This window comes from Bacteroides sp. 3_1_23, assembly GCF_000162555.1.
In the GTDB taxonomy this organism is placed as follows: Bacteria; Bacteroidota; Bacteroidia; order Bacteroidales; family Bacteroidaceae; genus Bacteroides; species Bacteroides ovatus.
On sequence record NZ_GG774960.1, the window covers coordinates 96,211 to 153,881 of the forward strand.

Sequence of the window (57,671 nt, forward strand, 5' to 3'; positions counted from 1 at the left end):
TGGAAGGATTGAGACAAGAACATGTACTGTAGTCAGTTATGGATCTATTATGGAGAAAATGTTTAAGAAGAAACTTGTGGGGTTGAAGTCTATTGTAGGGATAAAGTCGGAGAGAACAATAGTAGCAACAGGAGAATATACTCAAGAGGTCAGATACTATGTAACTTCACTTGATAATACCAAACCGGAGGAGATTGCATCTGCCATCAGGCAGCATTGGTCTATTGAGAATAATCTTCATTGGCAACTGGATGTTACCTTTCGAGAAGACTACAGTAAAAAGGTGAAAAATGCAGCCAGAAACTTTTCGGTGGCAACAAAAATGGCACTTACCATACTAAAGAATGAGAAAACAACAAAAGGAAGCATGAATCTGAAAAGACTAAAAGCGGGATGGGATGAAAAATATTTGTCACAACTTTTACAGGAAAATAATTTTTAATGCGTCTGCCCTGTATAAGCTGACAATTGTCACTTTATAAAGTGACTATCTATATAAAAAAGACGAGAAACCTATAAAGATACAAAATTAATCAACGAAAAACAAGAGCAGAGACAATTAAGCACATATTAAGTGTACATTAAGCGGTACTTCATTCTAATATTTATTGTCGAACCGTACTTTTATACCAAAATTATTATTAACTTGTAATATCATGAATAGAATCAGCAAAGTATTTCTGGCTTGTGCGTGCAGCGTCTTCTGCATGAACGGACAAGCACAAAGCAATGCTACATGGACAAACGACTTCTCCAATGCCGGAGAAACACTGAAAGTGGTGGGTCGGGGAACATGCAGTATTGCCGACAATGTATTCCGTTCGAAAGGCGCTTATGCCGTATTCGGTCATCCCGAATGGAAAAACTACTCCTTTTCTTTCAAAGCCCGTGCCCCTAAAAATGCCGAACAGGTGCAGATATGGGCGAGCTTCCGCAATTACAACCGTTTCGACCGTTATGTGGTAGGTATCAAAGGCGGACTGCAAGATGATCTTTACCTGATGCGCACCGGATATATGGGTACGGACGAATTTATGGGAGTCCGCCCGTTAGGTTTCCATCCTGTGCCGGGAGAGTGGTATCGTGTAAAAGTAGAAGTTTGCGGCAACCGTATCCGCATATTCCTCAACGACGAGAAACAACCGCATATTGATCTTGTAGACAAGAATGCCGACCTGGTACCATCGGGTGAAGTTGCTCTGGGTGGAGGATGGATAGAAACTGAATTTGACGACCTCACCGTTACTCCGATGGCAGACGATGCACTGAAAAACGTGAAAGTGGTAGAATATCAAAAGAAGGCCACTCCTACGGAGAAAGAAAACAAACGCCGCCAGGAACGGGCTTCCTATACTTCCGCCAAACTGGCAACGCTCACCGGCAGCCGCACAGATATCACGCTGGATGGCAACTGGCTCTTTATGCCGGACTATCAACTGGACAACAAGGATAAGGCTGTTTCGGTACAAACAAACGACCAGGACTGGCACATCATGTCCGTTCCTAACTTCTGGACACCAATCCGTATCTGGCTGCATGGCGAAACGATGCCCTCTCCTACCGGTGCACAACCCAAAGGTGTGTCGGACACCTACTACCAACAGGAAACCGACCGCTGTGAAAACTATACATTCGATTATCGCCGGGTGAAATATGCCTGGTACCGTCAATGGCTGGAACTGCCTGCCAATGTGGAAGGCAAGAATATGACGCTGACCTTCGACGCAGTCTCCAAAATTGCCGAAATCTATATCAACGGAACATTAGCCACTTCACATCTCGGCATGTTCGGTGAAATTCAGGTAGACGGCAGCCGTTTGCTGAAACCCGGTAAGAACCTGATTACCGTAAAAGTGACACGCAAAATGGATGGAAGCGCATCGGAATCGGCAAATGCCATCGATTTCTTCTATTCTTCTGTACGTGAAAGTGAACAGGAAGATGCCAAAGTGGAAGTGAACAAAGATGCTCTGCTAAAAGAAATTCCTCATGGTTTTTATGGTGACGAACCTGCCGGAATCTGGCAACCGGTAAAACTGACGATTACCGATCCCGTAAAAGTGGAAGATGTCTTTATCAAACCGACCCTGAATGGCGCTACCTTCGATGTAACCCTAAAGAACCACGGTAGTAAAAAGAAACAGTTCGACCTTTATACAGATATCATCGACAAAGAAACCGGTGCTGTACTCTATTCGGGATTATCCATACGGAAACTGAATCTCAATGCAGATGAAGAGCGCATGGAAACCTATACGATCAGCGATTTGAAACCTCGCTTATGGACACCGCAGCATCCCAACCTGTACGATTTCAAATTCCGCCTGGTAGCAGATAAAGGAACAGAACTGGACTGTCTGACAGAGACTTCCGGATTCCGTACTTTTGAGGTGAAAGACGGACTTTTCTACCTGAACGGTAATAAATACTGGTTGCGCGGCGGAAACCACATTCCTTTCGCACTGGCACCTAATGATGAAAATCTGGCCAATACTTTCATGCAACTGATGAAAGCCGGAAACATCGACGTAACCCGTACACACACCACTCCGTGGAACAAACGCTGGATGACAGCTGCCGACCGTAACGGTATCGGTGTTTCATTCGAAGGCACATGGTCATGGTTGATGATTCATTCCACTCCAATTCCAGACCAGCGTCTGATTGAAATATGGCGTAACGAGTTTTTAGGATTGCTGAAAAAATATCGCAACCACCCTTCACTGCTCTTCTGGACAGTGAACAATGAAATGAAGTTCTATGACAATGACAGCAATCTGGAACGTGCCAAAGAGAAATACCGTATTATTTCGGATGTAGTGAAAGAGATGCGTCGCATCGACCCTACCCGTCCTATCTGCTTCGACTCCAACTATCAGGCCAAAGGCAAGGATAAGAAATTCGGCGCTGACTTTATGAGCAGCATCGACGATGGCGACATTGACGATATGCACGGTTATTACAATTGGTATGACTACTCGGTTTTCCGTTTCTTCAATGGAGAATTCCAAAAACAGTTCAAAGTAGCCGACCGTCCGCTTATCAGTCAGGAGATGTCTACGGGTTATCCCAATAACGAAACGGGACATCCTACCCGCTCCTATCAGCTCATCCACCAAAATCCTTATACACTGATCGGTTATGAGTCTTATGACTGGGCAGACCCGGCTTCATTCCTGAAAGTACAAGCATTCATCACGGGTGAACTGGCCGAAACGCTTCGTCGCTCCAACGACCAGGCTTCAGGTATTATGCACTTTGCATTGATGACATGGTTCCGTCAGACATACGATTATCAGAACATAGAACCGTACCCCACCTACTATGCTTTGAAACGGGCTTTACAACCTGTATTGGTTAGCGCAGAATTATGGGGACGCAACTTGTACGCAGGTGAGAAACTGCCTACACGCATCTATGTGGTCAATGACCGTGAAGACGGAACGGATCTGCAACCGTCCCTGCTTCGTTGGGAAATACAAGATGAAAGCGGAAAGTGTCTGGCAAGCGGTAGTGAAAAGATTCCGGCTGTGAAACATTATGCGCGATACTATGCCGAACCTGATATTCAGTTGCCGGCCAATCTGCCTGCCGACAAGACAAAAGCCAAACTGGTATTAAAACTCACAGAGAACGGTCTGCCAATTTCTGCCAATGAATATGAGTTGTTGCTCACTAATAAAGAGTGGAATGTAGGTCAGGTAGACCCAAACAAAAAGATCGTATTGCTGGATAAAGATAACACGAAAACGGTATTTGACTTCCTGAACATCAATTATCAACCGATTTCTTCCATAAAAGAATTGCTCAACAGCAAACTGAAAGCCGACCTTTGTGTTATCTCCGGTCTGACAGCCTGCACTGACGAAGAAAAGGAGCTGATCCGTGCTTATCAGTCAAAAGGTGGAAAGCTGCTCTTCCTCAACAGTAAGGAAGCCGTCAAAGCGATATATCCTGAATATATCACGGGCTGGATTATCCCGACAGAAGGCGATATCGTAATTATGGAACGTAATGATGCTCCGGTGTTCAATGACATCGATGTATTGGAATTACGCTATTTCAACAACAATAAACGGGAAATTCCGCAAGCATGTACCGCTACTCTGAAAGTCCATCGCCACAAGAACGTGACGGAACTGGCAGGACAGATGAAAATTCACGCTTACATTGATGGTGGAAAGCCGGAAGACCGCATCGAACGAATAGAATCTATGCGTGGACTGACGATGTTACAAATAGCTGACGGAAAGGGAGAAGCAATGATCTCTACCATGTGTACGGAAAAGGCAACGACAGATCCGGTAGCTGGCAAGTTAGTAGTGAATATGATTAATTGCCTGACTACCAACAAATAGGAATAAGGTAGAAAGCAGAAATAAAAGAGAGGACAAATGTCCGAAAGGTTTTGAATGAATAAACTCCCCCTCACTTCGTTGTGAGGGGGAGTTTTCGTTGTAAAACGAATATCGCATTGTGCAATATTCATCTGATCGTATATCTCTTACCTTTAACAGTATCAAAAGCAATCCGGTCGTCAGCGAGTACTCTTACCTTAGCACCGGAAACTTTCAGACTCTTTGCATCCGGATATTTAAGCATACACTCTGCACCTGCATTAGAAAGTATTTCAATCGAAGTGATTTGCCCTTCTTTCCAGATTACATCCACTTCAAAGTTTCCTCTGGCTTTCATCCCTTTGAACGCACCGTTTTTCCATGCATCGGGCAAAGCGGGAAGCAACTCGATATATCCCCCCTGACTCTGCATCAACATTTCCGCAATTCCGGCTGTACAACCAAAGTTTCCATCAATCTGGAAAGGCGGATGCGCGTCAAAAAGGTTGGTATATACACCACCGAAACGGCCTTGGGGAACAGTCAGTTTCATTGCACTCCGCAATAATGCATGAGAGCGGTTACCATCATGCAAACGGGCCCAGAAATTTAGTTTCCACGCTTTACTCCAGCCTGTGCCCTCGTCTCCACGGGTATTCAGTGTCACTTTCATGGCATTTGCATATTTATCATCTTCTTCGCTCCTTCCGATCACAATCTGCGAGCCCGGATGCAGCCAGAAAAGATGGTTCGTATGTCTGTGTCCACCGTCTCCGGTAACGTCTTTCGTCACTTCGTCCTTCCACTCCATCAATTGTCCGCCCAATCCTATTTTCGGACCGGAAAGTTTGTTCATTGCAGTCTCTATTTCTGCAATCTCCGGTTCTTTGTCCTTACCTAACACCTTGCTGGCTTTTATCATCATATCGAACATCTCTGCTATCATGGCTTGTGAGGTGGAGCAACCTAATGAAAACTCACCATGCTCGGGAGAATGTGAGGGGTTTGCCACCAAAGTACCGTCCCGCTCGTCCGTCCAAAGGTTATCCACCCAGAAAAGAGCCGCTTGGAGCATGACATCATAATACGCTTCTAAAAAGTCCTTGTCAAGATTAAACTGGTAATATTCCCAAATATCCTGGCACATCCAAATAGCTCCTGCCGGAAAATGATGGGGAGTGTCTTTCTTGGCCGGAGCCGTATTACCCCAAATATTATTTTCATGATGCGTCACCCATCCACGTACATTTCCGCCATCGGGTTTGCAATAATATTGTTGCGCCGTATATTTTCCGCGTGGTACAAGGCTCTTTACATATTCTACCATAGGCAGGTGGCAACGAGATAGATTAGTAGGCTGCGTAGGCCAATAATTCATCTGCACATTGATATTGGTGTGATAGTCGGAATTCCAGGGATTGGAAAGTCTTTCTCCCCATACTCCTTGCAAATTGGCAGGCAGAGAACCTTCTCTTGAAGAAGAAATCAATAGATAGCGACCAAATTGGAAATACAACATTTCCAGATATTGATTCTCGGATTCCGAGTTGGTATGAGCATCCATACCCTTCAGCAAACTATCCGTAGTTACAACGGGCATTTCCGGCAGATTGCCCAAATTCAGTTTCATTCTGTCATACAACGAATGGTAATCTTTTTCATGGGTAGCCAATAAAGCGGTATATTTTTTATTGGCCGCCTTTTTCAGCGTAGCCTTCACTTTATCCAGCGGTTCTTCTCCAGAGAAATAATGATAAGAATCGTCCATGCATTGCACATAGTTTGTTGCAGCCGACATCAATACGATGATTTCTTTGGCCTCTTCTATCTTCAATTTCTTCCCGTCTACTACCGTAATCTTTCCGCCTGTATGTTTCACTAATAGTTGCTGCGCGTATTTCAATCCATTCTTCCAATGATCTCCTACGCGCTTGTCACCACTCGTCGGAGTAGGATATCCTGTCAGGGTAATCGTATTGTCCGAAGCCCGGATGACCTTGTCGGTATGCAATGACTCCAAAGATATCATACGTGAAATCTTTCCCTTCTTCGAATCCGATGTCAGACGCATCACCATGATATTGTCCGGATAACTCATAAAATACTCCCGTTTGAAGGTTATTCCTCCCTCTTTATAAGTTACCCGATGAATGGCATTGTCGATATCCAGCGTCCGAGTATAGTCAGAATAGGCAGGTTCGGAGGTAGCCGGATTTACAACCTCTACAATGATATTGCTCAATGTTTGAAAAGAGCCGAAATGCTCTTTAGTTCCCGCCAGTTTATCTATGAGGTTTCGTAGTTCCGTACCGTTACCGTCCCCCTCATAATTATGGGTAATCAATTTTCCGTCTGCGTCAATATAAGCGGAATGATTTACAGTAAAATCATTCATCTTCTGCTGTAACAGCACACGGGTTTTATGAAGATAACTTTTATTCGTTTCCGGGGTTCCCAAATGCCCTCCGTTATAAGACGGATCTTCGCCAGGACCTCCCGACCACAAAGTATGTTCATTTGTCTGAATAACATCTACTTCCACACCTCCGAAGATCATAGCGCCCATATAACCGTTGCCAATAGGCAATGCTTCGCTTTCCCACACTTTTGCGGGTTTGTTGTAAGTAGCTTTCAGGGACGGCTGTTGGAAACGGGCGGCCATTGTTGTTTCCGCCATCAGACAGCATAAGAATAGTGCGTTTATGCACCGCAAATACTTGTTTTTCATACTACAATAAATTAAAAGTCGGGCTGTGTAAAAGGTACAGTTAATACATCGATTACCCTTTACACAGCCTCAACAACTATGATACAATCTATAAATTAATGACAGTTTGCAGACGAATATCTTTAGAGGAAGCACCGACCATAATGTCGAACGCACCTTGGGGAACGATGAATTGTCCCAATCCTGCATCCCAATAACGAAGTTGCTCTTTATCGAGTTCGATATCTACCACACGGCTCTCTCCTGATTTTAAAGGAATACGCCGGAAACCTTTCAACTCTTTAATCGGAACGACACCTCCGGTTTCCGGAATCCGCACATAGACCTGTGCCACTTCATCCCCTTTCCTCTTGCCGGTATTCTTCAAGCGGAAAGAAACGCTGATGGTATTTGCACCGTCTTTTACTTTCAAATCGCTGTATTTGAAAGAAGAATAACTAAGTCCGTAACCAAAAGGATAAAGAACGTCTCCTTTAAAATATTTGTAAGTACGCCCTTTGGTTATATCGTAATCATCGAAAGCAGGCAATTCATCCAGAGATTTATAATAAGTGAGCGGCAAACGCCCGGCTGGATTGTAGTCACCAAATAATACGTCGGCAACGGCTGTTCCTCCCTGTTCACCCGGATACCAGGCATTTACGATGGCAGGAATATGTTCGTCCATCCAGTTGACAGCCAGTGAGCTTCCTGCTACCAATACAACGATTATATTCGGATTTACTTTATAGATTTCCTGTAAGAACTCTCTTTGGTCTGCCGGAAGCTGAATATCGTACCGGTCCTGTCCTTCACGTTCTATTGACTTATTGATTCCCATCACAGCAACGACCGTTTCACATTCGCGGACTGCTTTTCCGGCCTCCCCATACAAATCGAGACGGGTAGCTTTTCCTACCTGCGGAACTTTCCATTGTAATTTTGCGATAGCATAATCCCGGTTGTCATAGTACTCCGCTTTTAACTGATAATCTTTCCCCGCTTCAAGATAGATGGAAGCAGAGTCAGTAGATACCGCATGAGCCGGCCAGGCATCAATCAACAACTGGTTGTCAATACTCAAACGACAACCATCGTCGGAAGTAAAACTAAAAGTATAACGACCGGAGATAGTCGGTCTCAACTTTCCCGTCCAACGAACGGAAAGCGGAGATTTAGGAAGAAAAGGATCGGGCGCCTGATTGGCAGGCTCAAAATTAATCCAACCTTCTTTACGTACTTTAGGCGTACCCTCCAATGCAGTGTTTTCAAAATATTCCGCTTTCAATCCTTCCGGAAAGTTTTCTCCTTGAATCAGTTCCAAGCCGTCGGCAGCAGATTTCCAGGGTGCATACACTACTTTCACTCGATCGCCTGCCCTGTCTTTTATACCTTGCAAAATGGAAACCGGATCTACTACCGGCGCACCGCTATAATCGCCAAACTCACATTTACCGGCATTGATACCTACCACGGCTATTGATTTCACCTTATTAACATTCAATGGAAGCATATTATTCTTATTCTTCAATAAAACAATGCACTCCCGGGCTGCATCCAAAGCAATCTGTTGATGCTCTTTCGAGCCGATCACCGACGGAGAGATTCTGGTATACGGATTTCGTTCGGTTCCATCAAAAAGTCCCAGTTTCATACGTGCTGTCAACACATGGCAGGCAGCCGAATCGATATCGGCATCCGATACCATGTATTGTTTGTAAGCATTCAGCAGATATTCGTCATAGACATCATCTCCACATTCCAAATCCAATCCAGCCTGAATGGATAGAGTGGCAGCCGCCTCTTTCGTCTTTACATACTTATGGGCGTTTACCAATAAAGAAGGTCCCCCACAATCGGAAACGACATATCCCTGAAATCCCCAGTCCTGACGTAACACCTTTTTCAGCAGCCAGGCATTCAGTGTACAAGGCACATCGTTCAACGCGTTGTAAGCAGTCATGATAGAAGCAGCCTTTCCTTCCTTCACACACATTTCGAAAGCCGGGAAATAATATTCGCGCAGTTGCTTTTCCGAGATTTGCGGATTACAGACAAAACGGTTATGTTCTTCGTTATTGGCGGCAAAATGCTTGGGAGTGGAAACAATCTTCAAATAACGCGGATCATCTCCTTGCAAACCTTTCACAAAAGCCGTTCCCATCACTCCGCTTAGAAAAGGATCTTCCCCATACGTTTCCGGGGTACGTCCCCAACGGGGATCACGTGCCATATTCACCGTAGGCGACCAAAAAGTCAGTACATCACTAAACTGCTCTTTTTGCTCTCTCCCCTGATCGAGTTCATTCCAACGGGCACGCGCCTCATCCGAAATCACAGTAGCCACCCGTTTTTGTAACTCCGGGTTCCAGGTAGCTGCCAGTCCGATAGCTTGCGGAAATACAGTGAAACGTCCCGGACGGACTACTCCATGCAATGCCTCATTGCCATGATAGTATTTATCAATACCCAAACGGGGAATACCGGGAGAAGTAGCACGCAGCAAACTAATCTTTTCCTCCACTGTCAGGCGGGAAAGTAAATCTGCCACCCGTTCGTGCACAGGAGCGTTTTCATTCTTATACAACTCTTGCGCATGTATCAATGAGCAAGACATCACAGATAAAGTACCTGCCAACAAAATCTTTTTATACCTGTTCATTATCACCATTTTTCTATCATATTTTCTTTTATAATTGTTCGTAGCACTTGCTCCGGAATCACTTTCCCACTTTCTAATCTACAGGACCGTCCATCAACAAATCATGTTTCTTGTTCTTTGCATCATAAGAATTGAAGTCGGCTCCGTATGTTGCAATTCCCATTACACGCAACATGGAATTCCAGAAGACTATCCCGGAACCTTTTTTCCACGAAGAAGGAACAGCGACGCATTGTAAATCCCAAAGTCCGTTCAGACAAACTTCATCCCGATAAGGCTTTTCCTGGGGAGTGACCAACCCTTCTGCCGGAGAAAAATCACGGGAGAACACCACTTTCTGTGTCTGCGCAAGCATTGTTTCCGAAAAGACTCCGATCCAAATACAGACGCAGCATTTGAATACTTGCAAAGTCATTATCCCACTGTTCCTTTTATCTTGCATGTTTATCGACCTTTCATTTCACTAATTACCATTCTCATTAAATGCCGTTATCGAGAAATAATATTCCGAGTCTCTGTTAAAGTAACGGGCTTCATATTGATTGTCAAATACCGTCACTGCGTGCGTTAACTTATCTTTCTGTGATCCCCACCGTAACACGTATCCGATAACCCCTTTTTGTGCATCCCAAGTGAAACGAAACATTCGTTTATCCTCCGAATTCCGGATTGCCCGGAAGCCTGTCACCTTAGAAGGAGCAGCACCTTCTCCTTTACCAAATACACGGAAACCGGATAAAGAGAAGCACCCATCCATCTCTTTAGCGTTACAAATTCTCAAATAACGGACCTTCACGGGTTTATCCAACGTAAACAGGCGATGAGGCTCATCTTTTCCATTCTCTCTTTCATCAAACAAATTCATCCATTTTTCCCCATCTGCCGAACCTTCGATAAAAAATTGATAAACAACGGGAGGGTGTGGTGCGAAAACCTTGAAGTGATGGTCGGCAAAATTCACGTGTATACTATTTACCAACATTGGAGTCTCCAAATCAACCTGTAACCATTCGCCCTTTTTTCCGGTTTGAGCAGCCCACCATGTTTCAATCTGTTCATCATTTGCATTGCCCGGTTCATAGCCGGCAAGAGACGAAGAAGCCTGTACCGGTTTCCGGTATGAAAGCAGATTCCATCCCACACTCAAATCTGTTTTATCAAAATCAACTTTCCGGTTAGGAATATAGAAAGGATAATCCGACCAGACTGTGTGAGCATATATACCGTTGCGACTGGATACAGCAACCGGAAAAAGTCCCAACCGCCGTTCAAACATATGACGAACGGAAATGATCATGGAAGCTACGTGCCAGTAGTTTCCATACTTATCCCGAAAAGTATGTCCGTGTCCTGCCCCACCGATAAAGCCTCCCGGTTTAAATGAGAACGGATTGTCTTCCACATATTCAAAAGGACCCAAAGGAGTATCTCCTACATAGATTCCATCGCCATAAATACGATATTGAGTACCCGGAGCCGCATATTGCAAATAGTAACGTCCTTCATATTTCAGCATACAAGGTCCTTCGTTCCATCCCTGACGCGGTTCTTCATTATTCTTTCCGGGAACTTCCCAACCATACTTGTCTCCATGATGCGCGATCAGTGCTTTGGCTTCACCCAACGCGCGAAAACCGTCTTTCGGATCTACTTCCACTCCCATAATCGGGTCCTTATCCGAACATCCCCAATACATATACACCTTACCGTCCTCATCACTATAAAAAGCCGGGTCGTGAAGCCGGTAGGTCAGTTTGGTGTCCACAGCCTCCCAAGTATCTTTTTCCAGATGGGCATTTTTGAAAATCTGTGTTTTCCCGCTGGAAGTCGTAAAATAGAGCGTATCTCCTATCGGAAGAATGGTAGGAGCATAATCTTCCAATGTGGGGATAGTCGTACAAGGAATATATTCCCAGTCGGCCAGATCTTCAGAGCGCCAATATCCACCGGACTTGGACGCAAATAAATAATAATAGCCTTTAAAATACTCCAATACCGGATCGGCAGCTTCCCGACGCGATTTGTCTTTCGGTTGAAACCGATAGTTCAGATTCATCGGATTAGTTACTATCCGATGTTGGGCGATTCGCTTTCCTGATGAACAGGAAGTGATACATCCTGCCAATATGCTTGCAATTAATAGATGAGTAGATTTCTTCATGGTGTTTTTCTTTTTATTTATTCCGGTATTTGTGTCATTCCCAGTGATCTGTACGGAAAGGCGATGCCGGCAACCCTTCCTCATTATACAGATTACAACGTGGGCTATTGGAAAATCCGTAGCGCACAGCTACGGGTTCGGCAACTTCATGACTCGATACAATGACCTTATTACCTTCTATGACGGCATCCGCCCAAACAAATTTACGGTCGGCCCCGGCAATGCCAAATCCTGTGAGCTTTGTCGGCTTTGGACGAACCTGTTCTCCTTCAGGAATATAGGGAGAAGTCCCTATCATCAACTTCTTACCCTGATTGGAAAACTCCAAGATAATTTTATTGCCCTTCACTGACATTTTCTTATAAAGAGGTCCCATACCAACAATTTTCTCTCCATATGCCAATTTACGGGCAGCAAGGGCTAACCGATGTCCTACATCGTATTTATCAACCGGATGCAAATCGAACGGGTCGCCAACATCAATCGTTACCGCCATCGCAGTATTAGGCAGGTTCAGTGCTTTCAACTGACCTTCGCGTACCCAACGCCAACCGTTCCCCTCAACAGAAGGTTCCTGATCTACAGGCTCGAAATTAGGAAGCTGTACATATACAAAAGGAAAATCTCCTATTCCCCATTTCTCCCTCCAATCTGTAATCATCCGGGAAAAAAGTGTCGCATATTCTTTTGCCGAGCCACCGGAATTAAATTCACCCTGATACCAGATTACTCCTTTGATACTTAACGGAATTAAAGGAGAAATCATGGCGTTAAACAGATTAGCCGGGCCGTTATTTCCACCATCCGGTTTGCGTGGATTGGGTGGACGAGGTACTCTGGGTTCCGGTTTGGCGGGCGCCGGTTTCCCATCGGCTTGTGCAGCCCGTACAGCTACCGCCCATTCTTTCTGTGCCTGATTCCACTCTTTACCTATTGCTTGATCCCATTCTCTGACTGCTGTATCAAACTCTTTCTGCTTTTGCGGATAAGTAGCCAGTATTTCCGGATTATCTTTCACATTTTTCTCGTAAGCAGCTACATAATGAGCCAATGCAGGCTCCTGCTTTAGCCCGGAAAGGCTTGTCCAAGCTTCTGCACGTGTACCACCCCAGGCGGACTGTATCACTCCTAACGGACGTCCGTTTGCAGCACGCATATCACGTGCAAAGTAATAGGCAGTGGCAGAGAAACCCTGCCCATTTATTTTTGCCAGCATCTCCGGAGTACAAAGCACCCATCTGGCAGCCCGTTCGGGACTGGCTGTTCCTTGAGGAATTTCAATCTCCGACAATGGCTGTAATGACGTATTTTTAGGAACAAAGAATAAACGTAACAATGAATCTTCCGAATGAGCTATATCATCAGCATATTCTTTTCTGACCTTGATCCCCCACTCCATATTTGATTGTCCGGAAGCAACCCATACATCACCTACCAGCACATCCGAATAAACCAGTTTGTTTTTTCCGGTAATAGTCAGCGTCTCTCCTTTTTTCTTCGTTTTTACCGGCTTCAGTTTTACCTGCCATGTCCCGTCGGCATTGGCAGTGGTTCTCACTTTTTGTCCGGCAAAGAGTACTTCAATGTTTTCTCCGGCATCAGCCCATCCCCAAATCGTAATCCGGGTATCTTGCTGCAAAACCATGTGGTTGCCGAAAATCAAAGGCATCCTTACATCTGCTTTCACTTCCGGCAATCCCAAGATAGCGGACAGTGACAGCAACCACGAAACCAAAAGTAATTGTTTCATTTTATCAGGAATTAGATGAAGGTGATGGCTCTACAGAGCCACCATCTTATATTTAGTAGTAAAAGCAACAGGTTGCTTGTTGTCTTTATCCAGTTTGAACGGAATCAGTTTTTCTTCTCCGGCTCCCAGTTCATAATGAATGGCATCCCCTGCTTTTTTGCCGTCAACAAACATTTCTACCTTGCCAATATCCATCAGCGTGCCATTATTCTTCACGCTGACCCATACAGTCTTTTGATTCTTCGTCAGATTCTCTTCTACTTTGGATACAGAAAGGATAAAGTCGGCACCGAATTCGTGCGTATAGTTAAGCATACCGGTCACCCCTTTTTTATTATCGCTGTAACCCACACTATGTTTAATCTCATTCTTGGCCACATAGTCAGGACTCATACCACCGACACATATTTTGAATTCTCCTTTTTCCACTACCCTGTCCATGTGGTCATTGAGCAATGAAATGTCGTATGGCGTCAGTTCAAAAGAGACGGTTTTCGATTCTCCCGGTTGCAAATAAATACGGTCGAAATCCTTTAACTCCATAACACGGGTCTTGACGCTGGCATACATATCCGTCACATACAATTGTGCTACTTCATCACCGGCACGGCTTCCTATATTCTTCACTGTAGCCTGAACCGTCACATTTCCATTGGGTTTTTCCTGTATCTTCAAATCCGAATATTCAAAAGAGGTATAGCTAAGACCGAATCCGAAACGGTAAAGAGGATAATATTCCATATCTACATATTCGTAACGACGCCCCGATGTTTTGAAATTATAATATAAAGGAAGTTGTCCTACGTGACGTGGGAAAGTCATCGGCAAGCGACCACCGGGATTATAATCACCAAACAGTACATCTGCCATTGCCGGACCGCCTTCCTGTCCCGGTAACCAGTTTACGAGAATAGCTTTACACATTTCCGATGCTTTCAGAATATCATAAGGACGTCCTGCCTGAAGAATCAGAATCACCGGTTTACCTGTCGCACAAACCGCTTCCAGCAATTCCTGTTGTTTACCCGGCAGAATCAGAGTGGCCCAGTCATTATTCTCACCGCATGTCTTGCGAACATCATTGGTGGCTTCGCTGGTAGAACAATCCCCCAATACCATTACTACAACATCGGATTGAGAAGCGGCTTTTACTGCTTTGGGAATATTCGTTTCATCCGGATTTGTAAAGTCACAACCCTGCTCATAAAGAACTTTCGTTTGCTTACCAACAGCCTCTTTAATGCCTGTCAATACAGACTTCAACTGTCCGGGTAGTAGTTTCGGAGTGTAATCACCCGGTTGGAGATCGTCTGCTCCGGGCCCCAGTACAGCTATTGTACGCAGGTTCTTGGTCAAAGGCAGAAGGTTCTCTTTATTCTCCAACATTACGATAGATTCACGGGCTGCCTGACGTGCCATCTCTTTATGGCTGTCAGAGTTCCATCCCGGATAAATCTTCTTCCAGTCCAACGGTTTGCAGGGATTCTTTTCAAAGAGTTCATTACGGAACATGGTAGAAAGCATGGTACGACATACGTTGTCCAGATTTTCCATGTTGATGCGTCCGTCTTTGGCGGCCTGAATCACTTCTTTATTGTTATAAGTATCACCGCAATTAGTGGCAATACCGGCAGCCAATGCCTGGTTAGCAGCTTCAATCTTATCTTGTGCCGTATAATGTTTACGGGCAGTCAGATTACCGATAGCACCACAGTCACTGACAATAAATCCGTTGAATCCCCATTCCTGCCGCAAAATCTGTTGCAACAGTTCCGTACTCTTGGCAACCGGAATACCCATATAATCGGAGTAAGCCATCATCAAAGACTGACAGTCATAGTTTCGGATAGCATGACGGAACGGAACCAGGTGAACTTCACGCATTTCACGTTCAGACAAACCGATGTCATGCGAGTCACGCCCACCCAATGGAGCACCATGCCCGCCAAAATGCTTGGGAGTAGTAAATAATCCTCTGGACTGATATCCTTTGATCCATGCACCACCTATTTGTGATACCAATACCGGATCTTCTCCAAAAGTCTCTTCACAACGTCCCCAACGTGCATCCTGCGCAACGTCCAGCACCGGTGACCATGCCTGCTTTGTATTGGCGGCTACCGTTTCGTCTCCGATTACCATCGCCACTTCTTCCGTCAGCTTCCGGTTCCAGGTGGCTCCCATTGCTAAAGCCTGCGGGAAAATAGTCGCTCCGCTTCCATACGAGAAACCATGTACGGCTTCCACTTTTGTGATAGGCGGTACATATAAATGAGGAATACCGGGAATCCCCCATCCTTCACGAATCAATTCCATTTTATCTTCAGGTGTCATCACTGCCAGCAGACTTTCCACCCGTTCTTCTACCGGAAGCGATGCGTCCATATAACGACGGTCAGTCACTTTCCCTTTACTATCTGTCAGTACTTTCTCTGCTACCAATACTGAAATCTCCTTTAGAGAGAAAGGTTTATCCAGCTTTCCCGGCTTGAAATTCAACTTGACATGAGCGCCATATTTAGGAGTGAATTTCACTTTCATCTGTTTGTCATTGCCTTCTATCCGGTAGTTTACGGGAGTTCCCAGATTCATCGGGTCATAAGTGACAAAGATATCCAATACCTCTTTCAGTTCGTTTCTGTTGACTCCCTGCATCTGAAGATCCAGTTCGCAAACATCACCCGGTTGCTGAATGGTAAACATCAGCCATTGCTCGGTCTTTAGTGCCTGCGAAGGTAATGTCCACATCGTCTTTACATTTTTATCAAAAGCTAAAGCAGCATTTTCCGCATTGGCAGAAGCCGATACCGACAGTATATCACTTTGTTGCTGCGCCATTGCCATTGAACATGACAATAATCCTATTGCCAACATCCATTTCATTTTGTTTTTCATGTTATATTCGTTTTTCTTTAGTCAATCACTCATTTTGTTTGCCTTACCAGCTTGATTGTACCATCAGGATTGTAATACAGTTTATCTACACAGATAGAACGAAGCCAGTCGTGCCCGGACAACGCACTGTTATGATAAAAGGCATACCATTGTCCTTTGAACTTGACAATAGATCCATGATTGGTATAGCTGTCAGTCGGTTCCATATAAATACCTTTCGATTCCCAAGGTCCCAACGGAGAGTCACTGATCGCATAGCGCATCCGGTTGTCCCCCTTCACTCCATCGTTCCAGTTTTCATCGTGATTGTCGGAATAAGAGAGATAATACTTTCCATTATATTTGTGAATCCAGGCTGCCTCATGGAAATCTTCCAGTCCTTTCATGAGTTGCATCGGACCATCCAACTCCATCATATTATCTTTCAACTTACCTCCTTTACAGGTGCCGCCACCGCCATTATAGATATACGCCTGCCCGTCGTCATCTACAAAGACACAAGGGTCAATCATCGGATCCATCCCTTCAACATATCCCTGCACTTTGAATCCTTCCGCCGGTTTATTGCTGGTAGCCACTCCGATCTTCCAACTGTCGTTCCAGTCTGTTTCACTGGGATGAGGAAAATAAAAATAGTAAGTGCCGTTTTTATAAGCACAATCCGGAGCCCACATAAATCCTCCTTCTTTGCGTCCCCATGGCACCTGATCGGAGCTTAATATCTCTCCATGATCCGTCCATGTCACCATATCATCGGTTGAAAACACATGATAACGATCCATCAAATCACAACCTCGCGGAGGTGCTATATCATGGGAAGCATATACGTACAGACGTCCGTCTTCCCAAACATGAGCCGAAGGGTCTGCTGTGTACATATGCCGGATGAAAGGATTCGGAGTTGCCGGATTCAGGCTGGTATTAAAAGCTATCGCCTTTTCTTTGCGCAGAACCTTAGCGGCTTCACCAACCAGTTTCAGATAATGGTCACTTTCTACTCCCTCCTCGATAGGAACGAATGTACTTTTTCCTGTCGGAACTTCCTTTGCACATTTAAAGATAGCCGTCCCCTCATCAATTTCGTCAAACATAGCTACATAAATCATTTCGGCACCCGCCCGGATAGCTCCCATCATCTGTTTCCAAAGAAAAGAGCCTTTATTGCGGGGGATAAATGAATTATGATCTTTACCTTTCATATTCCCCCAGGAGAAACCCGGAAAAACCAACGGTACATAATCAACCTGATTCTTTTTCGCCCACTGGATATCTTCTTCCACCAACTTCTGATATTTCGGATAAGTGGTTTCATTGTAACGTCCCACGAACCAAGGCATCACAATATCGCATTTTCTGATAAGCTCATGCAACCTGGGATCTGATTCCGTATCCCCTTTCAGCTCCCGCCATTGAGTAGGTACTCCAAGCATCACACTAAATCCCTGTGATTTTAAGCCGTCGATAATATGTGCAGCTTCTTTCAATCCATAACGGCGATTATCATTAAATCCCACACCCCATACAGTTACCAGCGGTTTACCATTGTGATACAGATAAGAAGGGTTTTTCGCATGATTTTTTAAAGAATGGCGTTGCGCTATTTCCGCAATGTCTTTGAGCAACAGTTTTTCTTCTCCAGGCTGCATCCCGCTCAAGTCATACATCACACAAATAGCCCGTTCATATTTATTAGCAGCTTTCATTGCCGAGTTCAATACTTTATTAAAATGCTTCAATCCGCTTTCATTCCGGATTTCTGCGATAAAACGCTGCATGAACACTCCATCCAGTCCATACTCTTTCATCCATCTGAAATGAACATTGACAGTCGACTCGTCATAAGAAGAAAAGACGGATGCAGGCTTACCATCCGCAAAAGTAAAATCCGTTTTATAGAGCTTCTTATACTCTGATACCTCCGGCCAAAGATCTACGGAACACGATCCCGGACGAAATCCTTCACGACCATTGTAATGATGCCATCCACGGCCGGAACCGTCACCAGGGGTGTTGAACCACCCCTGATAACCAGCCATAACCAATCCTTTGTAAGAATTGTACTGTTTCCTGCCGCCGGACTGTGCCATTATCCCTATTGAAAACAATAAATAGACCAATAACCAATTCAACCTTTTTACCATGTTATTTCTTTGTTTTTCATGTTATACCATTAAGTCCTTAAAACTATTTTCAGCAAAGTAAAGAGGCACCCCTTAATAAATTCCACAAAAGTGAATTAATAATGACTTAAAATCGAATTAATCGAGGAAAAAAAAGATAAAGTAGTAGAAATAGATACCTAATTAGGAAAATATTATGGAAATAAAGACCTGTAACCTCTTTGTTTTCCTGAATTTATTTTTCTACTTTTGAAGCAAATCTTTATTCTTCTACTTATGCCAGCAAATAGAAATGCCTTAATCCGTTATAAAACAATTGATAACTGTCTGCGTAATCCTTATCGACGCTGGACGTTGGAAGATTTGGTAGATGCTTGCTCGGATGCCCTTTATGAATACGAAGGCATTGATAAAGGCATAAGCAAACGTACGGTACAAATGGATATACAGATGATGCGTAGCGAGAAGCTGGGTTATAACGCTCCGATTGTGGTGTACGAAAATAAATACTATAAATACGAAGATCCGGAATACAGCATTACACAAACCCCGCTGAATGAACAAGACCTGAAAATGATGTCGGAAGCAGTGGAAGTGTTACGGCAATTTAAGGGTTTCTCCTATTTCACAGAAATGAGCGATATTATCAACCGCCTGGAAGACCATGTCGCTTCTGCCCGGATGAAAACCACTCCTGTCATTGACTTTGAAAAGAATGAATCATTGAAAGGACTGGATTATCTGGATACGATCTATCACGCGATTGTAAACGAGCATCCGATACAGCTCAAATATCGTTCGTTCAAGGCACGTTCCGCCAACAGCTTTATTTTTTATCCTTATCTATTAAAAGAATATCGCAACCGGTGGTTCGTTTATGGAGTCAGAGGAAACGGACGAATATTGCAAAATTTAGCTTTGGACAGAATACAATCATTGGAAGTTCTGCCACAAGAACACTATATCAAAAATACATTCTTCGATCCGAATACGTTCTTCGACGACTTGGTAGGTGTCACCAAAAACTCCGGAAGCATAGCAGAGAAAGTTGGTTTCAAAGTAGCGGCAGCCGAAGCACCTTACATCATAACCAAGCCTATACATCGCAGTCAACAACTGGTGGAAAGGCTACCCGACGGAAGCGTCATACTGGAAATTGAAGTCGTAATCAACCATGAGTTAGAACGGGTATTCTTCGGATATGTCGACGGAATAGAAATTCTTTATCCCAAGACATTGATAGAATTAATGAGTCGGAAATTGGAAAAGGCTGCCAAGCAATATACAAAGTCAAAATGAAAATAAAGCTTTCGCACATTCGTACCCTTCCTTATAAAGCTCTGTCAGCTTTTGCACATCTTTCTCTATACGGTCTACAGCTACAGGTTTCAAAGGACGGATAACGACAATCTTTCCCTCATCCTCCATGCGTTCCACCATTTCCAGCTGTTCATTATAAACAGCACACCGGCAACTTAACGCTTCACGCAACTTCGGATATTTCCGGTATACAAACGAAGGGATACGAATATCTTTCGAATCTTTCCGATATCCCCGGTTACGGGTAAGTATCACGACATTTCTCGTACAGCCATCCGCAATAGCTCTTTGCAGAGGTATGGAATCTACGATTCCCCCATCAAGCATAGGAATCTCATCCACATAAGTGATAGGACACACAAAAGGGAGACTGCTGGATGCACGGACAATATCGATCACCCTGCGCCTGTCTTTTTTCTCTTCGAAATAATTGGCTTCTCCCGTAATGCAATTAGTAGTCACCATCACGAAACGTTCCGGTGAAGCAAAATATGTTTCATAATCATAAGGAAGAATGTGTTCGGGGAACTCATTGAACAATAGATCGAAATCCAAAATATTACGCTTTTTGAGCAAATATTTCAGACCGATATAATTGTACTTCTCCAACAAGTCGATATTGCTGTACTTGGCACGTCCCCGTTGCCGTGATGCATACGACAATCCGTTGCACGCACCGGCAGACACTCCTATCGCATAGGGAAACCGGATATCATGATCCATAAAATAATCAAGTACGCCGCAGGTGAATACTCCACGCATTCCCCCGCCTTCCAACACTAAACCGGTAGATCCATCTATCTGTAAGTTCTTCATTTTTTCTCCTATCTTCTAATTTCCATTCTCTTTTATACATGCTCTCTCTGTATTTACTATTCATGCATATTTATAACAAAAACAAACGGAAAAGGTAGTTCATTCAGCAAAAATAGTAAATATTTCAACAAAATCTTGTTTTTTTGCTTCAATCTATGTAACTTTAGGCTAACTTAATTGTTTAAGGAGGAAAAAAATTAAAAAGTCCTGCCCGCAGGCAAGCACCATGAGAATACAGTTTGAGATTAAAGAAAATTTGCCGGAAATTATCGAAGAGATCTTACACTCTGATAAGTGGCAAACTTCCGTGAAGGAAGAACTTAGCGGTCGGACGACCGTTGTGATCCGTGACCAAGCGTATGGTTCAGAAGCTACCATTGAAATTTATGCTACATCTATTGAAATCAAAACTGCCTGGTCTAAGTACTCCTATCGTATATTTGTAGCCAACGATATCGTATGGTGCGAATATAACGGTGCCTATCGTGGTCTGTTGGAACAAGTGCTCCTACCTACTATCACTCCTAAAGAAAACCTGCTCAATTCTGACGTAACTGAAAGTTCGCTTTATGGAAATGAGCATAAGAAATTGAGGGAGTATGCAGAAGATAATTTGAAACTGAAACAATTCCGCCGGGAAAACTTCAATGAGCAGAAGAATGGAACCGCACCATTCGATCATCCCAAGCGGGTGTATGATGAGTTTATCAAAGAAGATTATGTAGTTGCACCCAAAGAAGAAGAGAAGAAATAATCTGTACTTAATGCTTTAGTTTGTGCCATCGTATTGGCACAACAGTGCCACCATGTTGACACTATCGTGCCAATGAGGTGGCATGACTGTGCCAACATGGTGGCATTAATACACTACTCCCAAGTTATCCAGGTCAGCCTTTGATATGGCAAATTCATTTCCGGCTTTAATCCGTTCCAGCACTAAATTTCCGATACATTGGGCATCTTGCACCGATTGAAAAGGCTTTTTCCCGGATACAACCGGGATAAAAGGCTGAACGATTATCAAACTCTCTCTCTCATAAATCTTATAACCGTATCCACTACCTTCAATCTGGGTTACTTCCAGCCGATATATGTTTATCGAATGCATATACCCATATATGATTCCCACTAAAAGCAGCAAGACAAAGCAACTAATACCTATTATTTTTTTATTTCTCTTCATATTCATAAGGCTTCAACTCCCAAGTATCATCGTAATAATAAGTAGAAGCTCCTCCCGTAGCTATAATTCCCCGTTTTCCAGTAGAAAAGCATACGGCTTTCGAGCGTGTACTTCCTTCGAAATCTGTCAAATCTTCCCCATCCCAGAGGTCCGTCAGAGGGTCGTAAATCCAATAATTGGAACGATAACTACCACCAGCAGTCTGCCCCGCAGCAATGTATCCTTTACCGTCGATCACGAAAGCACAAGCATAAGAACGGACGATAGAAGTGTAATCGTCGTCATAATCATCATCACTCTTATCGTAAAGTTCGCGCAATTCTTTCCAAGTACCCGTTGCCGGATTAAAACACCAGAAATCCGTCACATCCGAACCGTTATTTTCACCGCCGCAGATATAAGCTATATCATCTATGACGAAGGCCATACCGCCCATTCTCTTCTGTCCGCCAAATCCACTCATGGCTGTCCATTCTCCTTTATCTCCCACCGACGGGTCGAACTTCCAGAAATCCTTTTGATAATTATCGTTGTAACCTGTACCCAGGTACCCATACTGACCAATGCCGAAAGAAAGTGCATAATACCGTTTACCATAGATATTAGTCCCATCAGTTCCATCCGGGATAGAAGCCATCTCCTTCCAGGAATTTGTGGCAGGATCATACTGCCAGCAATCATTCAGATAATCCTTTTTTGTCGCATCGTAACCGGTAGCAATATATCCTTTGGTACCTACTGCAAAACCTGTAGCCGCATTTCGGGCAGGAGCCGCATCGGGCATTGATGTACACTGTGTCCACGAATTAGCCTCGATGTCATACGCCCAGCAATCTTTCAAACGGTCTTTGGTACTCCCCCGGTATCCGGTGCAGAGGTACCCTATGTTACCAATCGTAAAACCAGCTGCGTCCGTACGCGCCACACCATCAAAATCAGAACGGCGATACCACACACCTGCCGTATATTCAGTATCATCCGTACATGCCGCCAATGAAAGCAGCACCACCATCATGCAAAGTAATTTATTCATTTTCGTATTCATAAATATGTCGTTGATTACAACCGCAAATGTAGGCGGCAACGGGCACGCATAAAAAAACTATCGACAAATAAAGACATTCTATCTACCAACAAAATTCAGGTCGACAAATACAGAGATTTAGTCGATAGTTTTTTGGAGGACTATTTAAAACCTCTTCTTTTGCCGCTACAAAACCAATTTCATTTTACTACATGAAGTCAATCATACTACTTTTTTCATTCTTTATATCTCTTTCTTTTTTCGCTTGTGTAGACGATTCATCGTCCATAGGAGCGAAATGGGTACAAAGTTCATTCCTCAACGAACAGATGGATACTTGTACGGTATTACTTAGTACAGTATTAAGCGACTCCATAGCCACTTCGGGAGATACGGTTTGCCAGATAGGATACCGTGACGACAACTTATGGGGGAAAATTACCGCCTCTTTTTACGCAGAGTATGAAGTACCTTCCTATTCTTTTGATGAAAACATCCAATATGAGTTCGACTCGATCACCATACGCCTGTATTCTTCGGGCAATTACCTGGGAGATACACTAAAAACCCAACGCATTCATCTGCATGAACTGACAAAGAATATAGAACTGGACGATAGAGGGTACCTATACAACACTACTACTGCCTATTACAACGAAACTCCACTGGCATCTTTCGACTTTCGTCCTACTCCGGGCTCACCGAGCGAAGAACTGGAAATACGATTGCCGGATGCATGGGGAGAAGAATGGTTCAACTTGATGCTGAATGATGGCCGATGGGTGCAATCCCAGGATTTCTTCCATGATTATTTCAAGGGAATTGCTTTTATACCCGATGCAAATGACGCTTGTATCAGCGGATTTCAAGTCAACGACTCCAGTATGTGCATCACGGTCTACTATCACCAGATTACGGAAACACTGAACGAAAAAACACTGGTTTTCAATACAAGCAACACGCTGACTTACAACAAAATAGAACAAGACCGCTCAAACATCCCGATAGCCAACCTGCAAAGTGGGGACGGCAATGAATACTCTTCCGGAAAAAGCGAGCATCAGGTCTACCTGCAGGGAATGACAGGTATGTATGTCACCATCGACTTCCCACATTTAAATAATCTCTGCGAAAAAGGAGAGCTTGTGACTATCGAGAGCGCAACGTTACAGTTATATCCGGTAAAAGGAACTTATGACGGCATGTACCCGTTGCCCAAAAGCCTGGCTCTCTACACCGCCAACAATGAAAATGTGACGCAAAGTGTAATCACCGACCTCACCGGGAGTTCCGTACAAAGCGGAAATCTAGTAGTCGACGAGATGTCTTATGAGGAGACTTATTACTCTTTTGACATCACCTCTTTCCTGCAAACAAACCTGGGAACTACCGGATATGATCGTCAGAAACTACAATTATTTCTTCCGGACAACTTGTTCTATACCACACTTCAAGGCGTTATTTTCGGCGACGGAGAACATACCGCCAATAAAAAGAATACCAAACTTATCATACTTTACAAAACTTATCAACAATGAAAAAGATTTTGTTTTGCCTTCTGGCATTCTATACTCCTGTCTCTATAGTTATTGCACAAAAAACAACGAACTCCCCTACTTCCATGTTCGGACTGGGAGAACTTTCTACCGGGGAAGGCGGGCAATATGCCGGACTGGGCGGCACAGGCATTGCATTGCGAGGAAATAATTTCCTTAACAATGCCAATCCGGCTTCACTCACAGAGTTGACCGAACAACGCTTCCAGATCGATGCCGGTATCATGGGAGCATACCAGATTTATTCGCAACGAGGAGCAAGTAACCGTTCCGTCACCGGAAATCTGAATAACCTAAGTATCGGCTGCCGGATTATGCCACGCTGGTATGGAGCAATTTTCATGGCTCCCGTCAGCAGTGTGGGATATGTCATCACGCTGGATGAAGAAGTGGCAGGCACCAATGGAAGTACTATCTCTTCTCTCTTTCAGGGTGAAGGAGGACTTTCCAAGATGGGTATCAGCACGGCTTACCTTTTCGGAAAAAGATTTTCTGTCGGCACCAATCTTTCTTATGTGACGGGGACCATCACACAAACGGAGACGCAAGGTACTGCCACAGAAGAAACCAGCTCCTACAAACATACTTTTTATGCGGATTTCGGTGTACAGTATAAATGGGCTATAGACCGCGAACGTTCTTTCGTTGCCGGTGCCGTATATGGTTACTCGCAGGATTTTAAACAGGATAATAACTTATACGTTAGTAGCAGTTCGGGAGGAGATGATATTGAAAAAAGCCTGAAACGCTATCGCCAATGTCTTCCTCAATTCTTTGGGCTCGGAGCTTCCTACAACACTCTACGTTGGATGGCAACCATCGACTACAAATATGTGGACTGGAGCCGGATGCAATCTTCCCAATCCAATGTCAGTTTTGAGAATCAACACCGGTTATCAGTCGGTGGAAGATATACATTGGGCAATGTCTATCGTAATCCGGTCAGCATCCTATTGGGAACAGGTATTAATAATTCCTATATCGTCATTCAAAAGAAAAAGGCAACCGAATATTACGTCAGTACCGGACTTAACTTCGGATTGCGCAATAACAACGTCCTTTCTATCGGATTGAAATATAAAGGCCAGATGAAAATTCCTAACGGTATGCAAAAAGAAAACAGCCTTTCCCTGTTCCTGAATATTACTTTCTCCGAGCGAACTTACCACGCCAAGATACAATAAAATGTCATAAAACGGAAGTCATTAAGATAGCTGTCCATTTGAAAAAAGAGAAAACTTTGTGAAACTCTGTGTTACTCTGTGGTGAAACTTTCCTATATTTGTAGCCAAAACAATTTAATATTAATTTCATAGGAATGAAAAAGACAATCCTTATTGCTGCTTTAGGCCTGTTCAGCCTAAGTGTTATGGCACAAGATGCAAAACCTGAAGAAGGTTTTGTTTTCACGACAGTGAAAGAAAATCCGATAACTTCTATCAAGAACCAAAATCGTTCGAGTACTTGCTGGAGTTTCTCAACTCTCGGATTTGTTGAATCAGAACTACTTCGTTTAGGTAAAGGTGAATACGACCTGTCTGAAATGTTTGTTGTACACAAAACGATGCAGGATCGCGGAGTAAACTATGTACGTTATCACGGTGACAGTTCTTTCTCTCCGGGTGGAAGTTTTTATGATGTAATGTATTGCATCAAGAATTATGGTATCGTTCCGCAAGAAGTGATGCCGGGTATTATGTATGGTGATACGCTGCCGGTACATAATGAGCTGGATGCTGTTGCTTCCGGTTATATCAATGCGATTGCAAAAGGTAAATTAAGCAAACTGACTCCGGTATGGAAAAACGGACTAAGTGCCATTTATGACACTTACCTAGGAGCATGTCCGGAGAAGTTCACCTACAAAGGCAAAGAATATACTCCGAAGACTTTTGCCGAATCACTGGGATTGAACTATAACGACTATGTATCACTGACTTCTTATACACACCATCCGTTCTATTCTCAATTCGCCATCGAAATTCAGGATAACTGGCGTAATGGTCTGTCTTACAACCTGCCTATCGAAGAACTGATGGCTGTTATGGACAATGCTGTAAAGAAAGGCTATACCTTTGCATGGGGTAGCGATGTCAGCGAACAAGGATTCTCACGTGACGGTATCGCCGTAATGCCAGATGCAGCCAAAGAATCTGAACTGTCCGGTTCAGACATGGCCCGTTGGACAGGATTGACTGCCGCCGACAAACGCAGAGAACTATTCACCAAACCTTTCCCTGAAAAGGATATTACCCAGGAAATGCGTCAAGTTGCTTTTGACAACTGGGAAACAACAGACGACCACGGAATGGTAATCTACGGCATCGCTAAAGACCAGAACGGAAAAGAATACTTCATGGTGAAAAACTCTTGGGGTAAATCAGGCAAATATGATGGTATCTGGTATGCTTCCAAAGCATTCGTTGCCTACAAGACAATGAATATCCTGGTGCATAAAGATGCACTTCCTAAAGAAATTGCCAAAAAACTGGGAATTAAATAATTATTTAAGAAAGGCTTAATTTCCCAATGTATTCCGTAAATTTCTCCTTATAATTATCACCGACAGGAATATAAGTATTCTTATCAAAGATAATGCGAAGACGGGAAACTTCGGTAATCTTGCGAAGATTGACAATATAAGAACGGTGGACCCGCATGAAATGCGTGGGAAGCCGTTCTTCCATTTTCTGGAGGCTGGCAAGCGTTATTACAGGCTTGTCCTCTCCTTCCACAAAGATACGCACATACTCACTCATCCCCTCAATATAGCGGATATTCTTCACATCGATGCGAACCACTCTGTAATCGCTCTTCACGAATAATGAATCTCCTTTTATCTGCGAAGCATTTCCTATTTCACCCTGTTGTTCCAACAAACGATATTCAAATTGCCTGCGGGCTTTATCCGCCGCTTTCAATAAATCCTGGAACTCAAACGGTTTCAGCAGATAATCTACGGCATCCAGTTTGAAACCCTCTACCGCATATTCAGAATAAGCAGTAGTGAAAATCACCAACGGACGGTTCACCAAAGAACGTATGAAATCCAATCCGTTCAAATCGGGCATATTAATATCCACAAAGATCAAATCAACCTCCTCTTCGGACAATATCTTCATTGCCTCGAACGCATCCTGGCATGACTTTACCAAAGACAAAAAAGGTACCTGGGATATATAATCCGACAACTGCGTCAATGCTAACGGCTCATCATCTATTGCTATACATTTCATTCTAATAAAGGTATAATAAGTAAGACATCAAATTTATGTTCCTCTTCGGTAATGGAAAGCGTATAATCATTGCCAAATAAAAGCCTCAACCGCTTACGGATATTCTCGAGTCCGATGCCATGATGCTGTTCGTCAGCCGAACCATTATTGCTGTTGGAACAACGGAATGAAAGCCGGTTGCCCTCATCCAACTGCATCAAGACATGAATAAAAGACTCGCTCCGATAACTGACTCCATGCTTAAAAGCATTTTCTACAAAAGAGACAAAAAGCAAAGGAGGAATCTGCACTTCGGGCACTTCGGCCGGAAAATCCATCTGAATAGATACTTTGTTGGTATAGCGCAAACTCATCAGGGCAATGTAATTTTTAAGAAACTGAACCTCACGTGAAAGCAAAATCGTTTTATTACTCGCTTCATAAAGCACATAACGCATCAGTTTAGAAAGTTCCACAATCGTACTTTTCGCTTTCCCCGTATCAATATCCACCAACGCATGAATATTATTGAGCGTATTCATGAAGAAATGAGGATTAATCTGATATTTCAAATACTGCAGTTCCGACTGCAAACGTTGATGTTCCAGTTCCTTCAGCATTTCTTCATCACGGAAAGATTTAAAGAAAAGTTTGATGGCGATATTGAACCCTACCATCAAAAAGGCAATGATGAAATGAATAAGATAGCGGAGCACAAAAGGAGGATAAGGAAAAGGAGTCGGTTTTGGAAATCTTCCGGGACTATTTGGATCTCCCATTCCCCTAGGACGTTGTTCGGGATTGGATTCATGCCAATGCACATCCCCTTCCTCCCTCGCCTTTTCTCTCGTCTTAATAATCTGGTCCCTCCGGTTCTCCTTCATACGAAGAGGCAACTCTCCTCGCTTGAAATCTTTGGGGAAATGATTGGCAGAAGGAAACGGAGAAAGCCAACAAATCATTCCTATTACAAAAATCAACGAAACAGTATATTGCCAGTACCTTTTCTTAAAAAGAAAATAGGGAACCAGCCCATAATTATTTAACAGGAAAAGCACGAAAAAAGGAAGGATACTCAACCATGATTCGCGGATCACCATACGGGTTTCCTCCCGTTCAAGTCCTCCACTCATGGCAAAGTATCCGCCTATCAGCGGAAGAAGAAATATTACGATCCAGATAGCTCCGTAAATACTCTGCTCCAGCACGTGTTGTTTACGCAGTCTTTTCATGCCTCATTGCTTCTGATTATCGAAACAAAGATAAAACCGAACCTGTTTTATCACAAATAGAATCGACCAAAGAACGGATTTCGACGGTAAACTGCTGTTTACCATCCCCATCCACCAGGTCCATGTCCACCGCCTCCACCACCGGGCTGGCCACCGCCGGAAGTGCTGCCGACTTGTGTCACCATCGAACTGGCAGTAAATGTTGCCGCCTGCGTGCCACCGGAATAAGTGGCTCCCGAATATAACCCGAAGAACTCGGAACCACCGGAAACCGTTCCTCCTTTTGAGATAGTATAACTACCGCCCGAGGTCAGATTCGGACTACTGAACAATACCGTCATTTGAGAATAAGCACGGGGAATCTGATAGGTCAGTACGCTGGTTCCGTCGGCCGACTGGATATTCAGTATTTCTCCGTTACTTCCCGAACCGCCATAGATCACAGTGCGTTGCGTACATACACTTGATGTAGGTGTACTTGTTCCTCCTCCAATACCCAGAACAATCCCCCCGGTAATCTTAAAGGTATTCTGATCGCAATCGAATCCGTCTTCGGGAGAAGTAGTACCCGACGATACGATCACTCCCCCCGTAATGGTCAACGTACCATTAGAGTCAATGCCGTCATTTCCGGAACTATAACAATAAATATTGCCACCATTAAGAACAATGCTGTTTCTTGCATTCATACAGTCATCGTAACAAAGCGCGGCAACTGTACCCTCATTGACAGTCAACACACTTTTACTCTCGATACCCTCACTACCTTCCCCACCGGTAGCCTTCACAAGCACCGTTCCTCCATTGATTGTCAACGCACCGTCCGCTTTGATTCCTTTTGCCGACGAGTCGAGCTTGCCATATACACACTGCGTACCGGTAGTTATCACTTTCACCGTGCCGTCATTGATGGTAATCGAACCGTCACAGTTGATACCTTTACCGGCTCCACCTGTACTCTGAATAGCGATTTCCCCTCCTGTAATCAGGATATTTCCGTCACATTTAATTCCTGCACACGAACTTAAATCATTATCTTCATAAAGAGCGGTTTGAGAAGTGAATGCAGTCAGCTTTCCTCCGGAGATGGTCAGGTTACCATCACAGGATATTCCTTTGGAGGCTGCTCCCGCCACTTGTGCCTGAATAGCACCGCCACTGATTACCACATCCAGACAGGATTTCAACCCATGCGCTTTATTATCCGTTGTAGAGAGTTTTGCAAAGCCTCCGGTCATCGTAATTCCTCCCTCTTCACACTGAATAGCATCGCCGTCTGAAGATATATTCAGTATTCCGCCGCCGATAATCACAGATTCATTGGTATGGATTCCATCTTTTTTGGCCGAAACTACCGTAATATTACACCCGCTACGGAAACGCACATAATCATCGCTTGTGATGGCATGTTTATAATTTCCGGTAACTGTGAGTGAACCGCCTCCACTGAAAATGAGCTGCCCCTCACTGAACAGACAGGCTTTCATATCCTCTCCATCAGTAGTTGCCGTATAAGAAGACCCATCTGTCAACACATTCGTTGTTTCATCCGCGCATACCACAAACACACGTTTGGAAGACTGGATATTAATGGCAGCACCTACCGGATTGAGTATAGACACCCCCGCCAGTGATAATTTGAATTTCTTTTCGCTGTATACCTTGAACGAGCCGTTCGTAGTAGTCCCGTTCAACACATACTCTACTCCGCTGACCGTAGAATTGACCACAATATGCGCCCCATTGGAAGATACTTCCACTCCGGAAACTCCATTACCTACCGTGGCAGTCGTTCCATTATAGGTAATCGTCACCACGGAGGCAAATTGGGAGTTCTCTATAAAATCATCATCGGAAGTGACCGTTTCCGACATGCTTCCATACGTCGTCCTATCACTTTCATCAAAAGCGATTGTAAATCCCAATAAGTCTTCCGATCCCTCGGGAATCGTCGGGTTGGGCTGACTGCTTCCTCCACCTCCCGAACCTCCGACCAATATTCCTTCCTGATCGCCGAAATCGAATGATTCCGTCGTACAGTTCACCAACAACAGCAATAAAAGCGGTATCCAAAACAACACAATCCTTTTCATAATTTCTTGTTTTATCTATTAAAACTTAAATGAATATCCTGCAGACGCTTTCAGCCAACGAAACATCTTATAGGAAACACCTGCCGAACCCGACCAGCATTCCACCGTCTGCAATCCGTCCCTTGTACGAAATTCACCTTCCAGAGAAGCATCGAAACCGGAGAATATCTTTTTCTTCACTTCCAGAAAAGTCAGACCGGAAGAGACATATGTCCTTACACGGATCTTCTCACGGATCACTCTTCCGTTTTGATGAGCCAGATACATGGTGTAATCGGGAGTGTCGAGATAGGTAGTGTGATAAGCTATATTTCGCTCCCCCTGCACCTCTTGCACACGATAACAATTACTTGCCCGTTGCAATACGTCCATCAGGGCAGAGAGCGAAACGATATACTTCGTGTCCGTACGGTTCATCAAACGGATGGTACTCATCTCTTCCAAAGAAATGGAGGAGAAAGCGGAAAGTGCGGTGGTTACATTACATGCCTCGTTCATATTCATAAGGGATTAGAGTAGCAAGTGTTACAATACTGTAACAAATGTATGACAGAGAAGCAGAAAAAGGAAAAAAAATCAATGAACGGGGGATTCTTATCGGTGAATCGACTGTATTACAGCAATAAACTGTTCTGTTCTATTTTTAAGATTCTATTATTCAACAGTGGCTATGAATCGAATCAAATAGAAAATAAAATGCATAATCTAGTGCAAGAATATGCATATCACGCCCCTTATTATGCATAAATAAAGGGTAAACAGACCGTTTTTCATTGTATGAAAACGTCCGTTCTTTAAATGCAAGGTATCCTTGGTCGGTGAGGAACGCCTCCTTGCTCACCGACCAAGCTACCGTTCATCGGTGAGGAAGGAGGCGTTGATTGAAATAAGAGTCGTTTCCAAGCTATGTCACTTCTAACTTCGTTAATTTTCAATATAACAAATAGCTATAACATCAGAAAAAAAATATTGATTTATTTCGAATCTGGTAGCAAACAAATACAAACAGCAAGGATTTACTATCAAATCACTGTCTTTTGGGAGAATCCAAAAAGACATTTAAGCTCCTATTTATTTGCTATCCTCATATAGGTTCTAATTAAAGCAAAGAAAATGTATAAAACATCCTATTTTTATGTATAACCCTATTTTAAGCAAACATAGATTTATTTCTTGTAATATTCCAGCGGATTCCTCTTCACTTTTTTACGGAAGTATTTATTGAAAGTTGTAAAGATGAATATTACATTCTAAACTTTCCGCAAGAGTCAGAAATAGAGAAGAAAAAAAATGAACGGTTTCTCACCTGTGAAAAATAGGAGGAAAACCATTTGCTTTTTTAGAGACCTCTTCATTCTCTTTTTACAGCCATTCTTAAAAGAAGAACAATCGATATTAAAAATAGAACACATTTATTTTTTCATTTTAGATACTTTTACCGCATACGATTAAAAATAGAACATTAAAATAAAAAAACAGACCTTGACAATAAAGAATTGTTAGTCGAACTTTGCAAAGTTTTATTAAATACGCAATAAAAACAAAAAGCAAAATGAGAAACTTACGAAAACTATCTTATGTCGCTTGCGCAGTATTTTTCTTTACATCATGCGAAGAAACTTACAATGACAAGCTATTTTGGCCAGGAGAAATTAGTCAGGAATATGGCTCGTATATTAAACCATATACGCTAGACCTAACCTACAGCGGAGAGAAATTAATTGGAAAAACTGTCAGCTTCAAGACAGAAGATAGCGAAACGGGAACACTGACGCTGAATAATATAATCCCGGGAGAAAAGGAAACTCCTATCAGTCGCATCCAACTTTATGAGAATGAAAAGAAAGGATATTATACTTTCAGCGGGACCAATATCACAATGGGAGGAGCTACGGTGAAATATGAAGGAATAATAACTCCGAAAAACATGCAACTATCACTGAACGTAACAATGGCTTATGCCAACTCCATTGCAAACACATATACATTTCCTGCATACTCCCACACAACAGATGGAGAAAGTATCATCCGTAATAGCGGAGCCAGCTACGTGAATATTACTACAAAAGCAGGAGGAGAATCTCTCCAGCCGGTGATTTTACAAATACAGCAAATGGCAACTAATATATTAGATGTGATTTTTCCTTATGTATTGAAGGATATTACATTTGAGAAAAATGGAATTGTCACTGCCAGCTATACTACGAGCCCTGTAGACATGAATGAAATTATGGAAGTTGCCAATTCGGGCAAAACTGACGCTGAATTCAAAAGTCTGATCAACAAACGCACTTATGAGTCATCTCCCAAAGGATTGGCCTACTGGAATCAAACAGGCAACAAAGCATTTGTCGTACAACTAAATATCCCTGCCATTGTGTCTCTCATAGCACAAAACAACGGAAAGCAAATTGACTATCAGCTTATCGCAGGAATCAGTGAAGCACTTCTAAAATCTGACCCGGCACGTTTAAAATTAACGTTAAGTGCCATCAATATGATTTTAAACAATGAAATAATCACCTATATTCTTCAATTGGATGATGATACTTTTGCAACTCTGCTCACATGGATGAAAGACGGAATACCAATGGGCATCAACTCAACAAAAGAACATACTTATATCTATTTCAACAAAGAAACTCTCATGCCGTTCATCAGCATCATCGGTAGTTTGCTGGAAACAAATTTAATTGAAGTTGCAGCCCTTTTCGATAAAATGGAAATCGGTATTGACCTCACAGCTAAGAAATAATTCATTTTAATTATCTAATATAAAAAAACAATGAAAAAAATATCTATCCTATTAATAAGCTGCCTTGCCGTAGCGTCTGCATTTTTAACTTCTTGTGATAATGATCACTACGGACCAGAGCCTATAGATGTAACAGCCAATTATTCAAATAAACTATCAAACCCCAATCCGAATCTAATTCTTACCTATAATGGTGAAACCATGATCGGAAAATCAGTAGACTTTAGCACTGTAACAGGAGAAACCGCTATTATTAACTTATATGATATTTTACCAGGAGAAAAAGAAGTAAAAATTATGTCTATCCCCCTTTCTGGAGATGGGCAAGGATATTCTTTTTCAGGAAATAGTATGGGAAATGAGACTTTAAGCTCTTTTAGATACGAAGGACGCGTAATAAAAGGACAGTTAACATTAAATATATCCAATATCAAAATGGGCAATGCAGAATTATGGGCAAATACTTATAAACTACCCACAGTTATTAATGGCATCAAAACGATTGTAGTTGGAGACATGTGGGGAGAAGAATATACATGGCAAGATGTTGACGGACAAGTACTAAATGCATCATGCTATTTTTATGCAGACATAGAAGCTTCAGAAAGTGGAGCCACAACTCAAACATGGGGTAGTGCTATTCAAAACATATTAAGTTATATTTTGCCACAAGTTCTACAAGAAATTACTTTAGGAGCGGACGGGAATGTAACGGCTTCTTATTCAAATGAACCATTGACAGGAGTAGACATGGATATCATTTTTGGATTTCTAGAAAATCCATTAACACAGGATATGATTACTCCTAACATTGTTAACCGTAATTATATTCCATCTCCAAAAGGATTTGCTAATTGGTTCCAAAAAGACGGTAAGTTAATATTAAAATTAAACTTAGCTAATATTATTGCCTCAATATCCAGCGGCAATCAATATATGGATGTCAATATAACCAATGCTATCATTGAAGCTATATCCCAAATGGATGCTATGAAAGTGAAAGAATTGCTAACCACGCTCAATCAAAGTCTAAAAAATGAAACACTTGGATTCCTGCTCAATGTCAATGACACTTCTTTCAAAGCTATTTTCAATTGGTTAACTACCGGAATCCCGATGCAAGTTATTTCAAAAGATGGACATACTTTTATTTACTTAGACAAAGAAGGTTTTACTCCCATAGCCAAATTACTACCAGATCTTAGTCCGCTAATAGTCAGTCTGCTTCCAGAAGATATGCAATCACTGGGAGGAATCATCTCTATATTTTTGAACGGTATATCAGACGCTTTTCTATCACCTGAAAAAATAGAATTTGGTTTGGAAATTGTTCCAAATAAATAAAACAAAAAACAATGAAGAAATTATATATCCTAACAATCCTGTTATGCCTTACCGGTTTCGGAAGCATCTTTGCCCAAACCCTGAAAGGACATATATATGATGCCAAGACCAATGAGCCATTGGTCGGAGCCACCGTCACCTACAAACTTCATGGTAATCAGGGAGTAGTATCTAACATTAACGGAGAATATGAAATCAAACTTCCCGAAGGTGGAGTTGACCTTGTATTCAGCTATGTTGGCTATGATGATGTCTTGATGCCCATCGTTATCAACAAGCGTGAAGTAGTCACCAAAGACGTTTACATGAAAGAAAGCACCAAGCTGCTGGAAGAAGTCGTAGTCAGTGCCGGACGCTTTGAACAGAAGTTGAGTGATGTCACTGTCTCCATGGACGTTGTTAAATCCGGAGATATTGCCCGTCAGGCACCCACGGATATTTCTTCCACTCTCCGCACACTTCCCGGTGTAGACATTGTAGACAAACAACCTTCTATGCGCGGAGGTAGCGGATGGACTTACGGAGTAGGTGCACGCAGCCAAATTCTTGTGGACGGAATGAGCACACTGAATCCGAAAACAGGAGAAATCAACTGGAACACTGTTCCTTTAGAGAACGTAGAACAGGTGGAAGTGATTAAAGGAGCATCTTCCGTACTATATGGCTCATCAGCTTTGAATGGTATTATCAATATCCGTACCGCACGTCCGGGACTGACACCGAAAACACGATTCAGCGCCTATATCGGTGTATATAGTGATGCGGAAAACGACGAATACCAATGGAGCGACAAGAGTTTCTGGAAAGATGATAAATATTCTGTTAAACCGATCCTGCGCGGAAGTCTTCTTAGCGGTATACGGAATCCTATTTACGAAGGATTCGACCTCTCCCATTCCCGCCGTATCGGTAATTTCGATGTCAGCGGAGGAATCAATCTTTTCACTGATGAAGGATACCGCCAACAGGGATACAACAAACGTTTCCGTATGGGAGGGAGCCTCACTTATCATCAGCCCGATATGGGAATGAAACTGTTGAACTATGGTTTCAATGTCGATTTCCTTTCCAATCAATACGGCGACTTCTTCATCTGGCGTTCACCAACGGAAGTGTACAAACCGTCTCCTTTCACCAACATGGGACGTGAAGAGAATAATTTCCATATCGATCCGTTCATCAACTATGTGAATCCGGAAAACGGTACGTCACATAAGATTAAAGGACGTTTCTATTACAGCGCCGACAATATCGTACGCCCTACCCAAGGAACCTCCATCACTGATATTCTGGGAAATATGGGAACTGATGCCAAAACGATACAGAATATAGCCGGTGGCGATTACAGTTCACTCTATCCTGCATTGGTAGGTATCGGTTCCGGACTTGTCAACGGTAATCTGGAAGATGCCATGAACGGAGTGTTCACCTCATTAGGCAATATTTTCCCGAATGCGACGACTGCCGATTATTGCGATCTGATCTCCTGGGTAATGGACAACGGAGTGCCGAGTGACTTGGGAGGACTTGCGAACGGACAGTTACCGAGTGATCTGATTCCGTGGTTATCAAATGTTATCAATCCGTCACGAAACACTCCCAAAACACAGACTGATAAGAACTTCGATTACTATCTCGACTACCAGTTCAATAAGAAATGGGAAGGTGGTGCACAAATCACTACCGGAGTAACCCTGGAACATATCCGCTATGACTCCGCTGTAATGGATGAGGTATACAAAAGTGATAATGTAGCTGCTTTCCTTCAGTACGATCAGCGCTTTTGGGATCGTTTGAGTGTGTCTGCCGGTGTACGTGCCGAATATTATCGGGTGAATAATCATCACCGTGAAGCCGAAACCAAAATTTTCAGAACCAAGGTTCCGTTCCGTCCGGTCTTCCGTGCAGGGTTAAATTATCAGCTGACTGATTACAGTTTTATCCGTGCCAGCTTCGGACAGGGTTACCGTAATCCGTCTATCAATGAAAAATACCTGCGCAAGGATATTGGTGGGGTTGGCGTCTATCCTAATCTGGACATCAAACCGGAGAAAGGATTTAATGCGGAATTAGGAATTAAGCAAGGATATAAGGTCGGCAATTTCCAGGGTTTTGTGGATGTTGCAGGATTCTATACACAGTATAAAGACATGATTGAATTCCAGTTCGGACTGTTCAACAATGCCAATTACACAATGATTAATAGCATAGGCGATGCATTTCAGATGCTGACAGATGGCAAAGGTTTCGGCATCGGAGCCCAGTTCCACAATGTATCGAAAGCCCAGATTTACGGAGTAGAAATTTCAACGAACGGCGTGTATAATTTCAATAAGAATACGAAGTTGTTCTATAACTTAGGATATGTATACACGGAGCCACGCGATGCTGACTATCAGGAACGTAATGCAGTAGAGGGGCTTTATACCGATCCTCTTCAGATGAAAGAGAAATCGAACACAGGTAAGTATCTTAAATATCGCCCGAAGCACAGCTTTAAAGCTACAGTAGATTTCCAGTGGAAACGTATCAATGTCGGTGCCAATGTAGCATGGAAGAGCAAAATTCTGGCAGTTGACTATCTGATGTTGGACGAACGCGAGAAACAGCAGAAAGACCTGATGGATTATGTACGTGGCATCCTTTTCGGTTATTCAAAAGGAGAAACACTGGCTACTTACTGGAAAAAACATAATACAGACTATGCTACTGTCGACGTACGCTTCGGAGTAAAAGCCACAAAAGAAGTAGCTTTCCAGTTTATGGTGAACAACCTGTTGAATAAAGAATACAGCTACCGCCCAATGGCAGTTGCCGCCCCACGTACTTTCGTGCTGAAAATGGACGTCACTTTCTAACTAACTTTCAAGATTCACAATTACTTAAGAAACGGCTGCTCAATACAGCCGTTTTCTTTTTTCTCCTCATCTGTCATCATTTATCTATATATTGTGTATCTTTATCCCCCGAAAACAAGAAGAAATAACCGATAAAATGAAAAAACGAATCCTACTTATTGTCATCCTGTTTTGTACAGCCTTTGCACAGGCACAAGAAGTTTTTGTAACTGCTGATTTTGTAAGCAGTTATATCTGGCGCGGTATAGATAGCGGTAATGCAAGTGTGCAGCCTTCACTCGGCCTCAACTGGAAAGGACTGACTGTTTACGCATGGGGCTCTACCGAATTTCGCGAAAAGAACAATGAAATAGATTTATCACTAGAGTACGAATACAAAAACCTGACTCTTTACGCCAATAACTATTTTACCCAGACAGAAGAAGAACCTTTCAAATACTTCAATTACAGTTCGCACTCTACCGGACACACTTTCGAGGCAGGAGCCGGCTATATGCTTAGCGAAAAGTTCCCATTGTCAGTAAGCTGGTACACTACCTTTGCCGGAAACGATTACCGGGAAAACGGGAAACGTGCCTGGTCCAGTTACTGCGAGTTGAGTTACCCGTTCAGCGTGAAGGATGTAAATATGAATATCGAAGCTGGTTTCACTCCTTGGGAAAGTATGTACTCCGACAAATTCAATGTAGTCAATATCGGATTATCTGCAACAAAAGATATCAAAATAACGTCCAACTTCTCTTTACCCATCTTCGGAAAGCTAATAGCCAACCCTTATGAAGAGCAACTTTATTTTGTAGTTGGAATTACATTGTAGATGATTCTTACATTCAATTATTAACTAATAAACACCCCCATGAAAAAACACTTTCTTATCTTCGCAACAGGTCTCTTTCTACTAAGTGCCTGTAATTCGGTAAAAGCACCGGAAGCTATCTTACCCATTCCCGAAGCCAAACAGGTGGAATGGCAAAAAATGGAAACGTATGCGTTTGTACACTTCGGACTTAACACATTCAACGACCGTGAATGGGGATATGGAGACTCCGATCCTAAAACATTCAACCCTACCCGTCTGGACTGTGAGCAATGGGTACAGACATTTGTCAAATCCGGCATGAAAGGAGTGATCCTGACAGCGAAACATCACGATGGATTCTGTCTGTGGCCTACGCAACTGACAGAGTACTGTATCCGCAACACTCCGTACAAAGACGGAAAAGGAGACATTGTCCGCGAACTGTCGGATGCCTGCAAAAAGTATGGCATTAAATTCGCAGTCTATCTCTCGCCCTGGGACAGGCATCAGGCCAATTATGGTTCTCCCGAATATGTAGAATACTTCTATAAACAACTCAACGAACTGCTGACCAACTACGGTGACGTATTTGAAATCTGGTTTGATGGTGCCAACGGTGGAGACGGCTGGTATGGCGGAGCAAAAGACAGCCGTACAATCGACCGCAAGACTTATTATAACTATCCGCGAGCTTACAAGATGATTGATGAGTTACAGCCACAAGCTGTTATCTTCTCGGATGGAGGTCCGGGCTGTCGTTGGGTAGGCAACGAACACGGATTTGCCGGAGCTACTAACTGGTCTTTTCTTCGTGCAGGAGAAGTTTATCCGGGCTATCCCAAGTATCGTGAACTGCAATATGGTCATGCCGATGGTAACCTATGGGTAGCTGCCGAGTGTGATGTTTCCATCCGTCCGGGATGGTTTTATCATCCGGAAGAAGACGACCGTGTGAAAACAGTAGACGAACTGACTGATTTATATTACCGCAGCGTAGGACATAACGCAACGCTATTATTAAACTTCCCGGTAGACCGTGACGGATTGATTCACCCTACTGACTCTGCCAATGCCGTAAACTTCCACCAGAATGTACAAAAACAACTGGCACACAATCTGCTGGCGGGACTCTCTCCCAAAGCATCGGACGAACGTGGAAGAACATTCTCCGCCAAAGCTGTGACCGACGGTGATTATGATACTTATTGGGCTACCAATGATGATGTCACTTCAGCCACTATCGAATTCGATTTACCTCAGGCAGAAAAGATCAACCGTATGATGTTGCAGGAATATATTCCTCTCGGACAACGTGTCAAATCATTCGTTGTAGAATATAACCAGGCAGGCGAATGGCTCCCAGTAAAGCTCAATGAGGAGACTACCACTATCGGATATAAACGGCTCCTTCGTTTCGAAACAATCACTACGGATAAGATTCGTGTCCGCTTCACGGATTCACGGGCTTGTCTCTGTATTAATAACATTGAAGCATATTATGCAGGAGAGACTTCGGATACATACACAGCGAAAGCTGCAGAACTGAAAAGTTACCCGTTCACTCTTGTTGGAGTAGATGTAGAGGAAGCACAGAAAGGCATGGATAAAAACGACCAGACCACCTGTTTCATCAATGGAAATACACTATTGATTGACTTGGGAGAAGAACGCACGATTACCTCATTCCACTATCTCCCCGACCAAAGTGAATATAATAAAGGGTTGATCGCAGCCTACGAAATATCTGTAGGTACGGACAGTAATGCGGTCAACCAGGTAGTAGCCAAAGATGAATTTTCCAATATAAAGAGCAATCCGATTTTGCAATCGGTTTACTTTACTCCGGTCAAGGCTCGCTACATTCAGTTGAAAGCAACACGGATGATACATGACGGTGAACCGATGGGGTTAGCTGAAATTGGGATACAATAATAGATGATATGGTACAAAAAACAGGAATTATTGTGCAGAAGAAAAACTATACTCTCCGTACCTGGCAAACCGAAGATGTAGCATCATTAGCCCAATATCTCAATAACAAGAATATTTGGGATAACTGTCGTGACGGTCTCCCCTATCCTTATAGTCAGGAAGATGCTAACGTTTTTCTCTCTATGGTACAAGCGAAAGAAAACATTCAAGATTTCTGCATTGAGGTAAACGGAGAAGCAGTTGGAAGTATCGGTTTTGTACCCGCTACGGATGTAGAACGTTTTAGTACAGAAGTAGGCTACTGGATTGGAGAACCTTTCTGGAACCAGGGAATCGTTACTGACGCCCTGAAAGAAGCCATCAACTATTATTTCGAACACACTGATAAGGTACGTGTATTCGCAGTCGTATTTGAGCATAACTCCCCATCCATGCGGGTATTAGAGAAAGTGGGATTCACGAAAGTAGGAATTATGCAAAAGGCTATTTTCAAGAATGATAATTTCACGAATGCACATTATTACGAACTTATCAAATAATCCGGAATTCATCAACAGTTTGCCGGACAATCCGGCAGACTGCCCATAAACGCTTTGTCAACCCTGAATTAAATCTATAAAAACCCTCCTCTTTTGCTCAAAAATCTTAAACCTGTGCATTTTTTACTCGGATTTCTTGTCAGAACCAAGCGTTTGAGTAAATTTGCACGCTGATAGTTAACCGGATAGTTTGGATAGCAAGATATTACTACTTGACTACTGGCTGCTAACTTGTAGAAATACTAATACTAAAATTTATAGCATGAGTTTGAAAATTGTTGTATTGGCAAAACAAGTTCCTGACACACGTAATGTTGGGAAAGATGCCATGAAAGCCGACGGGACGATTAACCGCGCGGCACTTCCCGCTATCTTCAACCCCGAAGACCTGAATGCTCTCGAGCAAGCTCTTCGACTGAAAGATGCTCATCCAGGCTCTACCGTAACCATCCTGACCATGGGACCGGGACGGGCAGCCGACATTATTCGTGAAGGACTTTTCCGTGGCGCAGATAACGGTTACTTGCTGACCGACCGTGCTTTCGCTGGTGCAGATACACTGGCTACGTCTTACGCACTGGCTACTGCCATCCGCAAAATCGGTGATTGCGACATTATCATTGGTGGTCGTCAGGCTATCGACGGTGACACGGCGCAAGTAGGTCCGCAGGTAGCAGAGAAGCTAGGATTGACGCAAATCACATACGCAGAAGAAATTCTGGAAGTGGGCGATGGTAAAATCAAGGTGAAACGTCATATCGACGGTGGTGTAGAAACTGTAGAGGGTCCGCTGCCTATCGTGATTACCGTAAACGGTTCTGCCACTCCTTGCCGTCCGCGCAATGCGAAACTGGTTCAGAAATACAAACACGCCAAAACAGTTACCGAAAAACAACAAGGTAACCTTGATTATACCGATTTGTATGACAAGCGTGATTATTTGAATCTGGTAGAATGGAGTGTAGCCGACGTAAACGGTGACCTTGCACAATGCGGTCTGTCCGGTTCGCCGACAAAAGTGAAAGCCATCCAGAACATCGTGTTCCAGGCTAAAGAGAGCAAAACCATCAGCGGCAGCGACCGTGACGTGGAAGACCTGATTGTTGAACTATTAGCTAACCACACCATCGGATAATCATGAATAACTTATTTGTATATTGCGAAATAGAAGAAGGTAACGTTGCAGACGTTAGCCTCGAACTTCTGACCAAAGGTCGTTCGTTAGCCAACCAGTTGAACTGTCAGCTCGAAGCTGTAGTTGCCGGAAGCGGCCTCAAAGATATTGAAAAACAAATCCTTCCTTACGGAGTAGATAAACTTCACGTTTTCGACGGTGAAGGCCTTTACCCTTATACATCACTTCCTCACACAGCTATCCTGGTGAACCTCTTCAAAGAAGAGCAACCGCAAATCTGTTTGATGGGTGCTACCGTTATCGGTCGTGACCTCGGTCCGCGCGTTTCTTCTGCTCTGACCAGCGGATTGACTGCCGACTGTACTTCACTTGAAATCGGTGACCACGAAGACAAAAAAGAAGGTAAGACTTATAAGAACCTGTTATATCAAATCCGTCCGGCATTCGGTGGTAACATCGTTGCTACGATTGTGAACCCGGAACACCGCCCGCAGATGGCAACCGTTCGCGAAGGTGTGATGAAGAAAGAAATCCTCTCTCCGACTTATCAGGGAGAAGTAATCCGTCACGACGTGAAAAAGTATGTAGCCGACACGGACTATGTAGTGAAAGTCATCGAACGCCATGTAGAAAAGGCAAAGAACAACCTGAAAGGTTCTCCGATCATCATAGCCGGTGGTTACGGTGTAGGTTCGAAAGAAAACTTCAACCTATTGTTCGACCTCGCTAAAGAACTTCACGCAGAAGTAGGTGCCAGCCGTGCTGCTGTTGACGCTGGTTTCGCAGACCATGATCGTCAGATCGGTCAGACTGGTGTTACGGTTCGTCCAAAACTCTACATCGCTTGCGGTATCTCCGGACAGATTCAGCATATCGCCGGTATGCAGGAAAGTGGTATCATCATCTCCATTAACAACGATCCGGATGCTCCGATCAATACGATTGCCGATTACGTAATCAACGGAAGTATCGAAGAAGTTGTGCCGAAGATGATTAAGTATTATAAACAAAATAGCAAGTAAGGAAAGATGGCTAATTATTATACAGACATACCGGAACTCAAGTTTCACTTGAACAATCCGATGATGAAACGTATTTGCGAACTCAAAGAACGCAATTACAGAGATAAAGATGAATTCGACTACGCTCCGCTGGACTTCGAAGATGCTGTAGACTCTTACGACAAAGTATTGGAGATTACAGGAGAAATCACAGGAGAAATCATTGCTGCTAACGCAGAAGGTGTAGACGAAGAAGGTCCTCACTGTGCTAACGGTCGCGTAGAATATGCTTCCGGAACCAAACAGAACCTGGACGCTATGGTGAAAGCCGGCCTGAACGGTATGACCATGCCACGCAGATTCGGCGGTTTGAACTTCCCGATCACTCCGTACACCATGTGTGCAGAAATCGTGGCTGCTGCCGACGCCGGTTTCGGAAATATCTGGTCTTTGCAGGACTGTATTGAAACACTGTACGAATTCGGTAACGCTGACCAACACAGCCGTTTCATTCCTCGCGTATGCCAAGGTGAAACGATGTCTATGGACTTGACCGAACCGGATGCAGGTTCCGACTTACAGGCAGTTATGCTGAAAGCAACTTATAGCGAAAAAGACGGTTGCTGGTTGCTGAACGGTGTAAAACGTTTTATTACAAACGGTGATGCTAATCTTCACTTGGTATTGGCTCGTTCGGAAGAAGGTACAAGAGACGGTCGTGGTCTTTCTATGTTCATCTATGACAAGAATGAGGGTGGTGTGAACGTACGTCGTATCGAAAACAAACTCGGTATCCACGGTTCTCCTACTTGCGAACTGGTGTACAAGAATGCTAAAGCTGAACTTTGCGGTGACCGCAAACTCGGTTTGATTAAATACGTTATGGCTTTAATGAACGGTGCCCGTCTGGGTATTGCTGCGCAGTCCGTAGGATTGAGCCAAGCTGCTTACAATGAGGGATTGGCTTATGCTAAAGACCGTAAGCAATTCGGTAAAGCAATCATCGAATTCCCGGCAGTATACGATATGCTGGCTATCATGAAAGGTAAGTTGGATGCCGGACGTGCTTTGCTGTATCAAACAGCTCGCTACGTAGACATTTACAAAGCATTGGATGATATTTCCCGCGAACGTAAACTGACTCCGGAAGAACGTCAGGAACAGAAAAAATACGCCAAACTAGCAGACAGCTTTACTCCGCTGGCTAAGGGTATGAACTCTGAATATGCTAACCAGAACGCTTATGACTGTATCCAGATTCACGGTGGTTCAGGATTCATGATGGAATATGCTTGCCAACGCATCTATCGCGACGCACGTATCACCAGCATCTACGAAGGAACTACCCAGTTACAGACTGTAGCCGCTATCCGTTACGTGACTAATGGTTCTTACATCGCTACTATCCGCGAGTTTGAGGCCATTCCTTGTTCACCGGAAATGGAACCGCTGATGTCTCGCCTGAAGAAGATGGCTGACAAATTTGAAGCAAGTACCAACGCTGTGAAAGAAGTACAGGATCAGGAATTGCTTGACTTCACCGCTCGCAAACTGGTGGAAATGGCTGCTGATATTATCATGTGTCACTTACTGATTCAAGATGCCAGCAAGTCTTCTGAACTGTTCTCCAAATCTGCACACGTATATTTGAACTATGCAGAAGCGGAAGTAGAAAAGCATACAAATTTCATCGAAAACTTCGACAAAGAAGATTTGGCTTTCTACAAAAAGTAACAAATAATCGACTAAATCTGATAAAAGCATCCTTTCTTACGAAATGGATGCTTTTTTTATTTGTCATATTCTATTATTTTCCATTATTATTCTATACATTTGTCAGTGAGATAAGTAATTTTTTAATTGATGAATGTAGATAGAGATAGAAATATGGCACTCAAACCTTCATATAATGACAAACTGTATTTGCCAGGTTTATCAAACACGGAAATCCTTATATTGGCTCTCGAAGCCTCTCAAAAACTTGAGTGGAATATCGAGGAAGTAACTCCGGAAGGAATCCGGTTTGAAGTCCCGTTCAGTATACGCTCCCATGGAGAGGCAATAACCTTTACCATAGAAAAGGGAAGTGACGGGGAAGTATCCGTTCGCAGTCAGTCTTCTTCCGTACAATTTGTTGATTATGGAAAGAACAGAAAAAATATCCAGAAGTTACGGGAAACAATGGAAGAAATAAAAGCCTCACTCACTCCGGAAGAACTAGCCCAAAGGGCCAAAGATTTCGAAGAAGAGTTCAACCGCCCGCTCACAGAAGAAGAAAAAGCCTACATAGAGGAAGAAAAGAAGAGGAACTCTTTCCTGTCTTTCTTCATTCCCCGCAAAGGATTTATAGCAACTCCCATCCTGATAGACATCAATATTCTTGTATTCATTGTAATGATTGCTTCCGGAGTGGGTATTATGTCTCCTTCCACTCTGTCACTACTGAAATGGGGAGCCGACTTCGGACCGCTGACTCTGACCGGTGACTGGTGGCGCACAGTGACTTGCAACTTCATACATATCGGAGCTTTCCATCTCCTGATGAACATGTATGCTTTCATGTATGTAGGACTTCTGTTGGAAGAACTGATAGGAGGACGCCGTATGTTCGTTTCATACCTGCTAACCGGATTATGTTCGGCTGCATTCAGCCTGTATATGCACGGTGAGACAATCAGCGCCGGAGCTTCCGGATCTATCTTCGGACTTTACGGTATATTCCTTGCATTCCTCCTCTTTCATCGCATCGCCAAAGAACAACGAAAGGCATTGTTAACCAGCATCCTCATTTTTGTGGGGTATAATCTGGTTTACGGGATGAAAGCCGGCATTGATAATGCCGCCCATATTGGCGGGTTGTTAAGCGGGTTTGTTCTGGGAATTATATACGTGGTCGGCTACAAGTTCGAGAAACCCGATGCACAGCGGACTGTCTCCATCATCGGGGAGCTTGGTATATTCTGTATATTCCTGTTCAGCTTCATGATCCTGTGCAAAAACGTTCCTCCTCTTTACCCGGAGATACGCAATGAATGGGAAAGCGGCATTGTGGAAGCCTATCTGAATGGTGAACTGGAAGAGGAAAACGAGAACAGTAATCATTCCGCTGTGAATGCTACGGACAATCTTTCCAGCAGGAAAGTTCCGGCATATACGCCTGTCGGCAATGACGATACGTGGCTATCTTATTATGATGCAGCCACCAAATTCAGTTGCCAGTATCCTACCAACTGGATAAAAATAGCAGGAGCAAAAGGAATTATTGATGGTGCGGAACCTCCATTACTCATGCTGGTCAACGGAGGGAATCAATTAACGATTACCGCCCTCACCTACGACACGCAGAAGGAGTTTAAACACATGAAAGAGTTATCACTCACTCTCCCAAGAAATGCACAAGGGGAACCGTCAGAAGATTACCAACTAAGCAATGTCAACATCAACGGACTCCCCATGACAAAGATCACGAATCCCCTGCACATCGGGGCTCCTGATGAACCGGGAGAGGATGTAAAACAAATAGCGTTGCATTACTTTCAAGAGAGCAAGAAACGATCTTTTGCTATTGTCATGCTTGTCTATGACGAAGAAGCTGAAACCGATCTGAATGCCATTACATCAAGTATCCAGATCACCCAATAAAGAGAATATGAGAGTATATATCCAAATCAAACAGTTAGGAAAGCGAAAGTGCAGTATCGAAAAGATTCCTATCGATTTTCCTGTTCCGCCTGTCAATGTACAGGGGTTGATCGAAGCCATCGTCAGTTGGCAAGTCTGCGAATACAATGAACGCTTGCAACAGAGCGAAGTGCTGAAATACCTCACACAGGAAGAAGTGGAAAATAAAACAGCTTCCGGCAAAGTAGGGTTTGCAGTAAACTATAATGGCAAACCTGCCGCAGAAGTCGAAGCCATCACCAATGCTTTGCAATCCTATGAGGACGGAATTTTCCGTATCTTCATGGATGATACGGAAACCGGAGACCTATCCTCTCCCATCCAACTTAAAGAAGAATCTACCTTAACCTTCATCCGGCTCGCTATGCTGTCGGGAAGATTATGGTAATCATTATCCTATAAAACACATTTAAAACGAAAAGAATCATGAGACTGATTTACAATGACGCATTAAATAAACGGATTGCTCCGTACCTGGAAAGGTTAACGAAAAAGAGAACCAGTTTAGACAAAGAGACAATGGCACTGTTGGATGTATTTATGCAATACTTCAACATGGATACCCGGTATGGTGCATACAGCGATAAATTAGAGCCTTGCATCATCTATATTATCCAAGAAGAGAAGATTAAAAGCGTTGCCAATCTTTTCGATGGTAAATTGAACAAGCTACTCCGCTATCTATTGGGAGACGAGTACGCCCACCTGTTCCACACCTATCTGAAGCTCAAAGCACGGTGCCCGTACACTCACGGATACTCGCGCCGGTCACAACGGTCGGCAAATCCTCTTCTGCATATCGGCCACGTTATAGATGCACTGACCCAGTTTCTGAAACTGCGCGCCACCGGATTTACGGTTCAAGCCATACTGAACGGAGGAAACACTCCGGAAGAAATAGAAGCATACAAGGATTCGATGAACTGCCAAAACTGGATGGCCGCCCAAATAGCAGAAGGCAACCAGACTGTCATTGAATACCTCAACAATGTGCTGACCAGTGAGAATAACGCCAACCGCCTCAACCAGGGACATCTCCAGGCTATCGCAGTAAGTGGATACCGCCCCTTGCTGGAACTGGAAGGGAAGTTACTTCTGGCAGCCAAGTTACAGGAGGGTCTCCGCCAAGCTATCGTGGAAACGATGGACGAAGGTTGTCCCGAAAGTTATCTCCATCTTTTCTCGGTCATCTGCGACAACGGCCTGCAACGATTTGCTTCCGTGAAACGCGGTATTGCAGTCAGTACGGGTATCGGAGAACAAGACAGCAGCGAACGTATCACCAATAAATATGTAGAACTGATCTATCGTTTTCTGAACGACCGGAAACAAGCACACAGTGCTCTTCAAAGCAAAGATACAATCGAACTCTATCTGGCTTTATGGAGCATCGGATTCTATAATACGGAAGAGATTCAGACGCTCGTACCGGAAATTATCAAGAAAGGTGCTAAATACCAGGTACAGACATTACTTTATTTCTTACGCTGTACGCAATACTCCGGCATGAACCACCGCATCAGTAAAAATGCCTTTGAAAGATGGTATAAGGAACCGTCGGTGGTGGCGGCTATCTTACCGTTGTATCTGTCCGGTCTCTATCTTAGCCGGTACGGAGGGCACAAAGACGCCCCGTCACTCCACGACTATTTTGATAGCAAAGAAGAGGCGGTCCGCCATTATGAATATCTGAAGCAAATCTATCAGTCCATCTCTGCCAAAGAGATTTATTCTCCTTATGTATTCCCTTGGGAAAGCACAGAACTCACCCGTTCGGAAATCGTTCTCAAAATGGCATATATCACCTGGATGACTAATAATTCTGCATTGAAAGACGATCTTTGCAGCTATCTGCCCTCTCTGGATACTTATATGCGGGCAGGCTATATCGGTGTTGTATTAGCTCCACCGACCAGTCCGCTACAGGAAGAATATGTACTGCAATCACTGGGAGACCGTTCGCAAGATGTGCGTGAAGAAGCATATAAAGCATTGTCCGAGATGACCTTATCGCCCGAACAAAACCAGAAAGTAGAAGAGTTACTGCGCTTCAAATACAGCGAAATGCGTATCCATGCTATCAATCTGCTGATGAAACAGCCCAAAGAACAGCTAGCCGACAGCATCCGCCGCTTGCTAACAGACAAGGTTGCCGAACGCCGCCTGGCAGGATTGGACATGATGAAGACCATACACAATGTAGAATTCCTGCAAGATATCTATCAGGAATTGATCCCGACAGTTAAAGAGATTCAGAAGCCGAACCCGAAAGAAAAAGTATTGATAGAATCTCTGATTGGCGATGGAACAGAAGAGAGCGTCACACAACATTATACCAAAGATAACGGTTTCGGTCTGTACGATCCGTCTCTTGAAGTCAGTCTGCCGGAAATTACCCAGGACAAAGGATTCAACGTTAAAAAAGCATTCGAATTCATCTGCTTTGGAAGGGCCAAACTCGTTTTCAAAAAACTAAGCAAATACATCGAAACCTACAAGAATGAAGAATTCAAAAATGGTTACGGAGAAGCACGTCTGGTAGGTAACAGTGTCCTGATAAACTGGAGCAACTACGGAGGATTGAGCGGACTCGGATTCCCGGAATTGTGGAAAGCCTTCTACGAAGAAGAAATAGGAAGCTACGACAAATTGCTGATGATGAGTTTCATGCTTGCATCGACAGGTACCGCTAAAGACGAAGACGACTCCGACGAGGAAGATGAAGAAGACATCAAGGCAGACCAGAAATCAAGTAATACTTTTGAGCCGCTTGTCAACCGGATGTATGCCGGCATCACTTACCGCGGATTGCAAAAAGACCTCCGCAAGATGCCGTACTATGAACAGATGAGTGACATCATCGAAGCACTGGCATACGAATACAAAGATGAAGCCGTCTATCAACGACTGGCCGTCAATATGCTGCTCCAACTATTGCCCTTGCTAAATACCAAAAACATCTTCCGCCAGTACACCAGTAAGCATGCATGGCTTCGGGACAAACTGGAATACGGAGAAAAACAGGTCGTTTATCCGATACATAACAACAAATTCGTGAACTTCTGGCTCGAAATGCCTCAAAAGCCCATGAATGATGATCTATTTATCCGTTACTTCACAGTGCGCTATCAGCTTTATAAGCTCACCAACTACATGGAGCACACCCCCGAACTAGAGGAAACAGACTCTTATCTTCATGCCACAGACTTCGCCCGTGCCTGGATGCTGGGAATCATCCCGACAGAGGAAGTATACCGTGAAATGATGGGACGCATCAGCTCTCCCAGCCAGATCAAAGCAATCACCATGGTATTGAACGACAACGTTCGTTTCAACAAGGAAAAAGAAAGATACGCCGATATCAAAAACATCGACTTCTCCCTCTTCCGTTCCCTCGCCCAAAAGGTGGTAGACCGGATTCTTGAAATTGAATTAAAACGTGGAGACTCCGAGACACAAGTCACCTCCCTTGCAGAAGAACTAAGCTACGTCTATGGAGCTGAAACATTTATCCGTATTCTGCAAGCATTCGGCAAAGATACTTTCATACGTGACAGTTACAACTGGGGCAGCACCAAACGGGGTGTATTGAGCAGTCTGCTCCATGCTTGTCATCCCCTGCCTACGGACACCAGCGAGAATCTGAAGAAACTGGCGAAACAAGCCGAAATCAGCGACGAGCGACTGGTAGAAGCCGCCATGTTCGCCCCACAATGGATTGAACTGACTGAAAAGGCAATAGGCTGGAAAGGACTGACAAGTGCAGCCTATTATTTCCACGCCCACACCAATGAAACGTGTGACGACAAGAAGAAAGCGATTATCGCCCGCTACACCCCCATCGACGTAGATGACCTGCGGGAAGGTGCTTTTGACATCGACTGGTTCAAAGATGCATTTAAGACAATTGGCAAGCAACGCTTCGAAGTGGTCTACAATGCCGCCAAATATATTTCATGCAGCAACAGCCATACCCGTGCCCGTAAGTTTGCCGATGCTACCAACGGTGCAGTGAAGGCGGCAGATATAAAGAAAGAAATAATAGCCAAGCGCAACAAAGACTTATTGATGAGCTACGGCCTCATCCCATTGGGACGGAAGCCGGATAAAGAACTGCTGGATCGTTATCAATACCTGCAAAAGTTCCTGAAAGAGAGCAAGGAATTCGGTGCTCAAAGACAGGAAAGCGAAAAGAAAGCGGTAAACATCGCTCTGCAAAACCTGGCACGCAACTCCGGTTACGGAGACGTTACCCGCCTGACCTGGAGCATGGAAACCGAACTGATTAAAGAACTTCTTCCCTACCTGTCCCCCAAAGAGATAGACGGCGTAGAAGTGTATGTACAAATCAACGAGGAAGGTAAATCGGAGATTAAGCAAATCAAAGACGGCAAAGAGCTCAACAGCATGCCTGCCAAGCTGAAAAAGCATCCGTATATAGAAGAACTGAAAGCAGTACACAAAAAGCTGAAAGACCAGTACACCCGTTCGCGCATCATGCTGGAACAGGCGATGGAAGACTGCACCCATTTTGAAGAAAACGAATTGCGCAAGCTGATGCAGAATCCTGTTATCTGGCCATTACTGAAACATCTCGTCTTCATCTGCAACGGACAGACGGGCTTCTACACCGATGGATTGCTGATTACAGTGAATGCCGTTTGCCTCCCGTTAAAACCGAAAGACGAGTTACGCATCGCGCACCCCACAGACCTGTATACAAGCGGAGACTGGCATGCTTATCAAAAATTCCTGTTCGATAAATCAATCCGCCAACCTTTCAAACAGGTATTCCGCGAACTTTACGTTCCGACTCCGGAAGAAATAGAAGCCACTCAATCCCGCCGCTATGCCGGCAATCAGATTCAACCGCAGAAAACGGTTGCCGTACTGAAAGGGCGCCGTTGGGTAGCCGATTATGAAGACGGCCTTCAAAAGATATATTACAAAGAGAATATCATCGCCACCATCTATGCCATGGCAGACTGGTTCTCTCCTGCCGATATCGAAGCTCCGACATTGGAATATGTCTGCTTCCATAGCCGCAAAGACTACAAGTTGATGAAAATCTCGGAGATTCCTCCTGTCATCTTCTCCGAAGTAATGAGAGACGTAGACCTGGCAGTAAGCGTAGCCCATGCCGGAAGCGTTGACCCGGAAACCAGCCACTCTACCATCGAGATGCGCAGCGTACTGGTGGAACTGACGATGCCGTTGTTTCATTTCAAGAACGTGACAATAAAAGGAAGTTTTGCTCACATCGAAGGTAAACTGGGTAAGTACAATATTCATCTGGGCAGCGGTGTGATCCATCAGGAAGGTGGTGCACAGATAGCCGTTCTTCCGGTACATTCGCAAAATCGCGGACGCCTGTTCCTGCCTTTCGTAGATGAAGATCCGAAGACTGCCGAGATACTGACTAAGATTATCTTCTTTGCAGAAGACGATAAGATAAAAGATCCGAGCATCCTGAACCAAATCAAATAGTAAAGAGATGGCAGAAAATTTAATCATCCACACAGGAAGCAAGGAAGAAAAGTATCGGGAGTTACTTCCGCAACTGCATGCTTTGGTAAGTACGGAAGCAGATCTCATTGCCAATCTTGCCAACATGGCAGCAGCCTTAAAGCAGACTTTCGGTTTCTTCTGGGTAGGCTTTTACCTTGTGAAAGAGGAAGAACTCGTACTGGGTCCGTTTCAAGGCCCCATTGCCTGCACTCGCATCCGCTTTGGCAGAGGAGTTTGCGGAACCGCTTGGAAAGAAGCCCGTACACTGATTGTTCCTGATGTAGAGCAGTTTCCCGGACACATAGCCTGTAGTTCGGACTCGAAATCGGAAATAGTAGTACCGATCCTCAAGCAGGGGAAAGTTGCCGGGGTGCTGGATATCGACAGTGATACATTGGATAGCTTCGACACTATCGACGCACGCTATCTGGAAGAGATTTGCACGTATATTGTATTATAAAATAACGGCATAAACATCCTGAAAAAACGGAGGCTCTGATTGAATGAATCAGAGCCTCCGTTTACTATAAATAGAGCCTCTGTTCGAATCAAACAGAGGCTCTATTTTTTTACCAGTCCATATCTTCTATTTCCCGTTCCCGGTACAGCAAAAGTTGTTTGCGAAGCGAACGCATTTCGTGCCTCATATCTTCCATCCTTTCCAGCAAATGATGAATGGCATCGATACCTTCCATGTTGATGGATAAGTCATAGTACATTCTGCTATAACGTTCCACGTTCGGGAGTTCCGACAAAAGCAGATAATGTTCACCGCCTTCGGTATGCACGTTAATCAAACCGCCCTCTTCCAACATTTCGATGAATGAAGGCTCAATATGACATTTGTGACAGTATTCACTGACAATTATTAATTCGGTCTGCATAGTACTCATTCATTTTAGTTCATACTCTGTAATTGACGGAACAACTCTTTCTGTTTGTCGGTCAAGTTCGTAGGAATCTTGACAGAATAGGTCACAATCAAGTCACCGAATTGTCCTTCCTTCTTATAAACCGGGAATCCTTTACCTTTCAGACGGACTTTCGTACCGTTCTGCGTTTCCGGTTTTATCTTCAGTTTCACTTTACCGTCCAGCGTGTCGACTACTTTCTCGCCTCCCAATACGGCAGAGTAAAGATCTACCTCCACATCTACGTACAGATCGTCGCCCAGGCGTTTGAACACCGGGTCTTCGGCTATAACGAACGTAATGTATAAGTCGCCCGCAGGTCCTCCGTTGACACCTTCGGCTCCGTAGCCTTTCAGTTTAATAACCTGTCCGTCGGCTACACCGGCAGGGATAGTGATACGTACCTGTTTACCATTTACAGTCAATATCTGCTTATGCGTTTGAGCAGCATCACGAAGGGAAAGATGAAGTTCGGCATTAAAGTCCTGTCCGCGGAATCCCGCAGAACCTTGTCCTCTTCCTCCCCGATGTCCGAACATTGATTCGAAGAAATCGGAAAATCCACTAGCGTTGCCACCGGAAAATCCTTCTCCATCGGAACTATACCAATAGGTTCCGTTACCGTCGGAGAAACCCTGACCCGCACCGCCGAATCCGCCAAAACCTCCTGCACCGCCAAAGCCTCCGGCTTGTTGCTGTGCACGTTTCTGCGCTTCGAATTCATCGGCATGCTTCCAATGTTCTCCGTACTCATCATACTTTTTACGTTTCTCGGGGTCACTCAGTACTTCATTGGCTTCGTTGATTTCCTGAAATTTATCCTTTGCACTAGGGTCATTAGGATTCAAATCAGGGTGATATTTCCGGGCCAACTTACGAAAAGCCTTTTTGATATCATCCTGAGAAGCACTTTTGTCTACTCCAAGAATCTTGTAATAATCTATATAGGCCATGTTTTATGAATTTAATCGTTCATACATCATACGGCAAATAACACGCCAATCCCATTTTTGGATGCAAAAATTAACAAGGATTAATACCTAATACTTAATACTTGATATTCCTCTTTTCCAGCATCTGGAAGTCTTGCTTCTTCATGCCCAAATCGTCCAACGGACGGGGATCATTGTGATCGTTCAGATAAACCCTCGGTTTCAGGACGTAGTGCGAAGCCGTCACAGCCTGCGAATCATCCCGGTAAGGAGTTTCTATTCCGCCTAAAGACAGCATGGTCGGGAAGAAAGAGCTGCTGGAAGAAACATTCTTATCCTTATTTTCAATAGCGGTATTCCAACGTTCGGGATACGTTTCGCGGTAGTCATCGGACATCCAAATCAGGAATGGCACATGAAGCTGATAATAAGAAGGTACGGGAGAAGCGTGGAGGAACAGATGACGGGAATCGTCGAAAATGTCCTCTCCATGATCGGAAGTGTAGAGCATGGCGGCATCTACCTGCTGTTTTTCCAACATACGGATAAGTCGTGACAGAAAATCATCCGTGTAACGAATAGAGTTGTCATAGGCATTCACCAGGTTATCCCGGTATTTTCTCTCTGCTTCCATCGGATAATCGGGCGTAAAGAAAGCATCTTCCGACGGGTAACGTTCGCGATAGTTAAAGTGGGAACCGTAGGTGTGAAGTACGATGAATTGTTTCGTTGCACCTTTCGCCAGTTCCTCCTCCACCAATTTCAGAAGTTCGTCGTCAGAAGGATTATAGGTAGAACTGACCGAATCTTCTTTTATAAAATCATACGTATCGGCTTCCATTCCGAAGAAGTCGATAAATGAATGGTTGTAACGTTGGTTGGAGAAAAAAGCCGTCCGGAATCCTGCCTCTTTGAAAGCGGTGATGATTCCTTTTTGATGGTAGATAGAGTCGTAGTTGCAGGCAGTAGCATCCGACATCAGCATGGGGACACTTTTATGTGTCGTATTCGACTCTGTCAACACTTTTGGGAAAGCAATCAGACCCATTTGCCGGGATAAGAGCGGGTTCGTTTCACGTTCGTAACCATACAATTGCCAGTTTAGGGCACGAGAGGTTTCTCCTATGACCATTACATATACTTCCCGTTTTCCCTCCGGATGAGTAGGCCGGGCATGGAAAGTAAAGTCTTTGGATGTACGGTGGTAATCCTGTGTCAGAGCTGTTCTTTGAAAGGCAAGACCTACGTTGTAGCATACGTTTAGCGGGTATAAATCAGATTTCAACTCATATCCCGAATCCTGCACATAGGCTCCGACAAGACTAAGGAGGGAGATTCCAAAGACCAGGAAGGCTCTCTTCCGTTCCCTGCGAATGAACTCTACCGTAAGTTTCCGTTTACGTATAATTGAAATCGTCCCTAATATCAGGGCAGGTACATAGAGTATGATTACAGCAATAATGGCAGGTGTGAGATTATCGAGCAGTTCCAATGCCTCACTCGAATTGGTGGTGACCAGATTCAAAAACATATCGACAGCGATAATGGACTGGCCGAATAAATAAAGCAACACGATCTGAAAGGCTCCGAAGAACAGGAACAGGAATAAAATCCACAGCATCTTGCCGCAATTCCTCGACAAAGTCATCAACAGGTAATAGCAACCGAAAGGTAACAACACATTGGCGACTTTTGCCATAAATGGTAAAGGTTCTGTAAAACAGAGTACCATATTAGGTACTATCAAGATAAACAGGAACAGATAAAACAGATGTTCCTGATTTTCCAACCAATTCTTTATATTTTTAAAAAGCTTCATTGATGTTAAAAATAAATCCGGTCTGGTGTTTGCCAAACCCTAAATCCAAACGTACATTTACTCTCTTCTTAAATTCCCAACGATACCCGAAGCCATAATTAGGCAGAATGTGTTTCGGGGTGAACTCGGAAAGTCGTGGAAAAATCGTTCCCGCTCCTACCCATACAGCTACTCCATTCCGTTTCCAGACGTGTTGCCGGAGTTCTATTTGCGCGTCCATTGCTCCCTTGTCCCGATAGCGTCCTTCGTAATATCCGCGCATGGAGTAAGAACTTCCCAACGTTGCCATCAATCCCCAAGGGGTATCGCCATAGGTAAGCAATGTGTGGAATTGCCCTGCCAGCACTCCACCTTTCCATACCGGCTGATAATAACTGGTAGTCAGTTCTGTACTGCTAAACGCATATTTATTGCCGAGAAAAGCCGGACTGAACCGCTGGTCTATCCGCAAATAATAGCCATGATATGCATTTGTCAGGAAATCACGTGAATCGTAAAGGAGGGAAAGTCCCAGGCTGGTATTAGTGGTTCGCGCGGCCATTCCTTCCCATAGTTCCGGTTTCTCAAAGTTCCGTCCGTCGATATAATCGAATACGGCCATCGGGCCGATGTAGAAGTTCTTTGCCAGCCGAAACATAAAATCGACTTTCACCTGTGCCTGAAAACGTTTATAATCGCTTTCGTTATCAGAGTTCGCTCCATTGTCATATCCCCGTCCCCAATACAGACTGGGAAAAGAATAGAAATAGAGATTGTAATTCAAGCGGTATTTATCTTTTGGAAACAGATGATTTCCGCGGACTCCCAACAGATAGAAGCCGACAGTCGACACATCTCCGTAAAGAGAGACATTGGAGGGAGGAAGAAGCGTATCAATCCGATCGGTTCGATATAGTCCGGCTGCCACCAGTCCGAGTCCGAACTTGGTGTCACTGGAATAATGTGGGCCGCCTATCACACTGAAATCAAACTTTTTATTCTTTTTTTCCTTATTGGCGTCATTGAAGTAATCAAGAAACTTTTTAAAGAAACTGCGCTTTGCCGGAATGGAATCTTCCATGGTTGCAGATATAGAACCCTCCGGCAGTTCAATTTTAGTAGAATGCAGCTGTGCGCCCAACGGGGTTTGTGTCAACAACAAAAGCGCGAATATGATTAGCCTGTTCTGTCTAGTATTCATAATCATAAGAAGTAGAAAACTTTGCGGACAAAGTTAGTTTCAAACTTCCTATAAAAACAGATATTCAGGCGCTTTTGTTGTTCCGGATTTCCTTTTTAACGTTTTAAAAGTCTTATAAACTCGTCTACATCCTCCTCTGTGGTATCAAAAGAAGTCACCAGACGGATTTCATTCTTCTCTTCGTCCCAAAAATAAAAGAAATAAGA

General features: G+C 43.8%; 38 protein-coding genes and 1 pseudogene (1 of these 39 running past the window's edge). 20 read left to right on the top strand and 19 right to left on the bottom strand.

Features of this window, described 5'->3' with window-relative positions:
* Positions 1-442: ISAs1 family transposase (locus tag HMPREF9010_RS00540; protein WP_157453739.1), on the top strand; the 442-nt coding region annotated here is incomplete at its 5' end.
* 214 nt (positions 443-656) lie between these two features.
* Positions 657-4,358, top strand: coding sequence for a glycoside hydrolase family 2 (locus HMPREF9010_RS00535; protein WP_032852987.1), 3,702 nt, complete (start codon positions 657-659; stop codon positions 4,356-4,358).
* Positions 4,359-4,485: 127 nt separating this feature from the next.
* Here HMPREF9010_RS00535 and HMPREF9010_RS00530 read toward each other — a convergent pair whose 3' ends face one another.
* From HMPREF9010_RS00530 to HMPREF9010_RS26830, 7 genes are all read right to left on the bottom strand, one after another.
* Positions 4,486-7,065, bottom strand: a complete 2,580-nt coding sequence (locus HMPREF9010_RS00530; RefSeq protein ID WP_008651914.1) for a glycosyl hydrolase family 95 catalytic domain-containing protein — start codon at positions 7,063-7,065, stop codon at positions 4,486-4,488.
* Between the two features lie 88 nt (positions 7,066-7,153).
* Positions 7,154-9,715, bottom strand: a complete 2,562-nt coding sequence (locus HMPREF9010_RS00525) for a glycoside hydrolase family 3 C-terminal domain-containing protein (protein ID WP_008651916.1) — start codon at positions 9,713-9,715, stop codon at positions 7,154-7,156.
* 64 nt (positions 9,716-9,779) lie between these two features.
* Positions 9,780-10,148, bottom strand: coding sequence for a hypothetical protein (locus HMPREF9010_RS00520; RefSeq protein ID WP_008651918.1), 369 nt, complete (start codon positions 10,146-10,148; stop codon positions 9,780-9,782).
* A 21-nt stretch (positions 10,149-10,169) separates the two neighbouring features.
* Entirely contained in the window at positions 10,170-11,867 is a 1,698-nt protein-coding gene (locus HMPREF9010_RS00515) for a family 43 glycosylhydrolase (RefSeq protein WP_008651919.1), read from the bottom strand.
* A 34-nt stretch (positions 11,868-11,901) separates the two neighbouring features.
* Positions 11,902-13,617, bottom strand: coding sequence for a sialate O-acetylesterase (locus HMPREF9010_RS00510; protein WP_008651921.1), 1,716 nt, complete (start codon positions 13,615-13,617; stop codon positions 11,902-11,904).
* Between the two features lie 30 nt (positions 13,618-13,647).
* Entirely contained in the window at positions 13,648-16,512 is a 2,865-nt protein-coding gene (locus tag HMPREF9010_RS00505; protein ID WP_032852994.1) for a glycoside hydrolase family 3 C-terminal domain-containing protein, read from the bottom strand.
* A gap of 29 nt (positions 16,513-16,541) precedes the next feature.
* Positions 16,542-17,462 (bottom strand): family 43 glycosylhydrolase, encoded by a 921-nt coding sequence (locus HMPREF9010_RS26830; protein WP_369746714.1) that lies wholly within the window; start codon positions 17,460-17,462, stop codon positions 16,542-16,544.
* A gap of 1,446 nt (positions 17,463-18,908) precedes the next feature.
* Here HMPREF9010_RS26830 and HMPREF9010_RS00495 point away from each other — a divergent pair.
* Positions 18,909-19,931 (top strand): helix-turn-helix transcriptional regulator, encoded by a 1,023-nt coding sequence (locus HMPREF9010_RS00495; protein WP_008651926.1) that lies wholly within the window; start codon positions 18,909-18,911, stop codon positions 19,929-19,931.
* On the opposite strand, the gene HMPREF9010_RS00490 is transcribed toward HMPREF9010_RS00495, so the two are convergent.
* Positions 19,923-20,768: a patatin family protein gene (locus tag HMPREF9010_RS00490; protein ID WP_004307122.1), complete on the bottom strand. Its 846-nt coding sequence runs from the start codon at positions 20,766-20,768 to the stop codon at positions 19,923-19,925. The two genes, HMPREF9010_RS00495 and HMPREF9010_RS00490, sit on opposite strands and share 9 nt — an antisense overlap.
* Positions 20,769-20,994: 226 nt before the next feature.
* Between HMPREF9010_RS00490 and HMPREF9010_RS00485 the strand changes: the two genes are divergently transcribed.
* Positions 20,995-21,522, top strand: coding sequence for a hypothetical protein (locus HMPREF9010_RS00485; protein WP_004307123.1), 528 nt, complete (start codon positions 20,995-20,997; stop codon positions 21,520-21,522).
* 105 nt (positions 21,523-21,627) lie between these two features.
* On the opposite strand, the gene HMPREF9010_RS00480 is transcribed toward HMPREF9010_RS00485, so the two are convergent.
* Both HMPREF9010_RS00480 and HMPREF9010_RS00475 read right to left on the bottom strand, forming a co-directional pair.
* Entirely contained in the window at positions 21,628-21,957 is a 330-nt protein-coding gene (locus HMPREF9010_RS00480; protein ID WP_008651928.1) for a DUF4907 domain-containing protein, read from the bottom strand.
* On the bottom strand, positions 21,938-22,996 hold the full coding sequence (locus HMPREF9010_RS00475) for a Kelch repeat-containing protein (protein WP_008651935.1): 1,059 nt from the start codon (positions 22,994-22,996) through the stop codon (positions 21,938-21,940). Before HMPREF9010_RS00475 ends, HMPREF9010_RS00480 begins: the two co-directional genes overlap by 20 nt.
* A 191-nt stretch (positions 22,997-23,187) precedes the next feature.
* On the opposite strand from HMPREF9010_RS00475, the gene HMPREF9010_RS00470 reads away from it, so the two are divergent.
* The 3 genes from HMPREF9010_RS00470 to HMPREF9010_RS00460 all read left to right on the top strand — a co-directional run bounded on the left by HMPREF9010_RS00470 (position 23,188) and on the right by HMPREF9010_RS00460 (position 27,034).
* Positions 23,188-24,513, top strand: a complete 1,326-nt coding sequence (locus tag HMPREF9010_RS00470; RefSeq protein WP_004301005.1) for a DUF4270 family protein — start codon at positions 23,188-23,190, stop codon at positions 24,511-24,513.
* Positions 24,510-25,715 carry a hypothetical protein gene (locus HMPREF9010_RS00465; RefSeq protein ID WP_008651939.1) on the top strand — a complete coding sequence of 402 codons (1,206 nt, stop codon included), beginning with the start codon at positions 24,510-24,512 and terminating at the stop codon, positions 25,713-25,715. Before HMPREF9010_RS00470 ends, HMPREF9010_RS00465 begins: the two co-directional genes overlap by 4 nt.
* A 134-nt stretch (positions 25,716-25,849) precedes the next feature.
* The gene (locus HMPREF9010_RS00460; protein WP_004301007.1) at positions 25,850-27,034 is read left to right on the top strand and encodes an aminopeptidase C; all 1,185 of its coding nucleotides are present in this window, start codon (positions 25,850-25,852) and stop codon (positions 27,032-27,034) included.
* Between the two features lie 4 nt (positions 27,035-27,038).
* Here the strand turns inward: HMPREF9010_RS00460 and HMPREF9010_RS00455 are convergent, their stop codons facing one another.
* From HMPREF9010_RS00455 to HMPREF9010_RS00440, 4 genes and pseudogenes are all read right to left on the bottom strand, one after another.
* Positions 27,039-27,767 carry a LytR/AlgR family response regulator transcription factor gene (locus tag HMPREF9010_RS00455; RefSeq protein ID WP_004301008.1) on the bottom strand — a complete coding sequence of 243 codons (729 nt, stop codon included), beginning with the start codon at positions 27,765-27,767 and terminating at the stop codon, positions 27,039-27,041.
* Entirely contained in the window at positions 27,764-28,978 is a 1,215-nt protein-coding gene (locus tag HMPREF9010_RS00450; protein ID WP_008651941.1) for a sensor histidine kinase, read from the bottom strand. Before HMPREF9010_RS00450 ends, HMPREF9010_RS00455 begins: the two co-directional genes overlap by 4 nt.
* A gap of 98 nt (positions 28,979-29,076) precedes the next feature.
* The gene (locus tag HMPREF9010_RS00445) at positions 29,077-31,071 is read right to left on the bottom strand and encodes a carbohydrate-binding domain-containing protein (RefSeq protein WP_008651943.1); all 1,995 of its coding nucleotides are present in this window, start codon (positions 31,069-31,071) and stop codon (positions 29,077-29,079) included.
* A gap of 168 nt (positions 31,072-31,239) precedes the next feature.
* Positions 31,240-31,569, bottom strand: a pseudogene (locus HMPREF9010_RS00440) (VTC domain-containing protein); the annotation flags it as partial.
* Positions 31,570-32,623: 1,054 nt separating this feature from the next.
* On the opposite strand from HMPREF9010_RS00440, the gene HMPREF9010_RS00430 reads away from it, so the two are divergent.
* From HMPREF9010_RS00430 to HMPREF9010_RS00370, 13 genes are all read left to right on the top strand, one after another.
* Positions 32,624-33,826, top strand: a complete 1,203-nt coding sequence (locus HMPREF9010_RS00430) for a DUF4925 domain-containing protein (RefSeq protein ID WP_004311756.1) — start codon at positions 32,624-32,626, stop codon at positions 33,824-33,826.
* A 30-nt stretch (positions 33,827-33,856) separates the two neighbouring features.
* Positions 33,857-35,170 carry a DUF4925 domain-containing protein gene (locus HMPREF9010_RS00425; protein WP_004311757.1) on the top strand — a complete coding sequence of 438 codons (1,314 nt, stop codon included), beginning with the start codon at positions 33,857-33,859 and terminating at the stop codon, positions 35,168-35,170.
* A gap of 11 nt (positions 35,171-35,181) precedes the next feature.
* Positions 35,182-38,028, top strand: coding sequence for a TonB-dependent receptor (locus HMPREF9010_RS00420; RefSeq protein WP_008651951.1), 2,847 nt, complete (start codon positions 35,182-35,184; stop codon positions 38,026-38,028).
* A gap of 136 nt (positions 38,029-38,164) precedes the next feature.
* Positions 38,165-38,845 carry a hypothetical protein gene (locus tag HMPREF9010_RS00415; RefSeq protein WP_008651952.1) on the top strand — a complete coding sequence of 227 codons (681 nt, stop codon included), beginning with the start codon at positions 38,165-38,167 and terminating at the stop codon, positions 38,843-38,845.
* A gap of 39 nt (positions 38,846-38,884) precedes the next feature.
* Positions 38,885-40,759 (top strand): alpha-L-fucosidase, encoded by a 1,875-nt coding sequence (locus HMPREF9010_RS00410; protein ID WP_004301026.1) that lies wholly within the window; start codon positions 38,885-38,887, stop codon positions 40,757-40,759.
* 8 nt (positions 40,760-40,767) lie between these two features.
* Complete coding sequence (locus HMPREF9010_RS00405) at positions 40,768-41,298, top strand: GNAT family N-acetyltransferase (RefSeq protein WP_004301027.1); 531 nt, start codon at positions 40,768-40,770, stop codon at positions 41,296-41,298.
* A gap of 262 nt (positions 41,299-41,560) precedes the next feature.
* Complete coding sequence (locus HMPREF9010_RS00400; protein ID WP_008651953.1) at positions 41,561-42,433, top strand: electron transfer flavoprotein subunit beta/FixA family protein; 873 nt, start codon at positions 41,561-41,563, stop codon at positions 42,431-42,433.
* Between the two features lie 2 nt (positions 42,434-42,435).
* Positions 42,436-43,455 carry an electron transfer flavoprotein subunit alpha/FixB family protein gene (locus HMPREF9010_RS00395; protein ID WP_004301029.1) on the top strand — a complete coding sequence of 340 codons (1,020 nt, stop codon included), beginning with the start codon at positions 42,436-42,438 and terminating at the stop codon, positions 43,453-43,455.
* Between the two features lie 6 nt (positions 43,456-43,461).
* The gene (locus tag HMPREF9010_RS00390; RefSeq protein ID WP_004301030.1) at positions 43,462-45,168 is read left to right on the top strand and encodes an acyl-CoA dehydrogenase family protein; all 1,707 of its coding nucleotides are present in this window, start codon (positions 43,462-43,464) and stop codon (positions 45,166-45,168) included.
* Positions 45,169-45,321: 153 nt separating this feature from the next.
* A complete protein-coding gene (locus tag HMPREF9010_RS00385) occupies positions 45,322-47,076 on the top strand; it encodes a rhomboid family intramembrane serine protease (protein WP_032852995.1) in 1,755 nt (584 codons plus the stop codon).
* A gap of 7 nt (positions 47,077-47,083) precedes the next feature.
* The gene (locus HMPREF9010_RS00380) at positions 47,084-47,503 is read left to right on the top strand and encodes a hypothetical protein (RefSeq protein ID WP_004301032.1); all 420 of its coding nucleotides are present in this window, start codon (positions 47,084-47,086) and stop codon (positions 47,501-47,503) included.
* Positions 47,504-47,541: 38 nt separating this feature from the next.
* Positions 47,542-52,602: a DUF4132 domain-containing protein gene (locus tag HMPREF9010_RS00375; RefSeq protein ID WP_008651959.1), complete on the top strand. Its 5,061-nt coding sequence runs from the start codon at positions 47,542-47,544 to the stop codon at positions 52,600-52,602.
* Positions 52,603-52,609: 7 nt separating this feature from the next.
* A complete protein-coding gene (locus tag HMPREF9010_RS00370) occupies positions 52,610-53,083 on the top strand; it encodes a GAF domain-containing protein (protein ID WP_004307141.1) in 474 nt (157 codons plus the stop codon).
* Positions 53,084-53,192: 109 nt separating this feature from the next.
* Here HMPREF9010_RS00370 and HMPREF9010_RS00365 read toward each other — a convergent pair whose 3' ends face one another.
* From HMPREF9010_RS00365 to HMPREF9010_RS00345, 5 genes are all read right to left on the bottom strand, one after another.
* A complete protein-coding gene (locus HMPREF9010_RS00365; protein WP_004307142.1) occupies positions 53,193-53,507 on the bottom strand; it encodes a chaperone modulator CbpM in 315 nt (104 codons plus the stop codon).
* A 14-nt stretch (positions 53,508-53,521) separates the two neighbouring features.
* Positions 53,522-54,487: a DnaJ C-terminal domain-containing protein gene (locus tag HMPREF9010_RS00360; RefSeq protein ID WP_004327076.1), complete on the bottom strand. Its 966-nt coding sequence runs from the start codon at positions 54,485-54,487 to the stop codon at positions 53,522-53,524.
* Between the two features lie 94 nt (positions 54,488-54,581).
* Complete coding sequence (locus tag HMPREF9010_RS00355; RefSeq protein WP_008651962.1) at positions 54,582-56,285, bottom strand: phosphoethanolamine transferase; 1,704 nt, start codon at positions 56,283-56,285, stop codon at positions 54,582-54,584.
* Positions 56,272-57,471: a BamA/TamA family outer membrane protein gene (locus tag HMPREF9010_RS00350; RefSeq protein ID WP_004307146.1), complete on the bottom strand. Its 1,200-nt coding sequence runs from the start codon at positions 57,469-57,471 to the stop codon at positions 56,272-56,274. The genes HMPREF9010_RS00355 and HMPREF9010_RS00350 overlap by 14 nt, the downstream gene beginning before the upstream one ends.
* An 89-nt stretch (positions 57,472-57,560) precedes the next feature.
* Positions 57,561-57,671, bottom strand: partial view of a threonine aldolase family protein gene (locus tag HMPREF9010_RS00345; RefSeq protein ID WP_008651964.1) — the final stretch only. 903 nt of this gene lie beyond the right edge of the window; 111 of the gene's 1,014 nt are visible here — the last part of the coding sequence; the start codon falls outside the window, past its right edge; it ends in the stop codon at positions 57,561-57,563.

What these genes read in the sequence shown, in the direction of transcription:
- HMPREF9010_RS00395 (WP_004301029.1), top strand. Translation starts at nt 42,436, where the DNA reads ATGAATAACTTATTTGTATATTGCGAAATAGAAGAAGGTAACGTTGCA.
- HMPREF9010_RS00350 (WP_004307146.1), bottom strand. Translation starts at nt 57,471, where the DNA reads ATGATTATGAATACTAGACAGAACAGGCTAATCATATTCGCGCTTTTG.
- HMPREF9010_RS00485 (WP_004307123.1), top strand. Translation starts at nt 20,995, where the DNA reads ATGAGAATACAGTTTGAGATTAAAGAAAATTTGCCGGAAATTATCGAA.
- HMPREF9010_RS00455 (WP_004301008.1), bottom strand. Translation starts at nt 27,767, where the DNA reads ATGAAATGTATAGCAATAGATGATGAGCCGTTAGCATTGACGCAGTTG.
- HMPREF9010_RS00380 (WP_004301032.1), top strand. Translation starts at nt 47,084, where the DNA reads ATGAGAGTATATATCCAAATCAAACAGTTAGGAAAGCGAAAGTGCAGT.
- HMPREF9010_RS00420 (WP_008651951.1), top strand. Translation starts at nt 35,182, where the DNA reads ATGAAGAAATTATATATCCTAACAATCCTGTTATGCCTTACCGGTTTC.
- HMPREF9010_RS00370 (WP_004307141.1), top strand. Translation starts at nt 52,610, where the DNA reads ATGGCAGAAAATTTAATCATCCACACAGGAAGCAAGGAAGAAAAGTAT.
- HMPREF9010_RS00425 (WP_004311757.1), top strand. Translation starts at nt 33,857, where the DNA reads ATGAAAAAAATATCTATCCTATTAATAAGCTGCCTTGCCGTAGCGTCT.
- HMPREF9010_RS00460 (WP_004301007.1), top strand. Translation starts at nt 25,850, where the DNA reads ATGAAAAAGACAATCCTTATTGCTGCTTTAGGCCTGTTCAGCCTAAGT.
- HMPREF9010_RS00475 (WP_008651935.1), bottom strand. Translation starts at nt 22,996, where the DNA reads ATGAATACGAAAATGAATAAATTACTTTGCATGATGGTGGTGCTGCTT.
- HMPREF9010_RS00375 (WP_008651959.1), top strand. Translation starts at nt 47,542, where the DNA reads ATGAGACTGATTTACAATGACGCATTAAATAAACGGATTGCTCCGTAC.
- HMPREF9010_RS00515 (WP_008651919.1), bottom strand. Translation starts at nt 11,867, where the DNA reads ATGAAGAAATCTACTCATCTATTAATTGCAAGCATATTGGCAGGATGT.
- HMPREF9010_RS00410 (WP_004301026.1), top strand. Translation starts at nt 38,885, where the DNA reads ATGAAAAAACACTTTCTTATCTTCGCAACAGGTCTCTTTCTACTAAGT.
- HMPREF9010_RS00505 (WP_032852994.1), bottom strand. Translation starts at nt 16,512, where the DNA reads ATGAAAAACAAAATGAAATGGATGTTGGCAATAGGATTATTGTCATGT.
- HMPREF9010_RS00490 (WP_004307122.1), bottom strand. Translation starts at nt 20,768, where the DNA reads ATGAAGAACTTACAGATAGATGGATCTACCGGTTTAGTGTTGGAAGGC.
- HMPREF9010_RS00430 (WP_004311756.1), top strand. Translation starts at nt 32,624, where the DNA reads ATGAGAAACTTACGAAAACTATCTTATGTCGCTTGCGCAGTATTTTTC.
- HMPREF9010_RS00400 (WP_008651953.1), top strand. Translation starts at nt 41,561, where the DNA reads ATGAGTTTGAAAATTGTTGTATTGGCAAAACAAGTTCCTGACACACGT.
- HMPREF9010_RS00450 (WP_008651941.1), bottom strand. Translation starts at nt 28,978, where the DNA reads ATGAAAAGACTGCGTAAACAACACGTGCTGGAGCAGAGTATTTACGGA.
- HMPREF9010_RS00520 (WP_008651918.1), bottom strand. Translation starts at nt 10,148, where the DNA reads ATGCAAGATAAAAGGAACAGTGGGATAATGACTTTGCAAGTATTCAAA.
- HMPREF9010_RS00530 (WP_008651914.1), bottom strand. Translation starts at nt 7,065, where the DNA reads ATGAAAAACAAGTATTTGCGGTGCATAAACGCACTATTCTTATGCTGT.
- HMPREF9010_RS00465 (WP_008651939.1), top strand. Translation starts at nt 24,510, where the DNA reads ATGAAAAAGATTTTGTTTTGCCTTCTGGCATTCTATACTCCTGTCTCT.
- HMPREF9010_RS00405 (WP_004301027.1), top strand. Translation starts at nt 40,768, where the DNA reads ATGGTACAAAAAACAGGAATTATTGTGCAGAAGAAAAACTATACTCTC.
- HMPREF9010_RS00385 (WP_032852995.1), top strand. Translation starts at nt 45,322, where the DNA reads ATGGCACTCAAACCTTCATATAATGACAAACTGTATTTGCCAGGTTTA.
- HMPREF9010_RS00470 (WP_004301005.1), top strand. Translation starts at nt 23,188, where the DNA reads ATGAAGTCAATCATACTACTTTTTTCATTCTTTATATCTCTTTCTTTT.
- HMPREF9010_RS00415 (WP_008651952.1), top strand. Translation starts at nt 38,165, where the DNA reads ATGAAAAAACGAATCCTACTTATTGTCATCCTGTTTTGTACAGCCTTT.
- HMPREF9010_RS00480 (WP_008651928.1), bottom strand. Translation starts at nt 21,957, where the DNA reads ATGAATATGAAGAGAAATAAAAAAATAATAGGTATTAGTTGCTTTGTC.
- HMPREF9010_RS00360 (WP_004327076.1), bottom strand. Translation starts at nt 54,487, where the DNA reads ATGGCCTATATAGATTATTACAAGATTCTTGGAGTAGACAAAAGTGCT.
- HMPREF9010_RS00535 (WP_032852987.1), top strand. Translation starts at nt 657, where the DNA reads ATGAATAGAATCAGCAAAGTATTTCTGGCTTGTGCGTGCAGCGTCTTC.
- HMPREF9010_RS00355 (WP_008651962.1), bottom strand. Translation starts at nt 56,285, where the DNA reads ATGAAGCTTTTTAAAAATATAAAGAATTGGTTGGAAAATCAGGAACAT.
- HMPREF9010_RS00525 (WP_008651916.1), bottom strand. Translation starts at nt 9,715, where the DNA reads ATGGTGATAATGAACAGGTATAAAAAGATTTTGTTGGCAGGTACTTTA.
- HMPREF9010_RS00495 (WP_008651926.1), top strand. Translation starts at nt 18,909, where the DNA reads ATGCCAGCAAATAGAAATGCCTTAATCCGTTATAAAACAATTGATAAC.
- HMPREF9010_RS00445 (WP_008651943.1), bottom strand. Translation starts at nt 31,071, where the DNA reads ATGAAAAGGATTGTGTTGTTTTGGATACCGCTTTTATTGCTGTTGTTG.
- HMPREF9010_RS00365 (WP_004307142.1), bottom strand. Translation starts at nt 53,507, where the DNA reads ATGCAGACCGAATTAATAATTGTCAGTGAATACTGTCACAAATGTCAT.
- HMPREF9010_RS00390 (WP_004301030.1), top strand. Translation starts at nt 43,462, where the DNA reads ATGGCTAATTATTATACAGACATACCGGAACTCAAGTTTCACTTGAAC.
- HMPREF9010_RS00510 (WP_008651921.1), bottom strand. Translation starts at nt 13,617, where the DNA reads ATGAAACAATTACTTTTGGTTTCGTGGTTGCTGTCACTGTCCGCTATC.